53 protein-coding genes, 1 tRNA gene and 1 other RNA gene (2 of these 55 running past the window's edge) are annotated in these 56,203 nt (G+C 73.9%); 11 read left to right on the top strand and 44 right to left on the bottom strand.

The annotated features are described in order from the left end of the window. The 3 genes from GA0070610_RS22245 to GA0070610_RS22255 all read right to left on the bottom strand — a co-directional run. Window positions 1–109, bottom strand: partial view of a DUF3592 domain-containing protein gene (locus GA0070610_RS22245; RefSeq protein ID WP_157747209.1) — the start only. Its footprint begins 218 nt before the window's first position; the window shows 109 of its 327 coding nt (coding positions 1–109); it begins with the start codon at window positions 107–109; the stop codon falls past the left edge of the window. A 138-nt stretch (window positions 110–247) separates the two neighbouring features. Next, window positions 248–1,423, bottom strand: a complete 1,176-nt coding sequence (locus GA0070610_RS22250) for an aminoglycoside phosphotransferase family protein (RefSeq protein ID WP_089001844.1) — start codon at window positions 1,421–1,423, stop codon at window positions 248–250. A gap of 40 nt (window positions 1,424–1,463) precedes the next feature. Then, window positions 1,464–2,693: a multidrug effflux MFS transporter gene (locus GA0070610_RS22255; RefSeq protein WP_089001845.1), complete on the bottom strand. Its 1,230-nt coding sequence runs from the start codon at window positions 2,691–2,693 to the stop codon at window positions 1,464–1,466. A gap of 132 nt (window positions 2,694–2,825) precedes the next feature. Here GA0070610_RS22255 and GA0070610_RS22260 point away from each other — a divergent pair, with 132 nt between their 5' ends. Then, complete coding sequence (locus GA0070610_RS22260; protein ID WP_172896711.1) at window positions 2,826–3,215, top strand: MarR family transcriptional regulator; 390 nt, start codon at window positions 2,826–2,828, stop codon at window positions 3,213–3,215. Window positions 3,216–3,301: 86 nt separating this feature from the next. Continuing rightward, window positions 3,302–3,769 carry a VOC family protein gene (locus GA0070610_RS22265; protein WP_089001847.1) on the top strand — a complete coding sequence of 156 codons (468 nt, stop codon included), beginning with the start codon at window positions 3,302–3,304 and terminating at the stop codon, window positions 3,767–3,769. 1 nt (window position 3,770) lies between these two features. Here the strand turns inward: GA0070610_RS22265 and GA0070610_RS22270 are convergent, their stop codons facing one another. The 15 genes from GA0070610_RS22270 to GA0070610_RS22345 all read right to left on the bottom strand — a co-directional run bounded on the left by GA0070610_RS22270 (window position 3,771) and on the right by GA0070610_RS22345 (window position 19,224). After that, window positions 3,771–4,580: a hypothetical protein gene (locus GA0070610_RS22270; protein WP_089001848.1), complete on the bottom strand. Its 810-nt coding sequence runs from the start codon at window positions 4,578–4,580 to the stop codon at window positions 3,771–3,773. A 96-nt stretch (window positions 4,581–4,676) separates the two neighbouring features. After that, window positions 4,677–5,165 carry a WapI family immunity protein gene (locus GA0070610_RS22275; protein ID WP_089001849.1) on the bottom strand — a complete coding sequence of 163 codons (489 nt, stop codon included), beginning with the start codon at window positions 5,163–5,165 and terminating at the stop codon, window positions 4,677–4,679. A gap of 92 nt (window positions 5,166–5,257) precedes the next feature. Next, on the bottom strand, window positions 5,258–5,704 hold the full coding sequence (gene yidD, locus GA0070610_RS22280) for a membrane protein insertion efficiency factor YidD (protein WP_172896576.1): 447 nt from the start codon (window positions 5,702–5,704) through the stop codon (window positions 5,258–5,260). A gap of 97 nt (window positions 5,705–5,801) precedes the next feature. Beyond that, entirely contained in the window at window positions 5,802–6,947 is a 1,146-nt protein-coding gene (locus tag GA0070610_RS22285) for a hypothetical protein (protein ID WP_089001851.1), read from the bottom strand. A 267-nt stretch (window positions 6,948–7,214) separates the two neighbouring features. Continuing rightward, complete coding sequence (locus tag GA0070610_RS22290) at window positions 7,215–9,593, bottom strand: acylase (RefSeq protein ID WP_089001852.1); 2,379 nt, start codon at window positions 9,591–9,593, stop codon at window positions 7,215–7,217. Window positions 9,594–10,045: 452 nt separating this feature from the next. Further along, window positions 10,046–10,330 carry a putative quinol monooxygenase gene (locus GA0070610_RS22300; RefSeq protein WP_089001854.1) on the bottom strand — a complete coding sequence of 95 codons (285 nt, stop codon included), beginning with the start codon at window positions 10,328–10,330 and terminating at the stop codon, window positions 10,046–10,048. Between the two features lie 26 nt (window positions 10,331–10,356). Next, window positions 10,357–11,115: a MerR family transcriptional regulator gene (locus tag GA0070610_RS22305; protein WP_089001855.1), complete on the bottom strand. Its 759-nt coding sequence runs from the start codon at window positions 11,113–11,115 to the stop codon at window positions 10,357–10,359. A 39-nt stretch (window positions 11,116–11,154) separates the two neighbouring features. Beyond that, window positions 11,155–12,657: a hypothetical protein gene (locus GA0070610_RS22310; RefSeq protein ID WP_089001856.1), complete on the bottom strand. Its 1,503-nt coding sequence runs from the start codon at window positions 12,655–12,657 to the stop codon at window positions 11,155–11,157. Between the two features lie 64 nt (window positions 12,658–12,721). After that, complete coding sequence (locus tag GA0070610_RS22315) at window positions 12,722–13,831, bottom strand: hypothetical protein (protein ID WP_089001857.1); 1,110 nt, start codon at window positions 13,829–13,831, stop codon at window positions 12,722–12,724. A 92-nt stretch (window positions 13,832–13,923) separates the two neighbouring features. Next, window positions 13,924–14,343 (bottom strand): hypothetical protein, encoded by a 420-nt coding sequence (locus tag GA0070610_RS22320; protein WP_231925772.1) that lies wholly within the window; start codon window positions 14,341–14,343, stop codon window positions 13,924–13,926. Between the two features lie 294 nt (window positions 14,344–14,637). Continuing rightward, window positions 14,638–14,871, bottom strand: coding sequence for a zinc-ribbon domain-containing protein (locus GA0070610_RS22325; protein ID WP_089001858.1), 234 nt, complete (start codon window positions 14,869–14,871; stop codon window positions 14,638–14,640). Window positions 14,872–14,966: 95 nt separating this feature from the next. Further along, entirely contained in the window at window positions 14,967–15,845 is an 879-nt protein-coding gene (locus GA0070610_RS22330; protein ID WP_089001859.1) for an SRPBCC family protein, read from the bottom strand. Continuing rightward, a complete protein-coding gene (locus GA0070610_RS22335; RefSeq protein WP_089001860.1) occupies window positions 15,838–16,395 on the bottom strand; it encodes a winged helix-turn-helix domain-containing protein in 558 nt (185 codons plus the stop codon). Before GA0070610_RS22335 ends, GA0070610_RS22330 begins: the two co-directional genes overlap by 8 nt. 88 nt (window positions 16,396–16,483) lie before the next feature. Then, entirely contained in the window at window positions 16,484–17,827 is a 1,344-nt protein-coding gene (locus tag GA0070610_RS22340; RefSeq protein WP_089001861.1) for a class I SAM-dependent methyltransferase, read from the bottom strand. Next, window positions 17,824–19,224 carry an FAD-binding oxidoreductase gene (locus GA0070610_RS22345; protein ID WP_089001862.1) on the bottom strand — a complete coding sequence of 467 codons (1,401 nt, stop codon included), beginning with the start codon at window positions 19,222–19,224 and terminating at the stop codon, window positions 17,824–17,826. Before GA0070610_RS22345 ends, GA0070610_RS22340 begins: the two co-directional genes overlap by 4 nt. 110 nt (window positions 19,225–19,334) lie before the next feature. Here GA0070610_RS22345 and GA0070610_RS22350 point away from each other — a divergent pair, with 110 nt between their 5' ends. Continuing rightward, a complete protein-coding gene (locus GA0070610_RS22350) occupies window positions 19,335–19,619 on the top strand; it encodes a DUF427 domain-containing protein (protein ID WP_089001863.1) in 285 nt (94 codons plus the stop codon). A 37-nt stretch (window positions 19,620–19,656) separates the two neighbouring features. On the opposite strand, the gene GA0070610_RS22355 is transcribed toward GA0070610_RS22350, so the two are convergent. From GA0070610_RS22355 to GA0070610_RS22385, 7 genes are all read right to left on the bottom strand, one after another. Beyond that, window positions 19,657–20,121: a hypothetical protein gene (locus GA0070610_RS22355; protein ID WP_089001864.1), complete on the bottom strand. Its 465-nt coding sequence runs from the start codon at window positions 20,119–20,121 to the stop codon at window positions 19,657–19,659. A gap of 448 nt (window positions 20,122–20,569) precedes the next feature. Next, window positions 20,570–22,525, bottom strand: a complete 1,956-nt coding sequence (locus GA0070610_RS22360; protein ID WP_089001865.1) for a vWA domain-containing protein — start codon at window positions 22,523–22,525, stop codon at window positions 20,570–20,572. A 2-nt stretch (window positions 22,526–22,527) separates the two neighbouring features. Then, the gene (locus tag GA0070610_RS22365; protein WP_089001866.1) at window positions 22,528–23,991 is read right to left on the bottom strand and encodes a magnesium chelatase; all 1,464 of its coding nucleotides are present in this window, start codon (window positions 23,989–23,991) and stop codon (window positions 22,528–22,530) included. A 185-nt stretch (window positions 23,992–24,176) separates the two neighbouring features. Then, the gene (locus GA0070610_RS22370; protein ID WP_089001867.1) at window positions 24,177–25,244 is read right to left on the bottom strand and encodes a hypothetical protein; all 1,068 of its coding nucleotides are present in this window, start codon (window positions 25,242–25,244) and stop codon (window positions 24,177–24,179) included. Between the two features lie 77 nt (window positions 25,245–25,321). After that, window positions 25,322–25,993: a response regulator transcription factor gene (locus tag GA0070610_RS22375; protein WP_089001868.1), complete on the bottom strand. Its 672-nt coding sequence runs from the start codon at window positions 25,991–25,993 to the stop codon at window positions 25,322–25,324. Beyond that, window positions 25,990–27,231: a sensor histidine kinase gene (locus GA0070610_RS22380; protein ID WP_089001869.1), complete on the bottom strand. Its 1,242-nt coding sequence runs from the start codon at window positions 27,229–27,231 to the stop codon at window positions 25,990–25,992. Before GA0070610_RS22380 ends, GA0070610_RS22375 begins: the two co-directional genes overlap by 4 nt. 80 nt (window positions 27,232–27,311) lie before the next feature. Then, entirely contained in the window at window positions 27,312–28,280 is a 969-nt protein-coding gene (locus GA0070610_RS22385; RefSeq protein ID WP_089001870.1) for an aldo/keto reductase, read from the bottom strand. Between the two features lie 75 nt (window positions 28,281–28,355). On the opposite strand from GA0070610_RS22385, the gene mgrA reads away from it, so the two are divergent. Next, on the top strand, window positions 28,356–29,351 hold the full coding sequence (mgrA, locus tag GA0070610_RS22390; protein WP_269458857.1) for an L-glyceraldehyde 3-phosphate reductase: 996 nt from the start codon (window positions 28,356–28,358) through the stop codon (window positions 29,349–29,351). A gap of 12 nt (window positions 29,352–29,363) precedes the next feature. Here mgrA and GA0070610_RS22395 read toward each other — a convergent pair whose 3' ends face one another. From GA0070610_RS22395 to GA0070610_RS22405, 3 genes are all read right to left on the bottom strand, one after another. Then, window positions 29,364–30,305, bottom strand: coding sequence for a phytanoyl-CoA dioxygenase family protein (locus GA0070610_RS22395; RefSeq protein ID WP_157747210.1), 942 nt, complete (start codon window positions 30,303–30,305; stop codon window positions 29,364–29,366). A 222-nt stretch (window positions 30,306–30,527) separates the two neighbouring features. Then, window positions 30,528–30,600: transfer RNA gene (locus tag GA0070610_RS22400), tRNA-Ala, on the bottom strand. 87 nt (window positions 30,601–30,687) lie between these two features. Next, a complete protein-coding gene (locus tag GA0070610_RS22405) occupies window positions 30,688–31,278 on the bottom strand; it encodes a YqgE/AlgH family protein (RefSeq protein WP_089001872.1) in 591 nt (196 codons plus the stop codon). A 151-nt stretch (window positions 31,279–31,429) separates the two neighbouring features. Between GA0070610_RS22405 and GA0070610_RS22410 the strand changes: the two genes are divergently transcribed. Both GA0070610_RS22410 and mdlC read left to right on the top strand, forming a co-directional pair. Beyond that, entirely contained in the window at window positions 31,430–32,233 is an 804-nt protein-coding gene (locus GA0070610_RS22410) for an S-methyl-5'-thioadenosine phosphorylase (protein WP_089001873.1), read from the top strand. Between the two features lie 57 nt (window positions 32,234–32,290). After that, window positions 32,291–33,886 (top strand): benzoylformate decarboxylase, encoded by a 1,596-nt coding sequence (gene mdlC, locus GA0070610_RS22415; RefSeq protein WP_089001874.1) that lies wholly within the window; start codon window positions 32,291–32,293, stop codon window positions 33,884–33,886. Between the two features lie 132 nt (window positions 33,887–34,018). On the opposite strand, the gene GA0070610_RS22420 is transcribed toward mdlC, so the two are convergent. The 10 genes from GA0070610_RS22420 to pruA all read right to left on the bottom strand — a co-directional run bounded on the left by GA0070610_RS22420 (window position 34,019) and on the right by pruA (window position 43,081). Then, window positions 34,019–34,981 carry a hypothetical protein gene (locus GA0070610_RS22420; protein ID WP_089001875.1) on the bottom strand — a complete coding sequence of 321 codons (963 nt, stop codon included), beginning with the start codon at window positions 34,979–34,981 and terminating at the stop codon, window positions 34,019–34,021. 40 nt (window positions 34,982–35,021) lie between these two features. After that, a complete protein-coding gene (locus GA0070610_RS22425) occupies window positions 35,022–35,477 on the bottom strand; it encodes a hypothetical protein (RefSeq protein WP_089001876.1) in 456 nt (151 codons plus the stop codon). A 254-nt stretch (window positions 35,478–35,731) separates the two neighbouring features. After that, window positions 35,732–36,107, bottom strand: a transfer-messenger RNA (tmRNA) gene (ssrA, locus tag GA0070610_RS22430). 106 nt (window positions 36,108–36,213) lie between these two features. After that, window positions 36,214–36,693 carry an SsrA-binding protein SmpB gene (gene smpB, locus GA0070610_RS22435; protein WP_088979560.1) on the bottom strand — a complete coding sequence of 160 codons (480 nt, stop codon included), beginning with the start codon at window positions 36,691–36,693 and terminating at the stop codon, window positions 36,214–36,216. Window positions 36,694–36,828: 135 nt separating this feature from the next. Further along, window positions 36,829–37,704, bottom strand: coding sequence for a permease-like cell division protein FtsX (ftsX, locus tag GA0070610_RS22440; RefSeq protein WP_089001877.1), 876 nt, complete (start codon window positions 37,702–37,704; stop codon window positions 36,829–36,831). Window positions 37,705–37,769: 65 nt separating this feature from the next. Then, window positions 37,770–38,450, bottom strand: a complete 681-nt coding sequence (ftsE, locus tag GA0070610_RS22445; protein ID WP_089001878.1) for a cell division ATP-binding protein FtsE — start codon at window positions 38,448–38,450, stop codon at window positions 37,770–37,772. Window positions 38,451–38,568: 118 nt separating this feature from the next. Beyond that, window positions 38,569–39,690 carry a peptide chain release factor 2 gene (prfB, locus tag GA0070610_RS22450; RefSeq protein ID WP_089001879.1) on the bottom strand — a complete coding sequence of 374 codons (1,122 nt, stop codon included), beginning with the start codon at window positions 39,688–39,690 and terminating at the stop codon, window positions 38,569–38,571. 195 nt (window positions 39,691–39,885) lie between these two features. Continuing rightward, window positions 39,886–40,401 (bottom strand): PadR family transcriptional regulator, encoded by a 516-nt coding sequence (locus GA0070610_RS22455; protein ID WP_089001880.1) that lies wholly within the window; start codon window positions 40,399–40,401, stop codon window positions 39,886–39,888. 139 nt (window positions 40,402–40,540) lie between these two features. Then, window positions 40,541–41,344: a tryptophan 2,3-dioxygenase gene (locus tag GA0070610_RS22460; protein WP_089001881.1), complete on the bottom strand. Its 804-nt coding sequence runs from the start codon at window positions 41,342–41,344 to the stop codon at window positions 40,541–40,543. A gap of 108 nt (window positions 41,345–41,452) precedes the next feature. Beyond that, entirely contained in the window at window positions 41,453–43,081 is a 1,629-nt protein-coding gene (gene pruA, locus GA0070610_RS22465; RefSeq protein ID WP_089001882.1) for an L-glutamate gamma-semialdehyde dehydrogenase, read from the bottom strand. 354 nt (window positions 43,082–43,435) lie between these two features. Here pruA and GA0070610_RS22470 point away from each other — a divergent pair, with 354 nt between their 5' ends. Beyond that, window positions 43,436–44,548: a hypothetical protein gene (locus tag GA0070610_RS22470; protein WP_089003667.1), complete on the top strand. Its 1,113-nt coding sequence runs from the start codon at window positions 43,436–43,438 to the stop codon at window positions 44,546–44,548. 88 nt (window positions 44,549–44,636) lie between these two features. On the opposite strand, the gene GA0070610_RS22475 is transcribed toward GA0070610_RS22470, so the two are convergent. Beyond that, window positions 44,637–45,146 (bottom strand): DUF6912 family protein, encoded by a 510-nt coding sequence (locus tag GA0070610_RS22475; RefSeq protein ID WP_089001883.1) that lies wholly within the window; start codon window positions 45,144–45,146, stop codon window positions 44,637–44,639. Window positions 45,147–45,360: 214 nt separating this feature from the next. On the opposite strand from GA0070610_RS22475, the gene GA0070610_RS22480 reads away from it, so the two are divergent. Together GA0070610_RS22480 and GA0070610_RS22485 are read left to right on the top strand one after the other, a co-directional pair. Beyond that, window positions 45,361–45,588 carry a helix-turn-helix domain-containing protein gene (locus tag GA0070610_RS22480; RefSeq protein ID WP_089001884.1) on the top strand — a complete coding sequence of 76 codons (228 nt, stop codon included), beginning with the start codon at window positions 45,361–45,363 and terminating at the stop codon, window positions 45,586–45,588. 105 nt (window positions 45,589–45,693) lie between these two features. Continuing rightward, window positions 45,694–46,287 carry an Rv3235 family protein gene (locus GA0070610_RS22485; RefSeq protein ID WP_089001885.1) on the top strand — a complete coding sequence of 198 codons (594 nt, stop codon included), beginning with the start codon at window positions 45,694–45,696 and terminating at the stop codon, window positions 46,285–46,287. A gap of 113 nt (window positions 46,288–46,400) precedes the next feature. Here the strand turns inward: GA0070610_RS22485 and secA are convergent, their stop codons facing one another. Next, window positions 46,401–49,322 carry a preprotein translocase subunit SecA gene (secA, locus tag GA0070610_RS22490; RefSeq protein WP_089001886.1) on the bottom strand — a complete coding sequence of 974 codons (2,922 nt, stop codon included), beginning with the start codon at window positions 49,320–49,322 and terminating at the stop codon, window positions 46,401–46,403. 161 nt (window positions 49,323–49,483) lie between these two features. On the opposite strand from secA, the gene GA0070610_RS22495 reads away from it, so the two are divergent. Together GA0070610_RS22495 and GA0070610_RS22500 are read left to right on the top strand one after the other, a co-directional pair. Continuing rightward, window positions 49,484–50,647: a GNAT family N-acetyltransferase gene (locus GA0070610_RS22495; RefSeq protein ID WP_231925773.1), complete on the top strand. Its 1,164-nt coding sequence runs from the start codon at window positions 49,484–49,486 to the stop codon at window positions 50,645–50,647. Then, window positions 50,644–51,753, top strand: a complete 1,110-nt coding sequence (locus tag GA0070610_RS22500) for a GNAT family N-acetyltransferase (RefSeq protein ID WP_089001888.1) — start codon at window positions 50,644–50,646, stop codon at window positions 51,751–51,753. The genes GA0070610_RS22495 and GA0070610_RS22500 overlap by 4 nt, the downstream gene beginning before the upstream one ends. A 120-nt stretch (window positions 51,754–51,873) precedes the next feature. Here GA0070610_RS22500 and hpf read toward each other — a convergent pair whose 3' ends face one another. The 4 genes from hpf to mtrB form a co-directional block, all read right to left on the bottom strand. After that, window positions 51,874–52,506, bottom strand: coding sequence for a ribosome hibernation-promoting factor, HPF/YfiA family (gene hpf, locus GA0070610_RS22505; protein ID WP_089001889.1), 633 nt, complete (start codon window positions 52,504–52,506; stop codon window positions 51,874–51,876). Between the two features lie 248 nt (window positions 52,507–52,754). Further along, window positions 52,755–53,459, bottom strand: coding sequence for a ComF family protein (locus tag GA0070610_RS22510; RefSeq protein WP_089001890.1), 705 nt, complete (start codon window positions 53,457–53,459; stop codon window positions 52,755–52,757). 5 nt (window positions 53,460–53,464) lie between these two features. Next, on the bottom strand, window positions 53,465–55,261 hold the full coding sequence (locus GA0070610_RS22515) for an LpqB family beta-propeller domain-containing protein (RefSeq protein WP_089001891.1): 1,797 nt from the start codon (window positions 55,259–55,261) through the stop codon (window positions 53,465–53,467). Further along, a protein-coding gene (mtrB, locus tag GA0070610_RS22520) for an MtrAB system histidine kinase MtrB (RefSeq protein ID WP_089001892.1) crosses the window boundary here: on the bottom strand, window positions 55,258–56,203 show its 3' portion. 842 nt of this gene lie beyond the right edge of the window; 946 of the gene's 1,788 nt are visible here — the last part of the coding sequence; its start codon lies beyond the right edge, outside the window; it ends in the stop codon at window positions 55,258–55,260. Before mtrB ends, GA0070610_RS22515 begins: the two co-directional genes overlap by 4 nt.

Genomic DNA, 56,203 nt, shown 5'->3' on the forward strand with positions numbered 1-56,203 from the left:
GGACAATGAAGGCCCACTTCGCATGCGAGTTCTGGACGCTGTGGAGCCGCGAGTCGAGCACGCGCCCCATGGCCTTGACCCATTTGCGGTGAAAGAAGCGAAAGAACATGGGGCTCATTTCTGCGACAGATCGTTGACCGGAGACTTGCTGCTGGCGCTAATGTGCCAGCCATTGTCAAAGGCCCGGTCGGTGCGCGCAACGAGCGCGGCAGCAAGCCCACTTCATCGTGACGCTGCTGGTCACGGGTCACCGGGCAGCGGGTGCGAGCGCCTGCTGCAGGTATCTGTCGACGTCCGTGGCGTGGTAGATCCGTTCGCTCGCCTCGATGCCGTCGAGGAACATCGCGTACACCGCCGCCAGCCGCAGCGCCGCGACCGGCCGCAGCAGCTCCACGGCCCGCTCCGGCTCGCACCCCGGCACCTCGGCCCGCCACCGCGCGCACCACTCGGCGAGCACCGGGGCGGCGACGTCGTCCGCGAGCCCCTCGGCCAGCCGCAGCGCGTCGAACGCCGGGTGTCCCACGAACGCGTCGCCCCAGTCGATGACCACGTGCCGCCCGGCGTCGGCGCGTACGTTGCCGGGGTGCAGGTCGCCGTGCACGAGGGTGTCCGGCAGCCCGCACCCGCGTACCTCGTCGAGCCGCGCATCCAGCCCCGCCAGCAGCGCCCGCACCGACGAGGCGTCGTGGCCGGCCAGCCGATCGCGGATCCAGCCGGGCAGGGCGTCGGCGCGCAGGTCGGGTACGCCCGCCGCGACCAGGTCCGCCACGTCCGGGACGGACCGCACCTGCACCGGATGGAAGGCGGCGGCCATCGCCAGCCGCTCCTCGATCGGCGCCCCGTAACGGTCCTCGCCGGGCACGTGCGCGATCAGCATCCGGCCGTCGCCGTCGTCCGCGAGCAGCGTCGACGTCCTCCCCGGCGCGGCCCGGCCGAGCCAGCGCAGCACGGCCGCCTCGTGCCGGAAGAACGCCGGCACCTGCTTCAGCCAGGCCGTCCCGCCCGGCCCGTCGAGCCGCCAGACGGCCGACAGGTTCCAGGTGCGCTGCTGGGTGACGGCCTCCGCCGGGCAGCCGAGCCGCCGCAGCTCGGCCGTCGCCCACGCGAGGCTGCGCGCCGGGCCGCCGGGCTCGGCGTAGGGGGCGCGCAGCGGGTCCGCCGACAGGTCGAGCGTCGCCGGTACGAGCGGCGTGGCGGGCGGCCCGTCGACCTGTGCGAGGTACGTGACCGAGCCGCCCATCGGCTGCGGCGCGTCGCCGGTCAGCAGGCGGAGCACGGCCACCTCCACGCCGTACCGTCGGCGGGCCTCGGCCACGACGGGGCCGACCTCCTGCCACCAGGGCGACGGGACGTCGAAGGGCGGCAGCACGCCCAGCGGGGCGCCAGCGGCGTCGACCAGGACGAGGGTGACGGAGCGGGACACGCCGGCACGCTACCGCCGGCCACCCGGCCCGAGCGAGGGGTTAACGGCGGGCGCGGGCCAGGGTGCCGACGACGGCGAGGGAGGCGGCCGCCGCCCCGGCGAGCACCACGGCCATCGGGACGGCGCTGCCCTCGCCGCCCAGCCCGACCAGCGGGGCGGCCATCGCGCCCACCAGCGACTGGATGGTGCCGAGCAGCGCGGCGGCCGTCCCGGCGTGGGCGGGGTGCCGGTCCAGGGCGAGCGCGGTGCCGTTCGGCATCACCATGCCGAGGGAGCCCATGAAGACGAAGAGCGCGACGGCCACCAGCGGCAGGCTGCCGAGCAGCGCGCCGGCGAGCAGGACGGCGGCGGCCAGCAGCCCCACGCCCAGCGGGCGCAGCAGCAGGGTGCGGGGCGCGAAGCGGTCCAGCAGGCGGGCGTTGAGCTGGCCGGCGGCGACCAGGGCGAGCGCGTTGACGCCGAAGATGAGGCTGAACGCGCCGGCCGAGACGCCGAAGACGTCCTGGAAGACGAAGGACGACCCGGAGATGTAGGCGAAGAGCGCGGCGAAGGCGAGGCCCTGCGCCAGCGCGTACCCCAGGAAGATCCGGTCGGCGAAGAGCGAGCGACCGGCGGCGGCCGTGGCGGCGAGGCCGCCGGTGCTGCGCCGCGCGGCGGGCAGCGTCTCCGGCAGCCGCCACGCGACGGCGGCGGCGAGCAGCGCGCCGATCACCGCGAGGGCGACGAAGACGGTACGCCAGTCCCCGAAGCGCAGCACCAGGCTGCCGAAGGCCGGCGCGGCCATCGGGGCGACGCCGAAGACCAGGATGAGCCGGGAGAAGTACTTGGCGGCCTCGCGCCCGGAGTAGAGGTCGCGGACGACGGCGCGGGCGACGACGACGCCCATGCCGCCGGCGAAGCCCTGCGCGAGGCGCGCCGCCGCCAGGGTCTCGGCTGTCGGCACGGCCGCGCACACCAACGACAGCAGGGTGTACGCGGCGACGCCCACCAGCACGGGCCGGCGCCGCCCGAAGCGGTCGCTGAGCGGACCGGTGACGAGCTGGCCGAGGGCCATGCCGATGAGGCAGGTGGTCAGCGAGAGCTGGATCCGCGCCTGGCTGGCGGACAGGTCGCCGGTCATCTCCGGGAACGCCGGCAGGTAGGTGTCCAGGGAGAGCGGCCCGACGGCGGTGAGCGTGCCGAGCAGCACCAGCAGCACGACGGCGGCCCGCCCGGTGGGCGCGGCGACGCGCTCGCCCGGTCGTACGGGTGGCGCGGTGGCGTGCGGCATGGTGGTCCCTCACTGACGGCTCGGCCCGGCTACGATAGCTCTGACTACAGAGCTATTGCGCCGACGAAGGGCCTGACTGTGACGGACGAGACGGTCGACCAGCTCGGCGGAGCGCTCGGCGACCTGCACCGGATGCTGCGCCGGACCGCCATCCAGCGGGTCGGCCGCACCGCCCTGCCGGACGCCCAGGTGGAGGTGCTGCGGCTCGTGCAGCGGTGGCCGGGAATCGGCGTCCGTGAGGCCGCCGAGCGACTCGGCACCGCGCCGAACACGGTCAGCACCCTCGTCGGCGAGCTGACCACCGCCGGCCTGCTGCGCCGGGAGCGCGACCCGGCCGACCGCCGCACCGTCCGGTTGGATCTGACCGACGCGGCCCGGGAGCGGATGGCCGCGTACGGGCGGCACCGGCGCGACCTGCTCGCCGCCGCCCTGGCCGAGCTGGACGGCGCGGACCGCGAGACGCTGCTCGCCGCCGCCCCCGCCCTGCGCCGCCTCGCCGACCGGATGACGGCACGGGACTGAGCCACCGGAGCCGGGACGGCCTGTCGGGCGTCGACGCTACGGTGGCGGTGGACGGTGCCGGGTCGTAGGTGGAGGGTCGCCGGGTGATGGAGCAGCGGATCAGCCTCGTGACGCTCGGCGTCGCCGACGTGGCCAGGGCACGCGCCTTCTACGAGCGGCTCGGCTGGCACGGCCAGGAGGTCGAGCAGACCGTCTTCTTCCAGGCCGGCGGCCTGGCGCTGGTGCTGTGGAGCCGGGAGAAGCTGGCCGCCGACGCGGGCGTTCACGACCTGGGCGCGGGTGGCTTCGGCGGGACGACGCTGGCGCAGAACGTCCGCTCCCGGGACGAGGTCGACGAGCTGCTGACGGCGGCGGCCGACGCCGGGGCGCGGGTGACCGTGCCGGCGCGCGAGACCTTCTACGGCGGCTACGCCGGCTGCTTCGCCGACCCCGACGGGCACGTCTGGGAGATCGCCTGGAACCCGGGCCTCCCCCTCGGCCCCGACGGCGCCCTCACCATCCCCGACCTCGGTGCTGGTGCCGGTCCCGCCGAGGCCGGCAGCGGCCCGGAGTGACTCAGGCGTCCGGCCGGCCGGCCCGGGTGGGACGACGCCGCGACCTACCGGGACCGCGCCGATGCCCGCGCCGCCATCGGGCAAGGGTCGCCGCGGTGATCAACCCGGTGCCCAGCAACGCGATCACCGTGCCGACGAGCCACTGGGTCACCACCCAGCCGCCGCGGGTCGCCTCGCGCGCCGTGTAGGCGCCCGTCCTGGTCACCGTGAGCTCGATGTCCACCCGCTCCCGGGGTATCAGCAGCGTCTCGGAATCGCCCGCGAGAACCGACACGCTCGCGACGAGCGGGTACGTGCCAGGTCGGGTGGCCTTCACGAACCAGGCCCAGTAGGCCACGTCGTCGCGTTCGGTCAGTGGCTGTGCCGGATCCCCGGTCGCGTCCACCGACCTGACAGTCATCGCTTCGGGGTTGCCGCCGGTCAGGTCGATCCGCACCCGGGCACCGAGCGGGACGGCCACCGGTTCACGGCTCGCGTCCGGGACGGGCCCGGACGTCGCCGTGGCGGCCGGGCAGGCCACACCGCTGTCCGGGCCGCACGCCCAGATCCCGATCCTGCTTTCTGCGCCCACCGGCACCCGCCGCTCGGCCTCCACGTGGAGGGTGCCGGGGAAGAGACCGGACCGGCCGGCGCGGATCCGCGCCTGGTACTCGACCTGGTCGGAGGGCCCGCCCACTTCGTCCGACGAATGGACGATGGCGGCGACGGCGAAGGCCAGTGCCACGAGGGTGACCCCGGCACCGAGCAGCCCCACCGTCCAGACCCGTCGCGACGACCACCGTCGGATCTCCGTCCGCTCCTCGTCGGCCATCCCGCCCCCTGCGGTTCGTCGTCCGTCCAGTGTCGCCGCCACCGCCCCACGCGGTGACCCGGTAGGCGGAAAATCGACTTGCGAGCAGGCCGACCGTCAGCAGGTGGCGCGGTGGGGGTACGCGTCGGTTTCCCGCGCCCACTGCTCGGCGGCCATGGAGAGGGCGTCGGCGGAGACGGTGAGCGTCAGCGGGTAGACCGCGCCCGACGGCTGGCGCCGCATCCACGGCGGCAGCGACTCGTACGCGAACTCGACGGTCAGCGCCAGCCGGCGACGCCGCAGCACCCGGGTGCGGAAGGCCAGGTTCGGCTCGGTGAAGCGGGCCACCGCCAAGGGCTCCGCCGGGTCGCTGGTCGTCTCGGCCTGCTGCCGCAGCCAGCCCGCCAGCGCGTACGCCTCGGCCACCGTCAGGCAGGGTTCGAGATGCGACCAGGCCTGCCCGTCGGCGGTGCGGGCGTCGGTCTCGACGAGCAGCCAGTCGTCCCACTCCGCCGCCTCGTCCGGGTCGTCCGGCGGCTCGACCCCGGGCTGGTAGCCCACGGGCCGGATCCTCACCCGGGCGCCGTCGTCGGAGCGGATCTCCATGCTGTCATCATGACCGATCCCGAGGCGCGGATGGGGGCATCCCCGCAGCTCAGAGCACCCCGACGAGCAGCGCACCGGTCGCCGGCACCCGGTCAGCGCACCGGGTCGTGGGTGCCGCGCGGCACGTCGGGCCGGCAGCGGCGCACCCGGTCGGCGGCCATCCGCCCGCCGACGGCCAGCCCGTGCCGCTCGACGACGGCGAGCCCGTACGCGCTGCACGTCGGGGTGAAGCGGCACTGCCCGGGCCAGCGGTGCGACAGCCAGCGCCGGTAGCCCAGGATCGCGGCCCGTCCGGCCCGGTCCACCAGCGGCGCCCGCCCGGCGGCGACGGTGGGTCCGGCCGCGACGGTGGGCCCGGCGGCGACGGTCGACGGCGCCGAGGTCCGGCCGGGCGAGACGAGCCGGGCGGCCAGCGCGCCCAGGGTCAGCAGGGTGGAGAAGAGCCCCAGGTCGCAGCAGGGAATGTCGCAGTTGCAGGCGTCGCAGTTGTCGAAGCGGCTCTTCTTCTTGCGACGCCCGTCGCTCGGGAGGTAGATCACCGGAACATCATGCGACGGCCGCGCCACCCGGGATCCCTCGGATGGCACCGCATCGCCTCGGCGGTAGTCGGCGAGCCGGCCCGACCGGCCGGCAGGGTCAGCGCCAGACGGTGCGGCGCACTCCGTCGTGTGCGGCGCAGGCGTCGCGCCGCCCGCCGGTGAGGCTGACCGAGCCGTCGCCGCACTGAACGAGGTGGCCCCGGCCGGCCCAGAACTCGGGTACGCAGTCGAACCAGTCGCACACCTCGACGGCCGGCCTGCGGATGCGCTCGCCGCCGCAGAAGTCGTACCCCATCGGGTTGGCCGGGGCGCCGCAGCGCGGTTCGCGGGCGGGCGTCGGCGTGGCGGCGGTGCTGCCGCGTCGCGGCTTCGACACGGCGGGCGGCGCCTTCGCCGGCGCGGCCGGCAGGACGACCGGCGGGGCGGCGGTGCTCGGCGCGGGGGTCGCGGCGACGGCGACCTCGGAGCCGGTCGGGTCGGAGGGATCGGTGTCCAGCAGGGCAGCGGGCACCAGCAGGGCGATGCCGGCGGCGACGGCCACGGTGCGCCGGCCGCCGGGCACGAACGCGAAGTGCCGGGCCTGCGCGGGGGTGGCGATCTGCGGCCGGAACGGCTTGAGCTGCGCGTGCTCGGCGATCGCCTCGTCGAGCTGGTCGAGCACCGCGCCGCGCTGTTCGATGGCGTCGGCGAAGGCCAGGGTCAGTTTGAACCGGAAGTCCGCGGCGACGTCGGCGGGGAGCATGAGACCGGAGGTGCGCCGCCGGTCCAGCACCTGCATGAGGGTGACCGGCGCGTGCGGGTCATGGGCCAGGCCGGTCATCCTGCCGTACGACCAGTCGCGCCGGCCGCGACCGCCGAGCAGCACCAGCCGGCGGTTGGTGATGACCGCCATGCCGGCGTCGGCGATCCGGACGCCGTCGGGCCGCCGTGGCCGTGGCGGCGCGGCCGCCGGGGCGACCGTCAGGTCCGGCGCCGGCAGCACGGTGGTGTGTCGGACCTCCACCAGCTGCGCGGCCGGCAGCACCCAGAAGACCACCTCGTCGGGCGCGAGCTCCAGGGGCAGGCCGGCGCCCGCCTCGGCCGAGCCCTGGAACTCCTCGGCGAGGGTACGCAGGCGGCGCAGTTCGTCGTCGCGTCGTCGCCATGCCTTGTCGGCGCTGCGGAACTCCCGCCGCCGCCGTTCGTTCTGCCGGTGCACCCACCGGTACCGCCACGTGGAACCCGTCGAATCAGTCCTTGCCACGCCGACTCCTTCGCCGCGCAGGCCACCAACCGGGGTGTCACAGCTGTCAACTGCGACAACGCCCGGCGGGGACACGCCGTAACGGGGCAAATTGACCGAACGGCGGCCGAAATCGGGCGAGAGGAGGATTTCGCCGAGGCGATGCGCATCCGTCGGGCGTGTCGACGCTGCCGGGTGAACGGTGGAGATCTTGGTACGAAAGGGCCCTTGGAGGGGCCGTTCCGTACCAAGATCTGCGAGGACCCCAGCGGCGGACGCGAGCGTGGGTCAGTGGCGGCGGCCCTCCCCCACCCGGTAGGTGCGCAGGTTCGGGTCGGCCTTGATCTGGGCCTCCGTGTACTTGATGGTGTCCCAGCCCTTGCCGGAGTAGAGCCGGGTCTGGTCGGCGTACCAGGGCGAGTTCGGGTTGCTCGACTGGGAGTAGGTGAGGATCTGGCGGCCCGAGGGGCCGTCGCGACCCAGCTCGACGGCCATCACGAAGGACGAGCCGTGGACCACCTTCGGGTAGCCGACGCCGGGCGCCAGCGGACTGATGATCATGTTGAAGACGCCGGCCTCGGCGCGTCCACCGTGGATCGGGACACGCCGGTCGCCGCGCGGCTCGGTCTGGATGTCGCCGAGGCGCGCGTCGAGCGGGATGCCGGCGAGCTTGCGGACGGCGTCGGCGAGGGCGGTGAGCACGCGCGGGTCGGCGGTGTTCAGTCGGCTCGGCGTACGCACCGGGTCGGCGGCGTCGAACGCGTCGGCGAACCGGACGCCGCCGGCCAGGGCGAACTCGGTGAACAGGTGTGCGCCCCGGCTGTCCAGGTCGACCCGCAGGTCCCAGCCCTTCAGCGCCGCGCACGCCCCGCGCAGGTCGACGGTCGTCCCGTCCGAGGCGGTCGCCGTCGGGTGCGCGGCGCACAGCGCCACCAGGTCGTCGCGCAGCAGCTCGCCGCCGTACGCGCGGTTGCCGAAGACCGTCTGCCAGAGCCGGGACGTGGTGTAGCCCCGCCCGGGCAGCCCGTCGGTGCCGGCGAGCCGCTCCCGCACCTGCTCCACGCCGAGGCGCGTACGCAGGCTGCGCTCGGTGCGCTCGTTGCCGATGATGCGCGGGAAGCCCTCCAGCGGCGCCTCGGGGTTGGCCAGCCAGTGGCTGTCGTTGGAGTTCGTCACGTAGTCGGCGCGGAAGCGGATCGGCAGGTTGGCCGGGCCGAGGATGCCGGGCACCACCGCGTCGCGGTCGCGGCCTAGCGCGCAGACCGACCGGGAACCGTCGAGGACGGCCTGGCCGCTGGAAGCGTAGAGCGGCTGGAACGGCGCGGGGATGCAGGCGGCGGCCAGCTCGTCGGTGACCCGGGGCACCACCGAGTGGTCGGCGTAGAGCGCCTCGCCACGGGCGTCGGCGGCGATCACGTTCACCCAGGGCAGGAACTGGTGCCGGTCGAGGACCCGCTTCAGCTCGCGTACGGTCTTCGCCCGGCCCATCTCCAGCCAGCCGTCGAAGGCGCGGTTGTTGGTGGCGTTGACGTCGGTGATCGCGTACGCGGCGGTGGCGGTCCAGTCGAAGGTGCCGGGGACGACGACCACCGGCCCGAAGTGGGTGTCGTGGAAGGTGCGGCTGACCGGCACCGTGCCGCCGCCCGGGGCGGGCACCTGGACGGTGACCGTACGGGTGGTCATCTTCCGGGCTTGGCCGTCCACGTAGTACGAGGTGGGGTCGCCGGGGACCAGGGCGAGGCGGTGCCAGACGAAGCGGCGGGCGGTGGAGACGGTGTGGCTCCAGGCGAGCGTGCGGTTGTGCCCGATCTCGATGATCGGGTCGCCGACCAGCGCCGCGCCCTCCACGTCGTAGCGGCCGGGAACCTTCAGGTGCATCCGGTAGAAGCGCTCCGCGCCCTCCCACGGGAAGTGCGGGTTGGCCAGCACCATGCCGCCGCCGTGGGTGGTGGCCCGCGCGCCCAGCCCGTACGCGTTGCTGCCGACGCCGGCGGGCGCGCCGTCACGGGCGGCGACGACCGCCGCGGCGCCCGGGGCGTCGAGGACGGCGGCCGGGCCGGTGGCCGTGGGCGGGGCGGCGGCGACGATGCCGTCGAGCACCGCCCGGGAGCTGGCCCGCACCATGCTGGCCCAGCTCGTGCGCCACATGTCCAGCTCGGTCAGCGGGCGCACCCACGGCTTGCCCCGGCAGGCCGGGTCGGTGAGGTTGGCCGCGCCGGTGCGGCGCAGGTAGCTGTTGTAACCGGCGACGAAGCCGCGGATCTGGTCGCGGACCTCGTTCGACGGGGAGTGCACGCCGTCGCGGGGGCCCTGCAGCAGCCGCTCGGCGGTGCGGTCGTCGATCGCCTTGCGGTGGAACAGGTCGCTGCGCACGTTGGCGTCCGTGGGGCTCGCGGCGCCGAAGTAGCGGGACCGCTCGGCGTTGACCGTGACGACCTTCTCCGCGATCACGCAGATGTTGTCCTCGGCCTGGACGTGGCCGACGCCGAAGCCGAGGCTGGCGAAGTTACGGGCGGTGATGTGCGGAACGCCGTACGACGCCCGGCGGACCTCCGCCGAGTAGCCGCCGTCCTGGTGCCGCGCGGCGGCGGGCGGGACGCCGGCGACCGCCGTGGTGGCGACCGTGGCGAGGGCGGTGACCAGCGCGCAGAGCGGCTTCGGCCTCATCGTGACTTCCTCCCCGTCGGGTGGACGTGTGAAGCGTTCACACTGACGGGCATTCGCGCCGGGCGCGGGCGTGCCGAGGAAGACCCGACCGGGAAACCGGGTTGTTCCCCCTACGGACCACCCGGACGCTGGGTAACGTCGGCGGCACCCAGGGCCGACGAGGGGGTGGGACCGGTGGGTGACCCGCTCCGCCCGGTGGTGATCGGCGTCGACATCGGCACCACCAGCACCAAGGCGATCGCGTACGACGTGGACGGTGTGCGCCTCGCCCACCACTCGGTGGGCTACCCGCTCGACGAGCCGCACCCCGGCTACGCCGAGCATGCCGGTGCGCTTCCCTGCCGGGCACGAGGGCTCCGGTTTCGGCGCGGCCCTGCTCGGCATGCAGGCGCTGGGGCTGATCCCGTCCGTCGACGTCGCCGCCGACCTGGTGCCCTAGTGACCCGGCCCGGTCAGGGCGCCTCGACCCCGGAGATCAGGTAGCGGTGCACCTCCGCGCCGCGGATCGCCACCGTCTGCTCCTCGGCGGGGCCGGATCCCCGGAAGTCGAGCAGTTGCTCCTCGGACTCCCAGCGCTCGTAGACGTTGATCCGGCCGGGCTCGACCAGGTCCGCGCCGATCGCGAAGTCGACGCAGCCCGGCGCGGACCGTGCCTGCCGGACGACCTCCACGCAGTCGGCGAGGTAGGCGTCCCGCTGGTCCGGGTCGACGTAGAGACTGCCGGCGACGATGAGCACTGCTGACCTCCGGGGTCGGCCGCGCCTCAGGCGCGGGTGATCGCGTTGGCGTGGATGGCCTCACCCAGGTACGCGGCCATCCCCGGTTTGATCGTCTCGAAGTACGCGGTGAACCGCTCGTCCGACACGTACATGTCGGCCAGGCAGGTGTGCAGCTCGACCGGGCAGTCGTAGAACCAGCGGCTGATGAGCTGCCGGTGCTCCTCGGCCAGGTCCATCGCCGCCGGCCCGTCCGCGGGTGCCCCGGAGGACATCACCTCGACGAACCGCCGCGCCCAGTCCTCGTTCTCGGCCTTGTTGCGCAGCCAGTCGTCCTTCGTGTAGCGGGAGACCCGCTCGTTCGACTGGCGGTACGCGTCGGTGTCGCCCCAGCGCTGCTCGACCTCCTCGGCGTGCGCGTCCGGGTCGAAGTCGCCGAAGACCTCGAAGCGCTCCTGCGGGGTGAGTGGAATGTTCAACTTGCTCGCCTCCATCGCGAACTCGATCGCCGCGACCATCTCCTGGAGCTTCCTGATCCGTACGGACAGCAGCTCGTGCTGGCGGCGCAGGTGCGCCGCCGGGTCGCTCGCCGGGTCGTCGAGGATCGCGGCGATCTGCTCAAGCGGGAACCCCAGCTCCCGGTAGTAGCGGATGTGCTGCAACCGCTCCAGGTCGGCGTCGTCGTAACGCCGGTAGCCCGTGCCGCTGCGTCCGCTGGGCGAGAGCAGTCCGATCTCGTCGTAGTGGTGCAGCGTCCGCACGGTCACGCCGGCCGCCTTCGCCACCTGTCCCACCGTGTAGGCCATGGTTTCCCTCCCTTCCGCCAACGAGGCTCCCGCCTGCCGTTACGTGAGGGTCAAGCCCGATTCCTCGCCCGAGTCGCCGGTGACGGCCGGCGGGCCGCCGTGCGTCCACGGTGTCTCCTCCGGCGCCGGGAACGTCCCCGCCGGCATGAACGCGTCCGACAGGGTCGTGTAGCAGAGGCGCTCCCCCACCTCGGGCACGCTGCCCGGCGGCGCGGTCAGCCCCCGCCCCATCCCGCCGGAGAGCTCCAGCACCACCTCGGTCTTGCCGTCCGGCGCCGGGGTCACGAAGACCACCCGGGCCTTCTGCGCCGGCCGGGCCGGCGAGTACAGCGCCGCACCGGCCGGCATCGGCACCGGTTCGGTGGTGACCAGCTGGATGCGGGGTCGCAGCACCGGCCGCTTGCCGGTGTCGTCCACCCGCTTCGGGTCCACCAGGGTCACCTCGCCGACGAACGCCTCCCCGGTCAGCCGGTGCTCCGCCATCACCAGCGGGTCGTCGTAGGCGCGCTGCACCGCGTACGAGGTCAGGGCCCGTTCCAGCCGGTGCAGCCGCTGGGCGGCGGTGACCGCCCCGTCCCGGCGGGGCTGCGGCGCGCCGCCGGCGTCGACGTGCTCGGCGTAGCCGGTGAAGGCGTCCTTGTCGCCGTCCCACCGGCCGGCCACCCGGGCGCCGGGCGGCAGGGCACGCAGCAACCCCACGCCGCGCCACATCAGCTCCCAGGTGGGCGCGAGCTGCTCGTGCAGCAGGCGCCGCAGCTCCGCGTACGCCCCGGCGCGCGCGACCGGGTCGTCCTCGGCGGCGGTGTACGCGGCGATGGCCGGGGCGAGGAGCGTGTTGTCGAAGTCGGGGTCGGTGGCCGGGCCGGCGGGCGGACAGGTCGCCGGGTCCTCGGCCCGGGCCGCCGCCTCGGCGCCGGTGAGCCCGGCGGGCGGGTCGATCCAGCCGAGCAGCGCCGGCAGGTGCAGGTCCTCCACCACGCTCTGCCCGGTGGCCCAGTGCAGGCTCAGCGCGTCGGTCATCGCCAGCAGCGCCGACGAGCCCGGGTGCTCGGCCCGCTCGGCGAAGAAGGTCAGCCAGCGCCCGAGCACCGGCACCGACGGGTGCACCGGGTACTCCCCGTCGGGGCGGCGGAACCGGGTGGAGCGGCCGAGCAGCCGCAGGAAGGTGATCCCGGCGGGGTTGGGCACCAACAGCTGCGGGGCGTCGACGTGGCGGTACCGCACGTCCCGGCCCCGGTCGACCGGAACCGCCTCGGAGACGCCCCGGAACCCGTCCAGGTGGGGCAGCACGATCGCGGCCAGCTCGGCGGCGAACGCGAACCGCTGGTCGCGGTTGCGGGGCTGCGGCACGATCAGCAGCCGCGCCGCGTCCGGGGCGTCGCCGACCAGCGCCGCCAGCGGCGCGTTCGCCTCGCCGGCCATCGCCAGCGGCACCAGCACCAGCGGCCGCTCGGACAGGTGCAGGTGCCGGACGGTGGCGACCGGCTGGGCCACGCCGGCGGCCAGCGCCTGGGCGCGGGCGAAGGCGCGCAGCGTACTCACGCGTGCCCACCCCACCCGGCGGGCGCGGCGCTCGGCGTGGTCGGTCGGGGCGCGTGGGGCGTACTCATGCGGGGGTCCCGGTGAGGGCGTCGGCGCGCAGCCGGGCGGCGGCCCGCAGCAGCGCGGCGGCCTCCTCCTGCCCGGGCTCCGGGGTGCGCTCGCCGGCGGCCAGCGCCAGCACCTCGGCGACCTCGGCGATCCCGCCGAGCGCCTCGCGGACCGGCCGGCCCAGCGCTCCGGTGTGCCCGCGCGCCTCGTCGCGGCAGAAGTACGCCAGCTCGCAGGCCGCCAGGCAGTCGGGCGCGTAGCGGGCCGCCACCCCCGACAGCGCGGCGAGCAGCGCCGCCGGCTCGGCCGTCACGTCGGCGGTGAAGTCCTCGGGCACGGCCGCCAGCAGCGCGTCCAGCCGGGCCATCCGGTCGAGCTGGCGGCGCAGCACCAGCAGTTGCTTGCGCACGTCGACCAGGCTGGCCACCGGCTGGTTGGCGAAGTCGCGCGGGCAGACCAGCACCGCGTCGTGCGACACCAGCTCCGGGTCGTGGCCGGCGGCGGCGAGCAGCTCGCGCAGGGCCAGCACGTAGACGGCGGCCTGGATGGCGGCGGCGGACACCTTGGCCGGGTCGGCCTGGCCGTCGACCACCGGGAACGACTTGATCTCGACGACGTGGAACCTGCCGGCGAGCCGGGCGGCGACCAGGTCCGGCTCCAGGTGCACCCGGCGGCCGGCGACGTCCAGGCCGAGCAGCGGGTGGTCGAACAGCGCGGCGGTGTCGTCGGGCCCGCCCGGGGTGGCGTCGGTCAGCAGCGCGGCGGAGCGTCGGTGCCGGGCGGCCGTGTCGTCCTCGACGCCGTCGCCGAGGTCCGTCCAGCTCGCCGCCGCCGGCACCGGTACGCCCAGCCGCTCGGCGACCAGCCGCAGCAGCTCGGCCCCGCCGTCGGCCTTGACCTGTGCCTCGAAGGCGTTGCCACGGGTGATGGCGAACCGGGACTGCCCGAAGCGGGCCGGGAACCCGATCCGCTCGGCCAGTCGGGGCTTGTCCACCCCGGCGCCGTCCAGCACGGCCCGCCGGGTGCAGCCCGGGTTGCCGGTCAGGGCGGCGATGGTGCGCGCGTTGTGCCGCCTCGGTGGCACGCCGCCGCGGATCGCGGCCAGTCGTTCCTCGGTGCTCGTCACGATCCGCCACGATAGGCGGTTCCCGCCGCCCGTGCCCGGCGCCGCCCCGGCCGGTGGCACCCGGCGCAGGGGCCGACGGGGGCGGGACCGGCTCAGAGCATGGTGGTGAACGGCCCCAGGGCACCGCAGCAGAGCAGCCCGAAGATGCCGAGTGTGAGCAGCGCGATGCTGTAGTTCGACCAGAGCCCGAACTTCGTCACGTCGGTGCCGTACCCGTCGTAGGCGCGGTTGCGCCAGCCACCGAAGCGGAACGACAGGTGGTACGCCACGCCGGGCTGGGCGACCAGTGCGGTGGTGATCAGCGGCATGCCCAGGAAGTCGGTGTACCGGACGTCGTGCGGCCCGGCGGGGATCACCACGTACCAGGTGCCCTCACCGGGGATCGGCACCGACTGGCCGTCGATCTTGAACTTGCTCGTGGTCGGTGCGGGCACGATGTAGGGGCCCCGGTTCACGGAGACGACGAGCACCGCGTAGCCCGGCGGGGGCGCGACCGGGTGGGGGTACGCCATTGGCGTCATGGGGCCGGGCATGTGCGGGTACGACGCAGGAGGGGGGTACGACACCGCCACATCCTGGCACGCCCCGACCAGCCTGCCGAGAGCCGACGGATCACGAACCGGTCAGCGGCCGGCCGAACGGTTCCAGGGCGACCGGGGCAGGGCGGTGCCGGCGAGCGGCCGGCGGTCGCGACGACGGCGGCGACGCCCGGGGGTGCAGGGCGGCCGCGAGACGGTGTGTACGGGCGCGGGCGCGGCGGGCTGCCGGCCGATCAGCCAGCAGAGGAAACGGGCCATCGGGGGTGTTCAGCCGACGGGGAGGCGCTCGGCCTCGGCGCGGGAGATGTCGTACTGGACGCCGCAGAAGGTGCACTGCTGCACGTAGCGGGTGCGGATCGGGATGATCGGCACGAAGAACAGGCTGAACTTCGTCGACCGGCGCGTGATCACCTGCGCGGCGTGGTTGCGGCAGTTGCGGCAGACCTGCTGCACCACGCCGGACTGGCTGACCTTGGTACGAAGGCCGAAGATGAAGAACATCGCCTCTCACTACCCACCGAAGGCCCGACTATCACCTCGAATTCCGACCGGTTCCGGGCGTGGTCCAGGGCTGGACCACGCCCGGAACACGTACGTCAGCTCGTCGCCTTCGCGGACTCCGGTTCCAGGCCCGGCACCTCCGCGGGGAGCCAGATGGGCTGCCAGTCCTTCATCTCGTGGAAGCGGCGCAGCTCGAACAGCCCCGAGACCGACCCGGCCCAGGCCCCGTACGGCGGGTTCTGCTCGTCGAAGCCGGACTGCACGAAGGTCAGCTTCGTCCTTCCCTGCGACTCGGCCAGCTCCCAGGTGCTGACGCCCGTCGGCCCCCAGTCCACCGACAGCTTCCGGTCGGGCTCCAGGTCGACGATCTTGGCCGCGTAGCCGGACTCGAAGCCGCCCATGGCGTAGCGCCCGCCGACCCACGGCTCGATGCCGATCGGGTAGCCGAACCAGGCGCTGGCCTGCTCGGAGTCGGTCAGCGACTCGAACACCTTCGCCACCGGCGCGTCGATCAGCAGCTCGCCGCGCATCTCGGCGGAGGTGAAGTCGACCTTCGGCAGCAGCGGCTGGCCCTCCAGGTGGGCGGCCAGGTTGGCGATCGACAGGCTCCAGAACGTCTGGAGCACGCCCCGGATGGTGCTGCCGCTCATCGCCTCGGCGAAGTCGAAGTGGCTCTGGGTCAGCGTCAGCACGGTGGTGTCGGGACCCTCCGCGCGCAGGGCGAACTCGGCGGTGGTCTCGACCCCGTCGAGCAGCCAGGCGAAGCGCAGCGTGTCGTCGTCGACGTGCAGCAGCCGCTGGTGCGGCGCGTCGCCCTCCGGGGTGTGCCGGCCCCAGAACTCGTACCGTCGCGGCAGCTCGACCTCGACGTGCTCGGCGAGCCAGACGCGCAGCTCGGCCGGGTCGGTCAAGGCGCGGCGGACGGCCTCGGCGGGCGCGGCGAGCCGGACGGGCAGCCTCATCGGTTCAGTCACGGTCTTTCCCCTTCGGATAGCAGGCCACGGCGAGCTTGAAGGCGTCGCCATCGGCGCCCCCGTAGCGCGTGAACAGGTCCCGCAGAGTGCTCTGCAGGTCGTGCAGGAACTGCTGGCGCAGCTCCGCCGGCACCCGGATCTCGCCGGCGACCCCGATCGAGGGGAGCTCGGGGGCGGCGCGGTCCAGCCCGGCGATGTCCTCCTGGACCTCCTCCATCAGGTCCAGCAGGTGGCCGAGGCTCAGCTCGTCGCGGGCGCGGCGCAGGCCGATCCGGCCGACCAGCCGGGGCGACAGCCAGTAGGACCGGGCGGCGGCCTGGTAGATGCCCTCGGTGATGCCCCGGACCTTGCGCTCGTCGACCAGCTCGACGAGCCCGGCGGCGACGAGCTGCTTGACGTGGTAGTAGACGCGCTGCGGCGTCTGCTCCAGCCGGGTGGCGACCTCGGTGCAGGTGCGCGGCTCGGCCAGTTGCCGCAGCACCTCGACGCGGTGCGGCTTCAGCAGGACCTCGGCCTGCTCGATCTGTTCCAGGTACAGGACGTCTCTCATGGCAAAATCAGCTTGTACGTAAAAAATTTGTTTGTCAATCGGTTCGACGACAGCCGCGCCGGAGGCCGGCGCGGCTGTCGGACGCGGATCAGGGCAGCCAGTCGGGGCGCAGCGGATAGCCGCTCGCCCCCTCCGGGCCGTTGCGGGTGGCCAGCACCTGGTGCAACTGGATGCCGTTACGCTCGAAGGCCAGCCGGGAGCCGGCCATGTAGAGGCCCCAGACCCGGGCCGTGCCGGCCCCCACCTCGGAGACGCAGAAGTCCCAGTGCGCCACGAGGTTGCGGCACCAGGCGGCCAGGGTCAGCGCGTAGTGCAGCCGCAGGTTCTCCTCGTGCTGCACCTCCAGCCCGACGTCGTGGATCTCGCCGACCAGGCGCCCCGGGCCGGCCAACTCCCCGTCCGGGAAGACGTAGCGGTCGATGAACGCGCCCGAGCGGTGCGGCGCGCGGTTGTCGGCCCGGGTGATGCAGTGGTTGAGCAGGCGGCCGTCGGGCCGCAGCCGGTCGGACAGGGCACCGAAGTAGGCCGGGTAGTTGCGCACTCCGATGTGCTCGGTCAGGCCGATCGAGGAGACCGCGTCGAACTGCTCGCGCGGCGCGTCCCGGTAGTCGAGGTGACGCACCTCGGCCAGGCCGGTCAGCCCCTCCCGCTCGATCGCCGCCCGCGCCCACTCGGCCTGCGCCCGGGACAGGGTCACCCCGAGCGCCTTCACCCCGTACTCGCGGGCCGCGTGCCGGACCATGCCGCCCCACCCGCAGCCCACGTCGAGCAGCCGCATCCCCGCCCCGAGCGCCAGCTTCTGGGCCACCAGGTCGTACTTGGCCGCCTGCGCCTGCTCCAGCGTGTCGTCGGACGAGCGGAAGACCGCGCAGGTGTACGTCATCGACGGGCCGAGCACCTTCTCGTAGAAGGCGTTCGAGACGTCGTAGTGGTGGGAGATCGCCGTGCTGTCCCGCAACCGGGAGTGCCGCAGCCCGTTCATCAGGCGCTTCCAGCGCGGCTGCGCCTCCTGCGGCGGGGGCGGCGGCGGCATCAGCCGCTCCCAGCCCAGCCCGCGCACCAGGGCCAGCGCCTCGGCCAGCGACGGCGTACGCAGCCGCAGCTCGTCCTTGAGCACCCGCAACGCCTCGTACGGGTCGCCCGGGTGCACCCCCTGCAACGCCAGGTCGCCGCCGACGTACGCCCGGGCCATGCCCAGGTCGCCCGGCGCGGTGAGCAGGTACGTCAGGCCCCGCTCGGAACGGATCGACAGGGTGATCCCGGCGTCGGCCGGGCCCACCGCACTGCCGTCGTACCCGGTGACCCGCACCGGCAGGGCACCGGTGGTCAACGCGCGGACGACGTCCGCGACGGTCGGACCCGGGCGCCGGCTCCCCGCCGGCGGGCTGGCGGGAGCGCTCGCCGCCCCCTGGTCTCGATCGGTCAGGCTCATGCTCGTGCTACCGCCTTCTCGTACAGTCCGGTGAGCCGATGGTCCGGGTCGTAGCGGTCCCTCACCACGCGCCACGTCGCGCCGCCGTATAGCCGGTCGAAGGAATCCCGGTCGTAGTACGCGTCGGAGTAGAGCGACTTGTGGCCGCCCAACTCCGACACCATGCGCTCGATCGCCCGGTTGACGTCGCCGTCGGCGGCGCCCTCCTTGATCGGCACGCTGCCCCAGAAGCCGATGTTCACGTAGTTCTGACCGGCTCGGAGCGGATACAGCGGCCAGGCCCGACCCGATCCGGGACCGGCCGCCTCGCGCAGCCGCAGCGGGCACAGCCAGACCGGGGTCATCCCGACCGTGCCGGCGAACCAGCGCAGGAACTCCGCCGTGCGCTCCAGCGGGATCTCCACGTCCTGCACCACCCGCTCGCGCGCCGGCTGACCGCGCAGGCGGTCGATCCGGGCGGCCACGCCGTGCCGGTGCTCCAGCCGGACCAGCCGGTGGTAGACGTCGCTGCGTCGCCACCGCGCCGGCCAGACCCGCCGGAGGACCGGGTGCTGCACCCCGAACGCCGCCGAACACCAGAACCAGTCGGTGTCCCAGCGCCAGAGATAGTCGTACGTGGTCAGTGCGTCGCGGGTGCGCCGGCGCAGCGACCGGTAGTAGATGTCCTGGCCCGTGTAGTCGCTAGCCGCCGGCACGTCGTCGGTGAAGGTGCCGAGCACGAGGTACGCCTCGCCGGGGCTGAACATCACCCCGTCCATCGCGTCCACCGCCTCCCCACCCCAGGACCGGGTCGCGGTGACCTCGGCGAGCGCGTCGGCCAGCGCCTCCAGCCGGGTGAACCGGACGTTGCGCAGGGCCACGAAGCGGCGTACCGGCTGAAGCTCGATGCGCAGCCGGGTGGCGTAGCCGAGGCTGCCCAGCGAGTTGGGGAACGCCGCGAAGAGGTCGGCGTGCTCCCCCTCCGCACGGGCGGTGACGAGCGCACCCGCCCCGGTCAGCACGTCCATCTCGACCACCGACTCGTGCGGCAGGCCGTTGCGGAACGAGGTCGACTCGATGCCGAGCCCGGTCACCGCCCCGCCGAGGGTGATGGTGCGCAACTGCGGCACCACCAGCGGCATCAGCCCGTGCGGCAGGGTCGCGTCGACCAGGTCCTCGTAGGTGCACATGCCCTGCACGTCGGCCGTGCAAGCGACCGGGTCGACGGCGAGCACGCCCGTGAGCCCGGTGACGTCCAGACCCGGCGCGCGCGGGGCGGACCGGGGGCGGAACAGGTTCGAGGTGCGCTTGGCGAGGCGCACCGGCTCGCCCGCGGGCACCGCCGCGTACGACCGTCGCAGCCGGGCCACCGCGCCCTCGTGGTCGACCGGATGATGATCCACACGGACCGCACACATGCGATCACTGTACGCGCCACGACGCCCGTCGCGGGGGACGTGACCAGGGCGCGTCCGCGACGTGACCGGACGACTGGCCGCAGCCGGCCGACCGGCATAGCGTGGAAGCCATGCCGAGAGCCGTCTGGAACGACCTGGTCGTGGCCGAGAGCGACGACACCGTGCTGGTCGAGGGGAACCACTACTTCCCGCGTACCGCCCTGCGCGACGACCTCGTCCGCGAGTCCGACACGCACACGGTGTGCCCGTGGAAGGGCACCGCGTCCTACTACACCCTCGAACACGAGGGCCGGACCAGCACCGACGCGGTCTGGTACTACCCCGAGCCGAAGCCGGAGGCGGAGCAGGTCCGCGACCGGGTCGCCTTCTGGAAGGACGTCCGGGTCGTCGACTGACGAGGCCGAGGGCCCACCCGGCTCACCTGGCGGTGTCTCAGCCGGCGCGCAGCATCCGCAGTTGGGCCAGGTGCTTCGGCAGGTGCACCCGGGTGTGCAGGTCCAACGTGCGGGCCCAGGGCAGCGGCTCGTCCACGACCAGGTCGAAGCCCTCGCGCAGGTGGGTCTCCACCGGAGTCTGGGCCGCCGGGCCGAGCCGCTCGGTCAGGGCGCAGAGCTTCTGGCTCGTGGCCCGCAGCAGGGTGGCCAGCCCGTCCAGCCCACCGCACTCGGCGACCAGCGCGTCCACCTGGGGACGGTGGATGGTCTCCAGGTCGTAGTACGCGAACGGCGAACCGGCGAGGACCGCCTCGGTGGCCTCCGTCATCAGCTCGTCGTTGGCGGCGAGGTGGGCGACGATCTGCTCGGCGCTCAACTGCCCGGCCGGCGGCGCCGCGAACCCGCCCGCCTCGACCTCCGCGAGCACCTCCGCGTACGCCCCCCGCAACGCCCCGCTGTCCATGCCCCCAGTCAATCCCGGCCCGCGCTGTCCGGCCCGGCGTTCCCGCGGACGGTTCACCCGGAAGGGACCGGCCGGGAGGGACCGGCGGAACGCGTGCCGGAACGGCGCCGGCCGAAGGGCTGATCGGGCGCTGTCGAGCTGCCCCGTCAACAGGACCAGGGGCAGCGGCCGAAGGGAGAGCCCCAGCAGGCGACGCGCGTCGAATCGGCCCGCAGCCCCGGACGAGGCCCCGGGTTCGGAACGCCCTCCGGCCGGCGTTGAAGCCTCGCCATCGGCCCCGACTCGCGGATGAGGCCGCGGCATCGACATGGGCCGTGGTCTCACCAACGGGGCAGCTCGACAGCGTTCGAGGTGGCACCATCCCCGGGCCGAGCCGAGCCGAGCCGAGCCGGGCCGCGCCGAGCCGGGCCACGGGACGCAGCCGCTCGGTTCCCTCGAATCCGCCGGGTCAGCGGCGGCGGGGCTGACGGGTGCGCAGGTAGTCGGAGACCACGTACTCGCCGAGGTCATCCAGGTCCGGCGTGAACATGCGGCCCTTCGATCGGCGGGCCACCGCGTCGACGAAGCGGCGCAGGCCGGGGTCGTCGCCGAGCATGAACAGGTTGAGCGTGGCGCCGTAGCGGGTGAGCCGGTCCACCTCGCGTACGGTCGCCTCGATCGTCTCCGGCAGCGGCGGCCAGTGGAACAGCGCCTCCCCGTCGTCCGGGTCCAGGTGGGCGGTCGGCTCCCCGTCGGTGACCACCAGCACCACCGGCTCGGCGTCCGGGTGCCGCCGCAGGTGCCGGGCGGCCAGCCGCAGCGCGTGCTGGAGGTTCGTGCCCTGCCGCAGGTCGGGCTCGACGGCGGCCAACTCCTGCTGGGTCAGCGGCAGCGCCTCCAGGCCGAAGCCGACGATCTGCAACGCGTCCTGCGGGAACCGGGTCGCCATCAGGTGCGCCAGCGCCAGCGCGGTCTGCTTCATCGGGCCCCACCGGCCCTGCGAGATCATCGAGTAGGACAGGTCGACGCAGAGCACCACCGCCGCCGAGGCCCGCCGCTCGGTCTCGACCACCTCGAAGTCCTCGACGGCCAGCTGCACCGGCACGCCGGATCCGGCACGGCGGACCGCCCGGGTCAGCGTCCGCACCACGTCGAGGGGCTGCTCGTCGCCGTACCCCCACGGCCGGGAAGCGCCGCTGACCTCGCCGGCGGCGCCCGCCGCGCGCAGGTCGTGCTGGCCGCGCGGCCCGGCCGTCAGGTCGGCGAAGACGCGCCGCAGCGCCGTGCCGCCGAGCCGGCGCAGCGCCTTCGGGCTCAGGGTCAACCCGTCGGCGTCCCGGCTCACCCAGCCCTGCCGGCGCAGCTCCCGCTCCAGCTCCCGCAGCCGGCGTACGTCGTCGGCGGCGTCCCGACCCAGCGTCCGGGCCACCGCGTCGACGTCGACGTCGTCCAGGGTGGCGCCCGGATGCTCCTGGTCGAGCTGGTCCAGCAGGTCGTCCAGCTCGGCGATCTCGCCGAGGGCGCCGGTGGCCTCGCCGTAGCCGAGCGGCCGCTCGCCGCGCACCCGCTCGCCCGGGCCCCGGTGCAGGTCGGGGCGGAGCGCGCGCAGGTTGGCGTCCAGCGCGGACAGCTCCCCGGCGAGCCGGTCGCCGAGCGACTGCCGCATCAGGCCGGCCAGTTCCTCGCGCTGGCGCTCGGACAGCGAACGCATCAGCCGCTCGCCGGCGGCCGACCGCCGGGCCAGTACGTCGACCAGCTCGTCGACGTCGGCCGGCTGCTCCGGGAAGAACTCGCCGTGCCGCCGCATGAACTCGGCGAAGGCGTCGGTGGTGTCCTCCGACCGGGCGTGCCGGGCGAGCAGGTCGTTGAGGTCGCGCATCATCTCGGCCAGCCGCTGCTGGGCGGCCGGGTCCGCCGAGGCGCGCACCGCGTCGCGCAGCCCGGCGAAGCGCTGGCCGAGCACGTCGTCGCGCAGCCCGTCGAGGATCCGCTGGTAGGTCTCGCGGGCCTCGTCGCTGGCCCACCGGTATCCGGTCAGCTCCTCCACGGCCCGGGCCGTCGAGCGGGGCAGGTTGTCCAGCACCGCCTCGGCGAACCGCGCGTCGTCGTCGCCGCGCCCGCGCAGCTCGTCCCGCTCGGCGGCGAGCGCCTGGTCGAGCAGTGCCCGGGCCCGGGTGACGGCCCCGTCCAGGTCGCCCCGGCGCAGCGCCTCCCGACGCAACCGCCTGGCCCGGGCGGCGAGGTCGTCGAGCCCGCCGCGCCCCTGGGGCCCGTGCCGCAGCAGGCCGCGCAGCGCCTCCCGCAGGCTGCCGCCGGCCAGCACCTCGGCGCCGACGGCGTCCACCGCCCCCCGCACGTCGTACGGGGGCGCGAGCGGGTCGGGGCCGCCCCGCCACTGCCCGTACCGGAACCGGTTGCCGGCCATGCTCAGGCCCGGCCGCCGTAGCGGGTCCGGCCGGAGTCGGTGACGTCCTTGCCGAGCCGGCGGGTCAGGTGCAGCCCTTCGAGGACGAACTCCACGCCGGCCGCCGCCTGCTCGGGGCTGGGCGCGTCGCCCAACCCCAGCCGGTCCAGGGCCTTGGCGAGCCCGGGGACGGTGCCCACCTGGCGCAGCAGCTCGGCGGAGCCGACCAGCTCCCCGGTCTCGATCACCGCGTCCCCGTCGACGAGGGCGGTGAAGCCGGAGAGGTCCAGCCCGGCCAGCCGGGCCCGGAACGTCTCGGCGGTCGCGGTACGCAGCAGGTGGCCGAGGATCTCCACCTCCCGGCCCTCCTCGCCGCTCTCGAACTCGACCTTGCCGCGCAGGGTCGACGTCACCGGCACCGCGTCGCCGACCCGGGCGACCGGCGCCTCGGGGCGTACCCCCTCGGGGGTGTCGCCGGCGGCCAGCAGGCCGGCGCGGCGCAGCGCGGCGGCGGCGACCGTCTCGGCGGCGGCGATGGCGAAGCGGGCGGAGACCCCGGAGCGCGGGTCCACCGACGGCGACTCGCGCACCGCGCGGGCGAACCGCGCGAGGACCTCCAGCACGTGCTCCGGCACCTCGGCGACCAGGTCGGCCTCCTGCCGGATCAGGGCCAGCTCCAGGTCGAGGTCGACCGGGTAGTGGGTGCGGACCTCGGCGCCGAAGCGGTCCTTCAGCGGGGTGATGATCCGGCCCCGGTTGGTGTAGTCCTCCGGGTTGGCGCTGGCCACCAGGAACAGGTCCAGCGGCAGCCGCAGCTGGTAGCCGCGGACCTGGATGTCCCGCTCCTCCAGCACGTTGAGCAGCGCCACCTGGATCCGCTCGGCCAGGTCGGGCAGCTCGTTGACGGCGAAGATGCCCCGGTTCGTACGCGGGACGAGCCCGAAGTGGATGGTCTCCGGGTCGCCGAGGGTGCGCCCCTGGGCGATCCGGATCGGGTCGACGTCGCCGATCAGGTCGCCGACGCTGGTGTCCGGGGTGGCGAGCTTCTCGCCGTAGCGCATCGAGCGGTGCAGCCACGCCACCGGCAGGGCGTCGCCGACCTCGGCGACCAGCGCCCGCGAGCCCGGCGTGAGCGGGTGCAGCGGGTGCTCGTTGAGCACCGAGCCGGCGATCACCGGGGTCCACTCGTCGAGCAGGCCGACCAGCGAGCGGATGAGCCGGGTCTTGCCCTGGCCGCGTTCGCCGAGCAGCACCATGTCGTGGCCGGCGAGCAGGGCCCGCTCGACCTCGGGCAGAACCGTGTCGTCGTAGCCGACGATGCCGGGGAAGCGGTCGGCGCCGGAACGCATCCGGGCCAGGAGGTTGTCGCGGAGTTCCTGCTTGACCGTGCGGTACGCGTGGCCGGCCGCCCGCAGCTCGCCGAGCGTGCCGGGCAGGTCGGCCGGTGGGGCCGGGGTAACCGGGGAAGGCGCAGTCACCCGACCCACGCTAGCTCACGAGGCGACGCGGCGACCTCGTCGAAAGCTCACTTCCCCATCCCGGACAGCGGCGGGCGGGGCGCCGCCGACCGGCCGCTCGCGCGCGGCCCGTCGACGACACCCCCGTCCGCCACGCGTCCCGGGCCGGGCACCCCCCGTCAGGTCCCCCGGCCCGCAACCGCGTGCGGAAGGCCTCAGCCGCGCCCGCAACGCCGGCAGGCGCCCCGGCGGCGCAGGTGGTACGCGTACGTGGCGGCGCCGAGCGTGACGCCCCAGAGCGGCCAGAGCAGCATCGGGGCGGTGGCCAGGCTGAACCCGCCGGAGAAGTCCCAGAAGTCGGGGCTGGCGAGCAGGCCGAGGCTCGCCGCGGTGACCGCCACCGCGACCAGTGTCGCCGGGACGACGGCCAGCGCGACCGGCACCGGCCGCCCGGCCAGGCCCACCGTCCAGCGCGGGAACCGCTCCCCCCAACGCTGCACCAGCCCGAGGGTGAGCACCGCGCCCACCAGGGCGAAGCCGCCCAGCCCGGCACCGGCCCAGACCAGGCCGGACTCGCGCATCTCGGCGAGGAACGACCGTTCGATGCCGAGCGGGACGCCGAGCGCCCAGGCGAGCCGGGTGACCGCGTACAGGGCGGGGATGGTGGCCGCCGTCCAGGCCGCCACGCGCCCCCAGCGGGCGGCCGAGGCGGGCGAGGTCCAGCCGTGCTCGACGCCGTCGCGTCCGCACGCCGGGCAGACGCCAGCGGTGCGCCGCTGCCAGCGCAGCGCCGCCCCGGCCAGGAGCACCCCGCCGACCACGGCCGCGAAGCGGGCGGCCAGCGCCCAGGTGAACACCTCGGCGTAGTCGACCGGCGGCCAGCCGAACGACGCGCCGACGATCAGGATCGGGGCGTAGCCGAGGATCGTCAGCACCCCCACGTCCGGCACGACGACGGCGAGCAGGAAGGCGACGGCCCAGGCGTACGCCAGCAGCAGGGTGCGCAGCGGCCGGGCCGGGCGGCGGGCCGGCCCGGTCATGGCGAGCGCGGCCACCGCGGCGCCGAGCAGCAGTACGGCGAACAGGGGTGGCCCGAGGTCGGTGGGGACCAGCCGGAGCAGGTTGGCCTCGCCGCCGCGCGGATCGTTCGCCCCGAACGGGTAGCCGGCGCCGGTGACGGCGCTGACCAGGGCGAGCAGTCCCCAGAGGCCGAGCCAGCCGGCGGCGGCCGGGGCGAGCCGGTCGAGGGCCGTTCGGTGGGTGGGAGCGGTGGTCGTCGTCATGCCTCCCAGCCTCGGCCGACGGGCCGCGCCCGCCCTCCCGTACGGCGGTGAACCGGCTCCCCCTCGGGAGGGAAAGCTCAGCCCGACGGGGTGACGAATCCCGACTCGTACGCGGCGATCACCGCCTGGGTGCGGTCGCGTACGCCGAGCTTGGCCAGCACGTTGCCGACGTGGGTCTTCACGGTCTCCACCCCGACCACCAGGTGCGTGGCGATCTCCGGGTTGGACAGTCCGGTGGTCATCAGCCGCAGCACCTCGGCCTCCCGGTCGGTGAGCCGCGCGGACGCCAGCCGGTCGGCGCCCCGCCCCCCGTACGCCCCGGCGAGGCGGCGGATGGCGGCGGGGAAGAGCAGCGACTCGCCCCGCGCCACCACCCGGACCGCCTCCACCACCTCGGCGGGCCGGGCCCGCTTGAGCAGGAATCCGCTGGCCCCGGCGCGCAGCGCCTCGTAGACGTACTCGTCGTTGGCGAACGTGGTCACCACGAGGACCCGGGGCGGGTCGGCGGAGGTGGCGAGCAGCCGCCGTGTCGCCTGGATGCCGTCGATGCCGGGCATCCGCACGTCCATCAGCACCACCTGCGGGCGCAGCCGGGCCACCAGGGGCGGCACCTCCGCGCCGTCGGCGGCCTCGCCGAGCACCCGCAGGTCGGGTTGGGCGTCGAGGATCGCCCGCAGCCCGACCCGGATCAGCTCGTCGTCGTCGACGATCAGCACGCCCGTGCTCGGCGTCGCGGTCCCGCTCGTCATCGGCCCTCCTCGAACGGCAGCCGCGCCCGGATGCGCCAGCGGTCGCCGTCCGGCCCGACGGTCAACCGGCCGCCCAACAGCAGCACCCGTTCCCGCATCCCGTCCAGGCCCCGGCCGCCCCGGCCCGGGTCCGCGCGGCGCGGCCGGCCCAGCGCGTTGTCCAGCTCCAGCTCCAGCGCGTCGGCGTGCACGTCGAGGCGCAGCGCGACCGGCCCCCGGCCGTACCGGGCGGCGTTGGTCAGCCCCTCCTGGACGATCCGGTAGCCCTCCCGGGAGACCGCCGCCGGCAGGTCGGCCGGGTCGCCGGTGCGCCGGACGTCGACGGGCAGGCCGGCCGCGCGGGTGTCGGCCACGAGCCGGTCCAGGTCGGCGAGCGTACGCTGCGGCGCCGGCGCCGGCCGTCCGTCGGGCTCGCGGAGCAGCCCGAGCACGTGGTCGAGGTCGTCCATGGCCCGCCGCCCCGCCTCCTCGATCGCGCCCAGCGCGCGCCGGACGAATTCCGGGTCCCGGTCCAGCAGCTCGCGGGCGGCCCCGGCCTGGAGGGTGGCGACGGTGAGGGCGTGGCCCACCGAGTCGTGCAGCTCCCGGGCCAGCCGGTTGCGTTCGGCCAGGCGGGTGGCGCGCGCCTCCAGGGCCGCGATCCGTTCCGCCGGGGCCGGGCCGAGCAGCACGGGGGCCATCGACACCGCCAGCGCGCCCAGCCCCGCCACGGCGTAGCCGAGCGCCACCAGCACCACGACTCCCGCGACGGTCAGCCAGCCGGTGTCCCGCCCGTCGAGCGGCCCGAACCGGTCGCCGCCGGTCATCTGGGTGTCGAGCCCGAACTGCTGCCCGATGAAGGCCAGCGCCATGGGCACGGCGCTGAACAGCGCGGCCACCACGAGCCCGCCGCTGATCAGGTGCAGCCCGATCCAGAGCGCCGAGCGCAGCCGGGTCTCCCGGTCGGCGGCGTGTCCGGGGGCCGGGTCCGGCAGGTCGACGCCGAGCAGGGTCCGCGCGGCGGCGATCTCCAACGCCCGGGGCCCGTCGAGGAAGACCGGGACCGCCGCGATGGTCGCCGCCACGCCGAGCAGGGCCAGCACCAGCGGCCGGGGCACGTCCGAGCGGGACAGCATCTGGGCGAAGGCGACCGCCAGCAGCACGTACGGCAGCGCGAGCACCCCGCCGAGCAGCAGGAACACGCCGCGCCGCCAGGTGCTGGCGGCCACCAGCGGGGCGACGACCGTGCGGGGCTTCACCGGCCCATTCTGTCCCGGTCCCGCCCCGCGCCGACTCCCCCACGTCGGGGAGATCGCCGGCGGTCAGTGCGGCGGCGGGGTCACCGGCCGATCCGGGCCCGGAGCAGGCGGGGCGCCGCCGCGAGGCCGGTGATCGGGCGGAACTCCCTGGCCGCCCGCGCGAGCGCGGCGTGTTCGTCGTCGGCCAGGTCGATGTCGGCGGCCGCCGCGTTGCGTTCGACCTGCTCCACGCCGGACGCACCGGGGATGGCCAGCACGTTCGGGTGGCGCAGCAGGTAGGCCAGGGCGATCTGGCTGGGGGTGGCGTCGTGGGCGTCGGCCACCTGCCGCAGGGTCTCGATCAGGGTCGCGCCGCGTTCCAGGTTCTCCGGCAGGAAGTACGGGTTGGCCCGGCGTACCGCGCCGCTCGGCGGGTTCTTCGCGTCGTAGCGGCCGGAGAGGAACCCCTGGGCGAGCGGGCTGTAGGCGATGACGACGCGGCCGGCCTGCTTCGCGTACGGCAGCAGGTCGTGCTCGGGCCCACGGTCGATCATGCTGTAGCGGACCTGGTTGCTCAGCACCCGCCGGCCGAGCGCCGCCTCGGCGACCTGCCAGCGGCGCAGGCCGTAGTTGCTGACGCCGACCTCGCCGACCAGCCCGACGTCCTGCAACGCGCGCATGCCGCGCATCGTGGTGTGGTCGGCGACCAGCGGGTTGGCCTGGTGCACCTGGTAGAGGTCGAGGTGGGTGACGCCGAGCCGGGCAGCCGAGGCGACCGCCCGCTGCTGCACCACCGGGGCGACCGGCAGGATCGGGAAGATCTTGGTGGCGAGCACCACCTTCTGCCGGTCGTCGCCGAGGGCGTCGCCGAGGATCCGCTCGCTGCGGCCGAAGCCGTACAGCTCGGCGGTGTCGAAGACGGTGATCCCGAGGTCGACGGCGCGCCGGACGATGTCGGCCGCCCGGCGCTCGTACTCGGGGCCGTAGCCCCACTCCCGGGACCCGAACTGCCAGGTGCCGAGGCCGATCTTGGACAGGGGCTTCGGGGTGTCGAGCTCGACGAAACGCATGGACCCGAAACTACCCCGGCGTCCGTTGCCCCAGGCCCGTTAGCCGCGCGCCGGCGGCCGGCGGGGCTAGGCTCGGTGACCGTGACCTACCTCGCCGCGGACCAGCGCTACGACAAGATGACCTACCGGCGCAGCGGACGCAGCGGGCTACGGCTGCCCGTCATCTCGCTCGGGCTGTGGCACAACTTCGGCCCCGACCGGCCGTACGAGCGGCAGCGGGACATCGTGCGCCGCGCCTTCGACCTCGGTGTGACCCACTTCGACCTGGCGAACAACTACGGGCCGCCGCCGGGCGCCGCCGAGGAGAGCTTCGGCCGGATGCTCGCCACCGACCTGAGGGCGTACCGGGACGAGCTGGTCGTCTCCACCAAGGCCGGGTACCTCATGTGGCCCGGCCCGTACGGCGAGTGGGGCTCGCGCAAGTACCTGGTCTCCTCGCTGGAGCAGTCGCTGCGCCGCCTCGGGCTGGACCACGTCGACGTCTTCTACTCGCACCGGTTCGACCCGGACACTCCGCTGGAGGAGACGATGGGCGCCCTGGACGCCGTCGTGCGGGCCGGCAAGGCGCTCTACGTCGGCGTCTCCAACTACGACTCGGCGCAGACCGAGCGGGCCGCCGCGATCCTGCGCGACCTGGGTACGCCGCTGCTGATCAACCAGCCGTCGTACTCGATGTTCAACCGGTGGACCGAGGACGACGGCCTGCTCGACACCCTGGAGCGGGTCGGCGCGGGCTGCATCGCGTACAGCCCGCTGGCCCAGGGGCTGCTCACGGACCGCTACCTGGGCGGCATCCCGGCGGACTCCCGGGTGCGCACCAGCACCTTCCTGAGCGAGAGCGACCTCGGCGAGGCCAGGATGGCCACCATCCGGGCGCTCGGCGGCCTGGCCGAGCGGCGCGGCCAGTCGCTGGCCCAGCTCGCGCTCGCCTGGGCGCTGCGCGATGCCCGGATGACCAGCCTGATCATCGGGGCGAGCAGCGTGCCGCAGCTGGAGGCGAACCTCGCCGCCCTCGACAACCTCGACCTCGGCGCCGACGAGCTGGCCGAGATCGAGCGTCACCTCGGCTGAGCCGCGGCGTCCTCAGTAGATGTCGGCGTACGGCGACGCCCGGGAGAAGGCCCTGAGCACGTCGAGGTCGTAGCCCTCCTCGAAGTTGGTCAGCTCGGTCAGCAGGTCCTCGGGCTCGTAGCGGTACCGGCCGGCCCAGGTCTCGAACGACTCGACCCGGGCCGGGTCGGCGGCGCTGAAGCAGCGGTAGCCGCGCGGCGAGTTGCGGATCACCTCGTCGACGGCCGGGGCGAACCGGATGTCGATGTTCCACCGGATGCGGTCCGACACGTTGGGCGTCGAGCGGTGCAGCGTCGTGTCCGTGAAGATCACCACGTCGCCGGGCTCCATCCGGGCCGTGCTGACCGGGCCGTCCCCGACGGCCTCGTCCGATGTGCCGTACTCGCCGTTCGGCAGGCGGTCGCGGGAGATCCAGCCCCGGGTGTGCGAGCCGGTGACGAACTGGAGGCAGGCGGTGTCCTCGTCGACCGGCACCAGCGGGATCCACGCCGACAGCAGCGGCCCGACCGACGGGTCCCAGCCCTTGTAGTAGTAGGCGTCCTGGTGCCAGGCGACCTGCTGGGTGCGGCCGTGGGGGTCACGCGGCCGGGCGTTCCACACGCCGTGCGCGTAGACCTCGTCACCGATCAGGCTGCGCACCGGCCCGAGCAGCTCCGGGGTGCGCCACAGGTCGTACACCGGGCGTCCCACCAGGATCCGCCGCCAGGCGGCCGGCACGCGGACCTGGCTGGACTCGATCAGGCGCAGGTAGCGCTGGTCGTACGGCAGGTCGGCGAAGGTCTCGGTGACCACTCCCCGCTGCTGCCACTGCCGGGCGAGGTGGTCGACGACGCGGCTGAACGAGCCGTGCAGCGCGTCGAGCGTCGCGGTGGGCAGCACGCCCCGCAGGATCAGGTGCCCGTCGCGCCGGAACTGCTCCGACTGCTCGGCTGTCAACGCGTGGGGGTGATCCACCATCGGCTCCTTCACGGCGCGCCACGGGATCGGCCCCACCACCGGGCGGGGAAGGGCCTCCGGTGCGGCGATCGTGGCACGGGCGCCGACGGGCGACAACGCCTCATTTGTGGGACGGAACCCCTATTCCGGTCGCCGTCGGCGGGCGGCGGTGCGGGACCACGCCCGGGAAAGCCGAAAGCCCTGGTGCGGGACAACTCCCGCACCAGGGCTTCGCAAGGGTGGAGCCGAGGGGACTCGAACCCCTGACCCCCACACTGCCAGTGTGGTGCGCTACCAGCTGCGCCACGGCCCCTTGCCTCGTCCCGGTCACCCGGGCACGAGAGAACTATACACAGCGCCCGCCGCATGGTCATCTCGCGGGGGGCCACCCGTGCGCCGCTCAGTTGAGCGCCACGTCCGGCGGGAAGTGTGCGACCGCCGCCATCATGCCGCCCTGGCGGCGCAGCACCATCGGCCACAGGTCGTCCGGCCGGTCGACGAAGGCGTCGCCGGGCAGCGCGTCGAGGACGAACCAGGAGCCGTCCTCGATCTCCTGCTCCAACTGCCCCGTGCCCCAGCCGGAGTAGCCGGCGAAGACCCGGATGCCGGTGATGCCCTCGCGCAGCGGCCCCGGGTCGACGGAGAGGTCGAGGGTGCCGACCGCACCGGAGACCTGGTGGAACCCCCTGAGCCGCTGCACCGGGTGCCGCATCCGGGCCAGGCAGATCGCCGAGTCGGGCTGCACGGGGCCACCCTCGAAGAGCACCGCCGGGTCGCGGGCCAGGTCGCTCCAGTCGCCGAGCACGTCGGCGACCGGCACCTCGGTGGCCCGGTTGAGCACCACGCCGAGGGCGCCGCCGGGCTCGTGCGCCACCAGCAGCACGACCGTACGGTCGAAGTTCGGGTCCTTCAGCGCCGGCGTCGCGACCAGCAGCCGCCCGGTCATCGACCCCGTCGCCCGCCCGCCGATGGCCTGCCCCTCTCCCTGCATGCCGGACACCTCGTCAGACCGACCGGACCGGGACGCCCGGGGGCACCGGTGTCATCCGCGCTGTGAACGCCATGCCTGGCACCATAGCTTGCCCCCGGGGCGGTGGCTAAGGTCTGACGGTCGGTTGATCGACAGACACGAGGGAGGACCGATGGGTCCCACGGCGGAACTCGCGGTGATCGGTGGTTCAGGGCTCTACGCGCTACTCGACGGCGCGACCGAGCATGTGGTGGAGACGCCCTACGGGCCGCCGTCCGACGCCGTCACGGTCGCCGAGGTGGGCGGGCGGCGGGTGGCGTTCCTGCCCCGCCACGGCCGCGACCACCGCCACCCGCCGCACCTGATCCCGTACCGGGCCAACCTCTGGGCGCTGCGCTCTCTCGGCGTACGCCAGGTGCTCGCCCCCTGCGCCGTGGGCGGCCTGCGGCCGGAGCTCGGGCCGGGCACGTTCGTGGTGCCCGACCAGCTGATCGACCGCACCAGCGGGCGGACGCAGACCTACTACGACCGGGGCGCGGTGCACGTCTCCTTCGCCGACCCGTACTGCCCGGCCGGGCGGCGTACGCTGCTGGCCGCCGCGGCCGGCCGGGACGTGCCGGCGGTCGACGGCGGGACGGTGGTGGTGGTCGAGGGCCCGCGCTTCTCCACCCGGGCCGAGTCCCGGTGGTACGCCTCGATCGGCGGCACGGTGGTCAACATGACCGGCCACCCGGAGGCGGTGCTCGCCCGCGAGCTGGCCCTCTGCTACTCCTCGATCGCCCTGGTGACCGACCTGGACGCGGGCGTCGAGGGCGGCGGCGCGGTGACGCAGGAGGAGGTGTTCCGGGTCTTCGGCGAGAACACGGACCGGCTGCGGGGCCTGCTGCTGGCGGCCGTCGCGGCGCTGCCGACCGAGCGGGACTGCGACTGCGGGCGCGCGCTGGACGGCATCGCCCTTCCCTTCGCGCTGCCCTGAGGCGCGAGGAGGCGAAAGGCCCGGACCGCCCGAGTCGTCCCGATAGATTGGGAGGCGATGGCTACGGTCCGCGACACCACGTACGACCTGCTCCGTGCCCTCGGCCTGACCACCGTCTTCGGCAACCCGGGCTCCACCGAGGAGCCGTTCCTGCGGGACTTCCCCGACGACTTCCACTACGTGCACGCCCTGCACGAGGCGTCGGCCGTCGGCATGGCGGACGGCTACGCGCAGGTCACCGGCCGGCCGGCGCACGTCAACCTGCACACCGCCCCCGGCACGGGCAACGGCATGGGCAACCTGGTCACCGCGTGGCACAACCGCACGCCGCTGATCGTCACCGCCGGCCAGCAGACCCGGGAGATGCTGCTGGCCGAGCCCCGGCTGACCAGCCGGCGGGCCACCGAACTGCCCCAGCCGTACGTCAAGTGGAGTCACGAGCCGGTGCGCGCGCAGGACGTCCCGGCGGCGCTGATGCGGGCGTACGCGACGGCCGTGCAGCCGCCCGCCGGGCCGGTCTTCCTCTCGCTGCCCCTCGACGACTGGGCGCAGCCGGCCGACCCACCGCCGGCGGTGCGGACGGTGGCCACCCGGTTCGCGCCCGACCCGCACCGGCTGCGCGATTTCGCCGACGTGCTGGCCGCCAGCCGCGCGCCCGTGCTGGTGCTCGGCGCGGCCGTCGACCGGGCCGACGGCTGGCCCGCCGCCGTGGCGCTGGCGGAGCGGCTGGCCGCGCCGGTCTGGTCGGCCCCCGCCCCGGAGCGGGCCGCCTTCCCCGAGGACCACGCGTCCTTCCGGGGGGTGCTCCCCTTCGCGATCGGGCCGCTGTCGCAGGCGCTGGACGGGCACGACACCGTGCTGGTGGTGGGGGCGCCGGTGTTCCGCTACTACCCGCACGTGCCGGGCGAGCACCTGCCCCCCGGGGCACGCCTGCTGCACGTCACCGACGACCCCGACGAGGCGGCCCGGGCCCCCGTGGGCGACAGCCTGCTCGGCGACGCCGGGCTGGCCCTGGCCGCCCTGGTCGACCTGCTCCCGGCGGCGGACCGGCCGGCGCCGCCCGCGCGCCCCGACCCGCCCCCGCCGGCCGACGGGCTGCCGCTGGAACCCGATGCCCTCTTCGCGGCCCTGGCCCGGCACTGGCCGGCCGACGGGATCCTGGTCCAGGAGTCGCCGTCCAACCTGCCGGCGCTGCGCCGCCGGCTGCGCGCCACCCGCCCCGGGTCGTACTTCACGATGGCCAGCGGTGGCCTCGGGTACGGCCTGCCGGCAGCGGTCGGTGTCGCGCTCGCGCAGCGCGACACCGGACGGGGACGGCCGGTGGTGGCGGTCATCGGGGACGGGTCGTTCCACTACTCGGTGCAGGCGCTCTGGACGGCCGCGCGGCTGCGTCTGCCGCTGGTCGTCGTGGTGCCGGTCAATCAGCAGTACGCCATCCTGAAGGCCTTCGCCGCGTTCAAGGACACACCCGGGGTGCCCGGGCTGGACCTGCCCGGGCTGGACCTCACCGCCATCGCCCGCGGCTACGGCTGCGCCGCCACCGTCGCGGAGACCCCGGAGCAGCTCGGCACGGCCCTGGCCGCCGGGCTGCGCGCGGACGGCCCGACGGTGCTGCCGGTGCCGGTCAGCACCGAGGTGCCCCGCCTCCTGTGAGCCGCCCGGTCCGCGCCGGGCGGCCCACTCCGTCAGCCCGCCGCGCGGTGCCGGTCTCGCCGGCCGGGGCCGGTGGCGTGACCGCCCTGTGCCGGCGGCTGCGCGAGCGCGGCAGGACCGGCACCCGGCGCGTCAGCTCGACGCGAGGCGCAGCGGCGCGCCGGTGAGCACGTCGAGGACCGGCCGGCCGCCCAGCGGCGCCTTCAGCGTGGCGGTGACCGGTTCGAGCTTCAGCATCGAGTTGCACACACCGGTGGCGGTGACCACGCTGCCGCCCACCACCACGACATCGTCGCGCTCCTGCACCAGCGGCGTGATACCGGTGTCGCAGCTGCCCACGCCGAGCCGCCAGGTCAGCTCGGCGCCGTCGACGGACTGGACGTCCTGGGCGCCGACCACGCCATGCGGGGCCGGGCCGGCCGGCGGGGCGGGCTCGGGCGGTGCGCTGACGGCCTGCGGCGCCACGGCGAGCCGGGCGACCGGCGCGGCGAGTTCCTCGACGGTGAACAGCCACGCCGGCACCTGCGCCTCGCCCCGGCTGGTGCGCACCGGCGCGGTGCCCAGCTTCACGGCGGTGACCGTGAGCGGGACGCAGGCGGTCTGCGGGGCGCTGCTCACCGGGCCGTCGGGGCCCGGCTCGATGGTGGGACCACCACCGGGGAGCTTCGGCCCGGGGTCCCGGGGACGGCCGTCGCACGGCGGCGGGTCGCCCTGGTCGAGCTGCCCGTACGCGGTGGCGGCGCTGACCAGCGGGACGCTCAACGTGCCGTCCGGGAACCGGATGGCGCCGTCGGCGGGCTTCGCGGTCGGCAGGTCGATCTGGTCGCGGTACCAGCCGCTGCGGAAGGCGACCCTGGTCTCGTCGGTGAAGCCCGGGTCGCCGACGAGCACCGTCGGGTCCTGCAACGGCACGTAACCGGACTTCCACGCGGGGAGCGGTCGCCACGCGTCGGCCACCTCGGTGGCCCGCTGGGCGAAGGCGTCCCGGCGCGGGTCGGCGGCGGGCGCGTCGACGGCGGGGTCGGAGCCGGCCGGCGCGCACCCGGCGACGATCATCAACAGCGGAAGGCCCAGCAGGGCGGCGGTACGGCGCATGTCGGTTGGACGCCGGCACGCGCACGCCGGTTCCCCGCGATCAGGTCTCCCCGCCGAGATCCGTCTCGTACGCCTCCCAGAGCAGGTCCGCGCCCCGCTGCCGGTGCCCGGCGAGGGCCCGCAGCAGGTACCCGGCCCGGCCGAGCAGGTCGTCGACCGAGGCGTCCGGCGCCTCCGCCGCGTGCTGGAGGGCGGCCAGCGCGGTGGTGATCATGACGTGCTCCCGGGCCAGCAGCCGTACGCCGCGTGCCAGCCGGGGCGCCTGGCCGAGCAGTTCGGCGTACAGGCCGGCGGGCCCCTCGGTGACCCGGACGTGCTCCGCGAAGCTCCGCCGCACGGGGCACAGCCCCACGAGGAGGCGTTCCCGCCAGCGCGGTTCGGCCGGCGCGGCGGCCAGGGCCCGGGCGAACGGATGCAGGTCCCCGAGCCCGGTGACGCCGGGCGGCCGGAGCCCTCCGGGAAGGGTGGGCGGCTGCTGGATCGGACCGGTGACCATGGGCACCTCCCGCGTCGCGTCTGACCGCGTACAGCGATGGTGGACCCGCCGCGCCGCCCTGTCCAGGGGCCAGCCCCGCCTCATCGGTCCCGCCCGCCCCACCTGTCCCCTGAGGCCCAGCAACCTCACCGCCCGGGACGGCGCGGCGGCCCCACGGCCCCAGGGCGGCCCGGCGGCCCCACGGCCCCGGACGGGCGGCCGGGGCCGGACACGACGATGCGCCCCGGTCGTGTGGACCGGGGCGCATCGTCTGGTGGTGGAGGTGCCGGGAATCGAACCCGGGTCCTTCGCCGGTTTGTCAGGGCTTCTCCGAGCGCAGCTCGCTATGCCTCTACTCGGCCCCACCGCTCACGCGAGCAAGTTGGTGTGACGGGCCCAGTCGCTGATTGATCTCGCCGCACGGACCCCGCGACCGGGTCCGATTGGCCAGCCTTCTAGCTGATGCCGGCAGACTGGGTCGAAGGCGCTCCCAGGCCGACAGACTCACTACTCGCCTCAGGCGGCGAGAGCGAAGTCAGCGCGATTGTTCTTGGCGCTTATTGGTTTCCGACGACCGATTCTCGAGACGACGTCGGCTTCCTCGGCTCGCTTCCCCTGTCGCTGCGTACGAAGTCGAAACCAGTCACCCCCTCGACAGGCCGCCCATGTGGCGGCACCGACAAGCGTAACGCCTACCGCAACGGGTTTCATCCCGAGCCCCGGGGGCCGGCGAGCCGACCGGGACGAATGCGACAGATCAGTCGTCCATTCCCTTGCCGCGCCGGCCCGCGACCCGGGCGATCTCCCGGTCCGCGTCCCGCTTGGCGAGGTCCTGGCGCTTGTCGTACGACTTCTTGCCCTTCGCCAGGGCGATCTCCACCTTCGCCCAGCCGTCGGAGAAGTAGACCTGCAACGGCACCATGGTCAGGCCGCCCTCGCGGGTCTTGCCGATCAGCCGGTCGATCTCCAGCCGCTTGAGCAGCAGCTTGCGGGTCCGCCGGGGCTCGTGGTTGGTCCACGTGCCCTGCGTGTATTCCGGGATGTGCATCCCGTGCAGGTAGAGCTCGCCGTTGCGCTCCTGCGCGAACGCGTCGACCAGTGACGCGCGCCCGGCCCGCAACGACTTGACCTCGGTGCCGGTCAACGCCATGCCCGCCTCGTAGGTGTCGAGGATCGCGTAGTCGTGCCGGGCCTTCTTGTTGGAGGCGACGACCTTGCGTCCCTTTTCCCGTGGCATCGGCGCCACCCCCTTTCCGGTGATCCGCGCCGGACGTCACCGGCCGCGGGGCGGAGATCATGCTACCCGAACGACAAGGACCCTCCCGCGCCGTTTATTCCTGGCACGGAAGGGTCCTCGTCGAGCCGTACGGCGTCAGACCCGCAGGTAGAAGCGGAGCGTGACCCAGGCGGTCACCGCGCTGACCAGGGCACCGACGCCGGCCATCAGCGGGAACATGAACAGGATGTCGCCCCAGCTCACCGGCGAGAGCAGACCCTGCAACGCCTGGAGCGACCCGTCGAACAGCAGGTACTTGGCCGCTATCAGGGCCACCAGGCCGAGCAGCGAGCCGACCAGACCGGCGACCACGGCCTCCAGCACGAACGGCGCCTGGATGAACCAGTTCGACGCGCCGACCAGCTTCATGACCGCGACCTCACGCCGCTTGCTGTACGCGGCCACCTGGATCGTGTTGGCGACCAGGAGCAGCGCGGCGACGGCCATCACGATGGCGGCGGCCAGGGCGATGTTCTGGATCGAGGTGAGGATGTCGAAGATCTTGTCCAGCAGCCGACTCTGGTCGACGATCTCGTCGACGCCCTCGGTGTCCTTGTACTGGTCGTAGATGCTCTTGTACTGCTCGGGATTGTTGAGCGTGAGCCGGAACGACTCGGGCAGGCTGTCGGCCTTCACGGCGCTGAGCAGGTCCGGAGCGTCCTGGAACATCTCCTGGAAGCGCTTGTACGCCTCGTCCTTGTTGACGTAGATGACCTCCTTGACCAGCGGGTCGCCCTTCAGCTTGGCGTCCAGCGCGTCACGCTGCTCGGGGCTCACCTCCTGGTCCAGGAAGATGGAGACCTGGATGTTCTTGTAGTACAGGTCCTTCATGTCGTCGACCTGGCGGTACATCAGACCGCTGGCGCCGAGCATGGTCAGCGAGACCGCCATCGTAATGATCATCGCGATGGTCATGGTCACGTTGCGCCACAGTCCGACCAGTACCTCGGACAGGACGTATTTCACGCGCATCGGGATTTCCTCCGGGTCTCCGGCATGAGGTGTTCGTCGTCAGGCTGCGCAGGGGTGGCGTCGGCTCAGCCGTAGACGCCGCGGGCCTGGTCGCGCACGATGCGGCCGCTCTCGATCTCGATGACCCGGCGGCGCATCTGGTTCACGATGTTGGAGTCGTGCGTGACCATCACGACGGTCGTGCCGGTGCGGTTGATCCGGTCCAGCAGGCGCATGATCTCGATCGAGGTGTCCGGGTCCAGGTTTCCGGTCGGCTCGTCCGCGAGCAGGATCAGCGGACGGTTCACGAACGCCCGGGCGACGGCGACCCGCTGCTGCTCACCACCGGAGAGCTCGTGCGGGTAGCGGTGCTCCTTGCCACCGAGCCCGACCAGCTCCAGAACCTCGGGCACGACCCGGCGGGCGACCGCCTTGGTCTTGCCGATCACCTCGAGGGCGAACGCCACGTTCTCGTACGCGGTGCGGTTCGGCAGCAGCCGGAAGTCCTGGAACACGCAGCCGATGGAACGCCGGAAGTGGGGTCGCTTCCAGGAACGCATCGACGTGACGTCCTTGCTGTTGACGACGACCCGCCCCTTGTTGGGCGAGACCTCGTGCAGCAGCAACTTGATGATGGTGGACTTGCCGGAGCCGGATGGACCGATGAAGAAGACGAACTCGCCCTTCTCGATCGAGACGGACACGTTGTCGAGCGAAGGCCGGGACGCCTTCGGGTACGTCTTCGTCACTTGCTCAAGCTGAATCACGGGTGGTGAGTCTACGCGGTGTAACCGGGGAGCCAAGCCCCACGCCCCGCCGTTGCGAGTCGCGTCATCCAATTCGGGCGTACCGGAGAGATCGACGACGCGCTCCGCCCACGGTCGATCACGCAGCGTCGCCGGCGAGCTGCTGCTGCTTGCGCCACCGGATGCCCGCCTCCAGGAACTTGTCCAGGTCGCCGTCGAAGACCGCGGTCGGGTTGCCCGTCTCCTGCTCGGTCCGCAGATCCTTCACCATCTGGTACGGGTGCAGGACGTACGAGCGCATCTGGTCGCCCCAGGAGCCGGCGGCGTCGGTCTTCAGGCCCTGGAGCTTGGCCTGCTCCTCCTGGCGCTTGCGCTCCAGCAGCCGGGCCTGGAGCACCCGCAGCGCGGAGGCCTTGTTCTGCAGCTGGGACTTCTCGTTCTGGCAGGTGACCACGATGCCGGTCGGGATGTGCGTGAGCCGCACGGCCGAGTCGGTGGTGTTGACGCTCTGCCCGCCCGGGCCGGAGGAGCGGTAGACGTCGACCCGCATCTCGTTCTCGGGGATCTCGATGCTGTCGGTCTGCTCGACCACCGGCAGCACCTCGACGCCGGCGAAGCTGGTCTGCCGGCGGCCCTGGTTGTCGAAGGGGCTGATCCGGACGAGCCGGTGGGTGCCCGACTCGACGCTGAGCGTGCCGTACGCGTAGGGCACCTTGACCGTGAAGGTGGCCGACTTCAGGCCCGCCTCCTCGGCGTAGGAGGTCTCGTAGACCTCCGTCGGGTAGCCGTGCCGCTCGGCCCAGCGCAGGTACATCCGCAGCAGCATCTCGGCGAAGTCCGCCGCGTCCACGCCGCCGGCGCCGGCCCGGATGGCGACGAGGGCCTCCCGGGAGTCGTACTCGCCAGAGAGCAGGGTGCGGACCTCCATCTCCTCGATGGCCTTGCCCAGCGAGGCGATCTCCGCCTCGACCTCGGTGAGCACCCCCGGGTCGGACTCCGCCTCGGCCAGTTCCAGCAGCACCTTGGCGTCGTCGAGCCCGGAACGGAGGCTGCCGAGCTTGCTGATCTCGCCGTTGACGTACGACAACTGGGAGGTCACCTGCTGGGCCTTCGCCTGGTCGTCCCACAGGTCGGGCGCGGAGGCCTCCTGCTCCAGGCGGTCCTTGTCCGCGCGCAGCCGGTCGATGTCGAGCACCGCCTCGATGTTGCGCAGGGTGGCGTCGAGGTCCTTGAGCTGTTCGGCGTAATCGGCAGCGGTCACGACAGACAAGGGTACTGCTCGTGGGAGGAGTGAGCTTGCGAGCCCCGCAGTCACGAGCCAAAAAGGTGCCGCTCGGGCGAGGAGTGAACCTACGAGACCCCGCAGTCACGAGCCAAAAAGGTGCCGCTCGGGCGAGGAGTGAACCTACGAGACCCCGCAGTCACGAGCCAGAAAGGTGCCGTCGGGCGGGGGCGGTCAGCCGACCGGGGCGCTCTTCAGCCAGGACAGGGCGGCCTTGTGGTAGGCGACGGCGAACTCCAGCGCGCTGGCGTCGTACGCGTCGCCCTCCTTCTTGGCGTTCTTGACCTGCTCCCGGACCTTGGCCAGGGCCTCGGTGTGGTATTCGTTGGCCGCCGCCTGGAGGTTCTTGAGCTGGCTGGCCGAGTGCAGCTCACCGAATGCGATCCGCAGTGCGATCGGGTTGCGGATGGTGTCCCGCCCCGGCTCCTCGGCCAGCCAGCGGGAGAATGTCCGTTTTCCCGCTGCGGTGATCGCATACGGTTGGCTGGAGCGCGGGCCGGGCTTGCCCATCCGGACCAGGCCCCGCTCGGCCAGCACCGGCAGCTCCCGGTAGACCTGGCTACGCGTCATCGACCAGTACGGCGCCAGCCGGCGCTCGGCGGCGGCCATCAACTGGCCACCTGTCATGGGGCCCTCGTGGAGCAGCCCGAGCAGGGCCGCCGCCGTGGGGTTGACTCCGGAATCCGCCATGCCCCTCACGCTGCCACTTTGCCGACCCCGCGTCCAGGATTTGGCATTTTCGCCACCCGGTCGGGTTCCTATGTGCACTGTCGGCGCGAGACAGTCCGTCGGGGAGGCGAGCGGACGGTCCCCCGGGGAGCCCCGGGGGTCACAGTCGGCTACGCAGCTCCCACAGCTCCGGGTAGAACCGGGTCTCCACGCGCGAGCGCAGGTACGCCCCGCCCGCCGAGCCCCCGGTGCCGGGCTTCGTGCCGATCTGCCGCTCGGCCATCAGCACGTGCCGGGCCCGCCACAGCGAGAACGCCTGGTCGTGGGCGACCAGCGCCTCCGCGAGGTCCCACAGCGGCCCGAACCGCTCCCGGTCCCCCGCGATGGTGGCGTACGCGGCGAAGCGCGACTCCTCCTCGGCGACGTCGAAGCCGGCCCTGCCGAGCACGGCCAGGAAGCCGTCCCAGAGGCTCGGCTCGGCCAGCCGCCGCTCCAGGCGCTCCCGCTCGGCCTCGGGCAGGCCCCGGAAACGGCGCAGGTAGTCCGGGTCCTTCAGGCCGGAGAGGAACTCGATCTCCCGGAACTGGGCGGACTGGAAGCCCGAGGCCGGGGCGAGCTTGGTGCGGAAGGCCAGGAAGTCCTGCGGGGTCATCGTGTCGATCACGTCGACCTGACCGATCAGGACCCGCTCCACCACGTGGCAACGCTCCAGCCGCACCCGGGGCAGGTAGGTCTCGCCGGCGAGCAGCCGGTCCCGGGCGTCGGTCAGCTCCGCGAGCAGCAGCTTGAACCACAGCTCGTAGACCTGGTGGATGGTGATGAAGAGCAGCTCGTCGTGGGAAGCCGGGTCGGACTCCGGCACCTGGGCGGCCAGCAGGTCGGCCAGCCGGAGGTAGTCGGTGTAGGTGAGCAGGCCACCCTGCTCGCCGAAGTGGGGATCCTGCGCGGGGGTGGGGTGGGTCACAGCGGCCACGGTACCGCCGTACGGCTGCCCCCGCCTCTCCCCGGTAGGGGTGCGGGGAAGGGCCCCCTCCCGTGCGCTCGACGACGGGAGAGGGCCCTTCGGCACGCCTCAGCCCATGTGGGGGTAGGTGTGGTCGGTCGGCGCGACGAAGGTCTCCTTGATCGTGCGGGGCGACATCCACCGGACCAGGTTGTGCCAGGAGCCGGCCTTGTCGTTGGTGCCGCTGGCGCGGGCGCCACCGAAGGGCTGCTGCCCGACCACCGCGCCGGTCGGCTTGTCGTTGATGTAGAAGTTGCCGGCGGCGTACCGCATCTTCTCGGCCACCGCGTCGACCACCCGGCGGTCCGTCGCGAAGATCGACCCGGTCAGGGCGTACGGCGCGATCGACTCGGCCTGGGTGACCACGTCGTCGAAGCGGCCGTCGTCGAAGACGTGCACGCCGAGGATCGGCCCGAAGTACTCGGTGGTGAAGGTCTCGTGGGCCGCGTCGGTGCACTCGAAGAGCGTCGGCCGCACGAACCAGCCCACCGAGTCGTCGGCGGTGCCGCCGGCGAGGACCCGGCAGGCGTCGTCGCCGCCGATCAGCTCCAGCGCGGCCGTGTGCCGGTCGAACGCCCTGGCGTCGATCACCGCGCCGCCGAAGTTGCCGAAGTCGGTGACGTCGCCGTAGGTGAGGGACTCCGCGGTGGCGGCCAGCCGGTCGCGCAGCCCGCCCTCCCACAGGGAACGCGGAACGTACGCCCGGGAAGCCGCCGAGCACTTCTGGCCCTGGTATTCGAAGGCACCGCGGATCAGGGCGGTGTGCAGGGCGTCGACGTCCGCGCTGGTGTGCGCGACGACGAAGTCCTTGCCGCCGGTCTCGCCGACCAGCCGGGGGTAGCCGCGGTAGCGGGAGATGTTCTCGCCGACGGTCCGCCACAGGTGCTGGAAGACCTTCGTGGAGCCCGTGAAGTGGATGCCGGCCAGGTCGGCGTCGGCGAGCACCACGTCGGAGACCTCCTCGCCGCGCCCGGTGACCATGTTGATCACGCCGGGGGGCAGGCCGGCCGCCTCGAACAGCCGCATGGTGAAGTGCGCGGCGAACTGCTGGGTCGGGCCCGGCTTCCAGACCACGGTGTTGCCCAGCAGGGCCGGCGCCGAGGGCAGGTTGCCGGCGATGGCGGTGAAGTTGAACGGGGTGACCGCGTAGACGAAGCCCTCCAGCGGGCGGTGGTCGAAGCGGTTCCACACCCCCGGCGACGACATCGGCTGCGCCTCGAGCAGCTCCCGGGCGAAGTGCACGTTGAACCGGAGGAAGTCGATGAACTCGCAGGCGGCGTCGATCTCGGCCTGGATCGCCGTCTTCGACTGGCCGAGCATGGTGGCCGCGTTCAGCGTGTCCCGCCACGGGCCGGCGAGCAGCTCGGCGGCGCGCAGGAAGATCGCGGCCCGCTCCTCGAACGGCAGGGCCCGCCACATCGGGGCGGCGTCCTTGGCCGCCTTCACGGCGGCGCGGGCGTCGTCGTGGGTGGCGTGGGCGGTGACGCCGAGCACGTGCGCGTGCTTGTGCGGCTGCACCACGTCGATCGACTCGCCGCCGGCCATCCGCTGCTCGCCGGCGATGGTCATCGGCAGGTCGATCCGCTCGGCGGCCAGTTCGGTCAGCCGCCGCTGGAGCCGTTCCCGGTCGGTGCTGCCCGGCTCGTAGTTGCGCACCGGCTCGTTGCGGGGCTCGGGTACGGAGAACACGGCGTCCATCAAGGCTCCTGGCGATCTCGGCAGCGGTGGCGAAACCGGACCCGCGGGCACCGGCCGGACGACCGGCGCCGACGCCGCGCCGGGTTCACCGGTCGCGACAGCGGGGCCTTTCCCGATTCTTCCACGCCCCGCCCTCACCGCCGTCCCACCCGTGGCCGTCGCCACCGCGGCGCCGCCCCGCGCCCGGCTTCGTCGATCGAAGGCTCCTCCGCCGGGGCCGGCGGGCTCATCGACTCCGGCCCCGGGTCGGCGGCGGGAGGGCGGGCACGGGGGCCCGGGGGTCGTGGACGCGTACGCTGGGTGGCCGGTGAACTGCCGGCCCACCGGGGCCGGGCGTCCGTCGGAGGGAACACGATGACCAAGCAGCCCGGCAGCTCCGCAGCCGCGGAGTCGGACCGGTCGGCGTCGGCCGCCGACGCCGCCACGACGGACGCCGTCGGGGACGCCGCCACCGAAGCGCAGGACGCCACCGGCGCCGGACCGGTGGACACGACCGACGCCCCCGGCGCCGGGCCCTCCGCCGACCCGCGGGACGGGACGGCCGGGGCGCTCGCGCCCGGGGCCCCGGTGCTCGCCCTGCTGGCCCTCGGGTGGCTCGCCGCGATGCTCTTCTCGACCCGCGAGGTGATCAGCTCGGCGGCAGCCGGGCTCACCGCCATCAGCCTCTCCGCGTTCGCCCTGCCGGGGGTGATCTCGGCCGCGCTGGTCGCGGGCGCCAGCTTCGCCCTCTTCGGCGTGGACCTGCTCGCCCGCCGGGGCACCGACCGGGCCACCCTGCGCTTCCTGGCGGCCATCGGCACCGGCCTGCTCGTCGGGCTCGCCGCCGCGTTCGCGATCAACCTGACGTACGCCGACAACGCGACCACCAACGTGATCGCCGCCACCACCGCCGCCGCCGCGACCATCGGCGGAGCCGTCGCCGGCGCCCGCAGCGGGTCCGTGGTCGGGGCCGTGGTGGCCGCCGCCCTCGGCACGCTGATCTTCGTGGTGGCCTTCAGCCAGGCCCGCGACCCGCTCTTCGACCTGTTCGGCAGCGGCGACGGCCAGGAGTCGCTGCTGAGCGCGGCCAAGTGGGTCTCGCGCACCGAGTCCCTGCTCGCCGGCCTGGTGGCCGGGCTGCTGGCCTTCGGATACCTGACCCTGGCCCGCCGTCGGGCCGCCCGGCTCGACGCGGCGGCGCCCACGCCCCGCTGGCCCGCCTACCTGCTGGCCGGGGCCGGCCCGGGCCTGCTCCTGCTCGTGGCCGAGGTGATCATCCGGGTCGGCGGGCGGTCCCTGCTCGACCTGGCCGGTGCGCTGAGCGAGGCGGACGCGGTGGCCCAGACCTCGCTGGGCACCTCCCGGATCGACAACGCGATCTGGGTGCTCTTCGTCGGCGCCCTGACCGCGATGATCGCCTTCGGCCGCACCCTGGGGCCGGCCCACGCCGACGACGACGAGCCGGCCGAGGCCGCGCCTACCCGCTGACCCGGGCACCCGCCACGCCGCTGGCGGCGGTCGGCGCCCCGTCGGTGCGGGCGGCGGTCGGCGCCCGCACGGTGCGGGCGGCGGTCGGTCAGGAGGCGGCGCGCAGCAGCAGGTCCAGCTCGGTGACGTCGTACCACTCCAGCTCGTGGTCCTCGGCACCGTCGACCGTGAACTGCGCGTCCGCGTCGCCGGCCAGGGCCTCGGTGACCACCTCCGTCGCGGCGGTGACGTCCTCGACCGCGTCGACGCCGTCCACGTGGACGGCCGCGACGGCGCCGACCGGCACGGGGTCGCCCAGCTCGACCGCGCTGGAGCCCAGCTCCCCGTCGCCCCGGGCCACCGCCGAGGCGGGCAGGTCCACCGAGACGACCACCCGGCGGCGGGGCGCGTCCGGGTCGGCCCGCAGCAGCTGCAACGCGTCCTGGGCGGCCCGCGTGAAGGCGACGTACTCCAGCTCCTCCTCGTCGCCCTCGGCGTACCACTCGCGCAGCGTGGGGGTCACCGCGTGCGCGGCGGCCACCGGCAGCCCGGGGCCGCGCAGGAGGGTCAGCATCGGAACGGTCGCCGGCACGTACACCCGGACAAGCTGCTCGGTCACCGGTCGTCTCCCCGCTCAGGTTCCGCGCCGGCCTCCGCCGGTCCCGGCCGATCATGCCCTATCCCGTGACCGTCATACACCGCGACCTGTGCGGGCGGAAGCGCACCGCCGGTGTGTCCCGGGAAGGCGTCGCCGCAGGTCGCGACCCGTCGGCTGGGCCACGTCGGTGGTCGGTGGCAAACTGAACCAAACGACGCCAACCCCGGGGGTTCTCGTGGAGCCGAGGTTCCTGCTGCTCTCCGACGTGGCCACCGAGCTGAACGTGTCGGACTCGCAGGTCTACCACATGGTGCGCAGCGGCGAGCTGCCCGCGATCAAGATCGGCGGGCGCGGCCAGTGGCGCGTGGAGCGCGCCCGGCTGGAGGAGTACATCGAGCGCAAGTACGCCGAGACGGCCGAGTGGGTGCGGAGCAACCCGCTGACCGAACGCGACCCGGAGTAACCGGGCCGATCCGAAGGGCATTGACCGCAGGCTCTGCCATGCCCGAGAATGGAGCCCGTCGAAGGCAAACGAAAGCAAACGTAGGAATCATGGGAGGACCCCCGGATGACCGACCCCCGCCGTCCCGGGCCGGCGCGGCCTCCCGTCCGGCTGCGCCCCGCCCCCTCGTTCGAGCCGCCGTTCACCGACGACGACGCCGCCCACTGGCCGGCCCCGGGCCACGCCCAGCTCGTGCTCGACCTGTTCGAGCCGGCCCGACGCGAGGCCGACCGGCCGCTCGGCCGCCGGCAGCGACCCGCGCCGACCGGCCCCGGCCGGCGCACCGCCCCGCTGCCGCTCGACGCGCTCGTGACCGCCACCCCCGAGGCGACCCGGGCCGCGCACCGCTTCGTCAGCACCTGCCTAGAGGTGATCAACGGATACCGCCCGCCCGGGCAGCTCAGGCCGCTGCTCGACCCGTCCCGGGCCGCCGGGCTGCTGCCCGAGCTGGCCCGCGCCACCGCCCGCTCCGGTCCGGTCCGCCGCCGGTCGACCCGGCCGGCCGTACGCCTGCGTCGGCTGCGGGTCTGCGAGCCGCGCGCCGCCGCCGTCGAGGTCGCCGCGGTCCTCGCCGGCGCGGGCGGGCGCACCTGGGCGATGGCGCTGCGCCTGGAGCACCGCCGAGGCAGCTGGCTCTGCACGGCCCTACAGGTGCTCTGAGCTACCGGGCTTCGGCCACGGCGCCCGGACGTTCGCCGAGACGGAAGCGAGCCGTGGTCCACGAGGACCACGGCTCGACTGCTCCGGCGGGCGCGGGCCCGCTCAACTGCTTGTCACGCGCCGCCGTTGGGGGAGCCGTGGCAGCGCTTGTACTTCCGGCCGGACCCGCACGGGCACGGCGCGTTGCGGGACGGGCCGTTGCCGCCCTCCGCCTGCCCCGTCGCCACCCGCCGGCTGCTGGCCGCCGGGACGCCCGGGCCGCGCAGGCCGGACGCCGGACGCTGCGGCGCCGCCGGGGCGGTCGTCCCCGGCGCGGCCGGGGCCGCCGGGGCCGGGCCACCGACGCCCAGCGCCGGCGCCTGTTGCTCGGCACGCTCGACGGCCACCGCGCCGGCACCGGCCTCGCCGTCGATGGTCGGCGCGGAGTATTGCAGGCCCTGCTGCTGCGGCGCCCGGCCCAGGCCCTTGGCCCGGATCTCGACCGGCTTGTCGAGCAGCTGGACCTCCTCCGCCTCGGGCTCCGGCTCGTTGACCTGCACCTCGAGGTTGTAGAGGAAGCCGACCGTCTCCTCCTTGATGCCGTCCATCATCGTCGCGAACATGTCGAAGCCCTCGCGCTGGTATTCCACCACCGGGTCGCGCTGGGCGTACGCCCGCAGGCTGATGCCCTCCTGGAGGTAGTCCATCTCGTAGAGGTGCTCGCGCCACTTGCGGTCGATGACCTGGAGCAGGACCATCCGCTCCAACTGGCGGGTGCCCTCCTCGCCGAGCTGCTCCTCGCGCCGGTCGTACGCGGCGTGCGCGTCGTCCCTGAGTCGGGAGAGCAGGAAGTCGGCGTCCATGCCGGCCCGGGAGCCGCCGGCCTCCTCCTCCAACTCGTCGATCGTCACGCCCACCGGGTAGAGCTGCTTGAGGCTGGCCCAGAGCTGCTCCAGGTCCCAGTCCTCGCCGTAGCCGTCGGCGGTGGCCCCCTGCACGTACGCGCCGACGACGTCGTCGATCATGTTGCGGACCTGGTCGGAGAGGTCCTCGCCGTTGAGCACCCGCAGCCGCTCGGCGTAGATCACCTGGCGCTGCTTGTTCATGACCTCGTCGTACTTGAGGACGTTCTTGCGGATCTCGGCGTTCTGGCCCTCGATCTGGGCCTGCGCGCTCTTGATCTGCTTGGTGACCATCTTCGACTCGATGGGCACGTCCTCCGGGATGTTGAAGCGCTCCATGACCGCCTCGACGGCGCCGGAGCGGAAGCGCTTCATCAGCTCGTCCTGGAGGGAGAGGTAGAAGCGGGACTCGCCCGGGTCACCCTGCCGGCCCGACCGACCGCGCAGCTGGTTGTCGATGCGGCGGGACTCGTGCCGCTCGGTGCCCAGCACGTAGAGGCCACCGGCGGCGGCGACCTCCTCCGCCTCGGCGTCGCAGGCCTGCTTCCACTGGGGCAGGACCTCCTCCATCGCCTTGGCGTACTCCTCCTCGTGCTCCAACGGGTCGAGGCCCCGCTGGCGCAGCTCGTTGGCGGCGAGGAACTCGGCGTTGCCGCCGAGCAGGATGTCGGTGCCACGACCGGCCATGTTGGTGGCGACGGTGACGGCGCCCTTGCGGCCGGCCTGGGCGACGATCTCGGCCTCACGGGCGTGGAACTTGGCGTTCAGCACGGAGTGCGGGATGCCGCGCCGGCGCAGGAGCTGGGAGATGATCTCGGAATTCTCGACCGAGACCGTGCCCACGAGCACCGGCTGACCCATCGCGTGCCGCTCGGCGATGTCCTCCACCACGGCGTTGAACTTGGCCTTCTCGGTCTTGTAGATGACGTCCGGCCGGTCCTGGCGGACCATCGGCCGGTGCGTCGGGATCGTCACCACACCGACCTTGTAGACCTTGTTGAACTCGCCCGCCTCGGTCTGGGCGGTGCCGGTCATGCCGGAGAGCTTCTCGTAGAGGCGGAAGTAGTTCTGGAGGGTGATGGTGGCCAGGGTCTGGTTCTCCTGCTTGATCTCCACCCCCTCCTTGGCCTCGATCGCCTGGTGCATGCCCTCGTTGTAGCGACGGCCGTGCAGGATGCGCCCGGTGAACTCGTCGACGATCAGGACCTCGCCGTCGCTGACGATGTAGTCCTTGTCGCGCTTGTAGAGCTCCTTGGCCTTGATGGCGTTGTTGAGGTAGCCCACCAGCGGGGTGTTGACCGACTCGTAGAGGTTGTCGATGCCCAGCCGGTCCTCGACCTTGGCCACGCCGCGCTCGGTGACCGCGATGGTGCGCTTGGAGTGGTCGACCTCGTAGTCGCCCTCGCCGTCCTTGCCGGGCTGGAGCCGGGCCACCACGCCCGCGAACTCCGAGTACCAGCGGGCGGAGTGCTCGGCCGGGCCGGAGATGATCAGCGGGGTGCGGGCCTCGTCGATCAGGATCGAGTCGACCTCGTCGACCACCGCGAAGTTGTGGCCGCGCTGGACCAGCTCCTCCTTCGACCACGCCATGTTGTCGCGCAGGTAGTCGAAGCCGAACTCGTTGTTGGTGCCGTACGTGATGTCGCACTCGTAGGCGGCCCGGTGCTCGGTGGCCGGCCGGTTGGGCAGCACCACGCCGACGGTGAGGCCGAGGAACTCGTGCACCCGCCCCATCCAGGCGGCGTCACGCTGGGCCAGGTAGTCGTTGACCGTGATGACGTGCACGCCCTCGCCGGAGAGCGCGTTGAGGTAGACCGGCATGACCGAGGTCAGGGTCTTGCCCTCACCGGTCTTCATCTCGGCGATGTTGCCGAAGTGCAGCGCCGCGCCGCCCATGACCTGGACGTCGTAGGGCCGCTGGCCGAGCACCCGGGCGGCCGCCTCGCGGCAGACCGCGAACGCCTCCGGCAGCAGGTCGTCGAGGGTCTCGCCGTCGGCGAGCCGCTCCTTGAACTGGTCGGTCATGCCGCGCAACTCGTCGTCGGTGAGGTTGACGTAGTCGTCCTCGATCGAGTTGACGGCGGCGGCGATGGCCTTGAGCCGGCGCACCATACGGCCCTCGCCCGCGCGGAGGACCTTTTCCAGAATCGACACGGATCAACGCTCCCCTAGACAGTCTCGAACCATCGTAGGCGCTCCATCGGCGCGATGGTCACTGGTGGCGGCCCTCCGAGTCGGCGAAACCGACATAATATGCCCGGCACGCGCACGCGCCGCCGAAATCCGGTTACGCCGTCCGCGAACGGTCCGGCACGATGGCTCGGGTGGAACCTGTGGAGATCACCGAGGACGGCCTGTTGCTGCGACCCTGGCGGGCGACCGACGCCGACGCGGTGCACCGGGCGTGCCAGGACCCGGACATCCAGCGCTGGACCACCGTACCTCGCCCGTACCTGCCCGAACACGCACACAGGTTCGTGACCGAGGTCGCCACGGCGGACTGGGCGACGGGCACCGGGGCGCCCTTCGCGGTCTGCGACGCCGCCACCGGCGAGCTGCTCGCCTCCTGCGGGCTCGTCTCGATCGACACCGGCCTGCGCTCCGGCGAGATCGGCTACTGGACCGCGCCCTGGGCCCGGGGCACCGGCGTGGCCGTCCGGGCCAGCCGGGCCGTCGCCCGCTGGGCGTTCGACGCGCTGAAGCTACGCCGGCTGATCTGGCAGGCCGAGGTGGGCAACCACGCCTCCCGCCTGGTCGCGCTCCGGGCGGGCTTCCGCGTCGAGGGCCGGCTGCGCCTCGCCGACCCCGCCCCCGACGGCAGCCCCGCGGGCTGGATCGGCTCACTGCTCCCCGGGGAGGTGCCCGCACCCGGCGAGACCGGTCCCGCCGGCCCGGGCACCCTGGAGGCCCGCCGCGCCGCCGTCTTCGGCGCACCCCAGCCCGTCCTCTTCGCCACCGCCGGCGGCACCGAGCTGCGGCTGCGCCCGATGGAGGAGCGCGACCTGGACGCGATCGTCGACACCTGCCGGGACCCGCAGACCATCCGGTGGACCAGCGTGCCCGATCCCTACGAGCGGACGGACGCCGAGTCGTACCTGGCCTACACGCGCAGCACCTGGGCCGGCGGCAGCAGCGCCTGCTTCGTGGTCGCCGACGCCGACGACCGGTACGTGGGCACGATCGACCTTCGGCTCTCCGGCACCGACCCGCTGCTGGCCGACGTGGGCTTCATGGCCGACCCCCGGGCCCGGGGCCGCGGCCACCTGCCGGCCGCGCTGACCGCGCTCAGCGCCTGGGGCTTCGCCACGCTGGGCCTGGCCCGCATCGAGTGGCGGGCCAACGTCGGCAACACCGCCTCCCGCCGGGCCGCCGAGAAGGCCGGCTTCACGGTCGAGGGCATCGCCCGGGGCGGGCTCACCCACCGCGACCAGCGGGTGGACGTCTGGGTCGGCGCGCTGCTGGCCGGGGACCTGGCATGACACCGGAGGTGATCGAGGCCGACGGGGTGCGGCTGCGGCAGTTCCGCCCCGCCGACACCGCCGACCTCGCCGCCGGCTGCGGCGACCCGGTCAACCTGCGATTCAACCCCGGCATGCCGCAGCCGTACACCGAGGCCGACGCCCGGTGGTGGATCACCGAGGGCGCCCCGGCCGCCTGGGCCACCGGCGGGGCCGCGTACGCCATCGTCGATCCGGCCACCGACCGCCTGGTCGGCGGCGCGGGCATCGGCCAGGTCGTGACGCCGCGCCGGCAGGCGGAGGTGGGCTACTGGGTCGCGCCGTGGGCGCGGCGGCGCGGGATCGCCACCGCCGCGACCCGGGCCCTGGCCGACGCCGCGCTGCGCCACGGCGTCGACCGGCTGGAGCTGCTGACCCACGCCGAGAATCCGGCCAGCCAGCGGGTGGCGCTCGCCGCCGGCTTCCGCCACGAGGGCGTACGCCGGGCGGCCGGCCAACTGCGCGGCGGCGGCCGGACGGACCTGCTGGTGTGGGTACGGCTCACCGACGACCCGCCCGGCCCGGCGCCCCGGGCGCTGCCCGACCTGCCCGAGGGCCGACTCACCGACGGAGTGGTGACCCTGCGCAGGCTCGGCCCGGACGACGCCGACCTGATGTACCGGCTGCACTCACGGCCGGAGGTGGTGGCGAACCAGGCCCCGCCGGTGCCACCGACCCGGGCGGCCATCGAGCGGCGCTGCCGGACGGCCGAGAGCGCGTGGTTCACCGGCGCCATCGCCCGGCTGCTGATCCTCGACGTGGTCACCAGCGAGCCGGCGGGCAGCTGTGGGCTCAGCATCTCCGACCCGGCGGCCGGCGAGGGATCGATCGGCTACGCGCTCCTGCCCGAGCGGCGCGGACGCGGGCTGGCGACCCGGGCGGTGCGGCTCCTGGCCGGCTGGGCGTTCGGCCCGGCGGGGCTCGCCCGGCTGGTGGCCGGCACCGTGCCCGACAACACCGCCTCGCACGGGGTGCTCAAGCGGGTGGGATTCCGCCGGGAGGGCCTGCTGCGCGGGCGCCTGCCCGGACCGTCCGGCACCCGCCTCGACGACCTGGTGTTCGGGCTGCTCCCCGACGATCTGCGCTGACCGCTACGGCCGGGAGGCGCGCCGGGCGCCGGTGTCGAGCGCCGACCCGGCGGGCGGGCCGTCCGGAGGCCGGCCCTCGGCCGTGGTGGCGGCGTGGGCCGCCACCACGGCACGTGTCGATCAGGCGTCGAGGGAGATGATTCCGTAGTCGTAGGCGTGCCGCCGGTAGACGACGCTCGGGCGACCGGACTCCTTGTCCTGGAACAGGTAGAAGTCGTGGCCGACGAGTTCCATCTGGAACAGGGCTTCGTCGACGGTCATCGGCTCGGCGGGGTGCACCTTCTCCCGCGCGATGTGCCAGGGCTGGTCGTGCTCCTCCTCCTCGACCCGGTCGGCCACGGCGGTGGCCGTGGCGGAGCCGTCGGGGGACGCACCTAGGGGCGCGTCGAGACCGGCGACCGGCAGGCCGGCGGTGGCGGCGGCGACGGAGAGCGGCGCGTGCCGGCCGCGGTGGACGCGGCGGCGGTCGGCCGCCCGGCGCAACCGGGTGTCCAGCTTGGCGATGGCCGCGTCGAGCGCGCTGTAGAAGTCGTTCGTGCAGGCCTCCGCCCGGATCACCGGGCCACGGGAAACGCAGGTGATTTCGACGCGCTGGCAGTGGTCCGCCTGGCGCGGATTGCGCTCGTGGAAAAGCTCTACATCGACACGGATAAGTTTGTGGTCGTAACGTTCGATCTTCGCGAGTTTCTCCGCCACGTGCACCCGGTAGTGATCCGGCACTTCGACGTTACGGCCCTTGACCACGATGTCCATGTGACCTCCCTAGTTCGGACGGTCGTTCGTTCCAACATCCGGTCGCGCGCCCCCGGGAAGGTCCCACTCGGCGTCGACCGGTCAGTGCGGCTACGCCTCCTTTCACCGCCGGGAGCGGGTGGAAAGACCTCCTACCCCCGACACGAAAACGCTAACTCCAATTCGCCCGACAGTCACCCCCGGTCGCCGGGACGGCCCACAATTTTTCACCGCACATACACCAACGGGTGAAAGGGAAACACGCAGCGCTACGGCCGGCGCCGTTTCTCGGTCGCGGCGAGCACCGCGGCGACCGTGGGTGACAGCCCGCTCGCCGTCAGCGCCCGCCCCACGGCGGCGAGGGTGGCGCCGGTGGTGAGGATGTCGTCGAGCACCACCACCGCCGCCCCGTCGGGCACGGACGGCACCCGCGGGCGGACCCGGAAGGCCGACTCGGCCGCCGCCGCGCGGCCGGCGCTGTCCAGCGTCACCGAGTCGGGTCGGGGCAGGGCACGCAGGGGACGGCGCACCCGCACCGGCCAGCCCGCCCGGCGCAGCCGGTCCGCGCAGTGCCGGGTCAGCCGGCCGAGGTGGTCGCCGTAGCGGGCGCGGGCCGCCGCCGCGGTGTCCGGCACCGGCACCAGCATCACCGGACGGGCCTCGCCCACCGCCGCCGCCACGACCTCGGCGAGCAGCGCCCCCAGCGGCCGGGCCAGACCGTGCCGGCCGTGGTCCTTGTACGCCAGCAGCGCCTCCCGCAGCGGGCCGGCGTACGGGCCGAGGGCGACGCAGGGCGGCAGGTCGGGCGGGGCGGGAGTGGGGCGTACGGCCCTGGGGCGCAACGCGCCGAGCGCCACCACGCACTCCGGGCAGACGCCGTGCCGCAGCCCCGGTCGGCGTTCCCGGCAGCCGGCGCACTCCACGGGCAGCACCAGGTCGGTGAGGTCCGCCCAGAGCCCGCCGAGATCCCGCACGGAGATCAGTAGAGGAAGAAGGGGGCGGTCGGGTTGCCGGCGCGCGCCCCGGCCGACGGCGGCGTGACCTCCTGCACCTGCTGCGGCTGGATCCGCTCGAACGGGCTGCTGCGGTACGCGACCCCGTTCGCCTCGTACATCGCGGCGCCGAGGCGACCCACCGCGTTCGCCGGGTACGCGGCGAGGTGCGTCACCCGGGCGCCGATCTTGTCCTCCAGCCGGCTCTCCCGGGCGCCGTCCACGCTGACCTCGTAGACCGCGGGGCGGCCGACCGCGCCCGCGAGGACCAGGGTGTTCTCGCCGTACCAGTCGACGGCCGACAGGCTGGTCAGCCGGGTGTGCAGCCGACGGGCCGGACCGGGGGTCGCCCCCGCGCCGTCAGGGCTGAGGGCGGCGACGTAGAGCGTGCCCCCGGCGATGACGGCGATCCGGTGCCCGTCCAGCGAGGCCGCCACGGCGGTCACCGGGCCGGGTACGCCCAGCGGCACGGCGGTGAGCTGCGCCTGGGCGTCGAAGCGGTAGAGGCTCCCGTCGGCGACCACGAGCCCGGCCGGCTGCCCCCGGTACGTGGAGCGCAGCCAGACCGGCTGGCCCATGGCGGCGTACCCCTTGGCGCTGCGGGTGAAGGCGGTCACCGGGTCGGTGCCGGTGCCGACGGAGAGCCACTGGCGGTTGGCGTCGGAGACCACCAGCGCCGCCAGGATCTGGTTGTCGGCGCGGCTGAGCCCGGCGGAGACGACGTTCCGGTTCGCCTTGGCGTCCACGGGCACCGGGCCGCTCGGCTCTCCCGGGTAGGCCAGTGGGTGGACGGCGCCCTCGTAGACGCAGAACCGCTGGAAGCTCTCCGGGAGCTGGTGCACCGGGCGGTCCAGGCGGCGCCGTTCCAGGTCGGGGATGAACTCCTGGGACTGGTTGCGGATCTTGATGTCGAGCGGCCCGTCGAGGTCCGACAGCGACCAGGCGAGTTGCGTGCCGAGCTGCTCCAGCCGGGCCTTGTCCTCCGGCATCTCCAGGTCGACCTCCCAGCGGCCGTCCGTCCGGGTGGCGTTGTTGATCAGGCGGGTGCCGTCCGGCAGCCGGCGCACGGCCGTGCCGAGCCAGGCCGAGGGCCCGGCGGTCAGCCACTTGACCACCTCGCTGACCCGTCGCTCGTCCGGCACGGCGAGCGGCAGGTAACGCTGGTCGGGGACGAGGCGGGTGCGGTCGTTGTTCCAGAAGTAGATCGTCCGGCTCTGGTAGTACGTCTCCAGCGCCTCGACGCTGAGCAGCAGCGCGGTCGGCGGGTTCGCCACGTACAGCCCGCCGTCCGTCAGGCCGTCCTGCCCGGCCTGGCTGCGCAGCTCGAAGGTGTAGGTCGTGGTGCTCGTCTCCGGCGGGGCCAACGTGCCGTCCGTGCGCAGCTGCCCGACCTGCTGCACCTTGAGGGTGACCTCGGTCCGGTCCGGGGCGTAGACGGGTACCGGCTCCTCGGTGAGCCGGACGACGGCCAGCGTGACCTCGCTGCCCTGCTTGGTCTGGAGGCGGTCGCGGTCCGCCGGCACGATGAACTGCCGGACCCGCTGGTACGCCCCGTCCGGCTCACCGGCCGCAGCGGAGAGGAAGTTCTGGACGAACTGCTCGGCGTCGGTGCCGGCGGCGCTGCGGCTCGGGGGCTCGCCCCGGCTGCCGCTGGTCGAACCGCCCTCGGCCGCCGGTCCCGGCCCGTCCACCCGGACCTCGGTGTTCTCCGGGATGCCGCAGCCGGTCACGCCGCCCAGCAGCAGCGCGCCGCCGAGCAGTCCGGCGAGCAGCCGACGCCTCACGACCCCACCTCCGCGTGCCCACCGTTGCCCGGCCGCCCCGGACCGACGGTCAGCGCGCCGTCGGCGCCCGGGCCGATCGCGAGGGCGCCCTGAGTGCCGGGGCCGATGGCCAGCAGCCCGCCCGACCGGGGCCCGCCGAAGGGCAGCGCGGCGTCGGCCGGCACCAGCCGCAGCGGCGAGGTGGTCAACCGGTCGCCGGCCCGCGACGGCAGGGTGAGCCGGAACTGGGCGCCCTGCCCGGGCGCGCCCCAGGCCTCCAGCCAGCCGCCGTGCAGCCGGGCGTCCTCCAGGCTGATCGACAGGCCCAGCCCGGTGCCGCCGGTCTGCCGTGCCCGGGACGGATCGGCCCGCCAGAAGCGGTTGAACACCAGCTTCTCCTCGCCCGGCTTGAGCCCCACCCCGTGGTCGCGGACGGTGATCGCCACCGCCGTGTCGTCCGTCCCGAGCGTGATCAGCACCGGCTTGGCCTCGCCGTGCTCGACGGCGTTGCCGACCAGGTTGCGCAGCACCCGCTCCACCCGCCGGGGATCCACCTCGGCGATCACCGGGGTGCTGGGGACGTCCAGCTCGATGGCCACGCCGACGCGCTCAGCGAGGCCGGCCAGCCGGTCGGCCACCCGGTGCACGACCGGCACCAGGTCGGTCGGCTCGGAGTCGAGCATGGCGAAGCCGGCGTCGAAGCGGCTGATCTCCAGCAGGTCGGTCAGCAGCTCCTCGAACCTGTCCAGCTCGGCCTGGAGCAGCTCGGCGCTGCGCGCCACCGCCGGGTCGAACTCGTCGCGCTCGGCGAAGATCAGGTCGGCGGCCATCCGGACCGTGGTCAGCGGGGTGCGCAGCTCGTGCGAGACGTCGGAGGTGAAGCGGCGTTGCAGCCGGGACATCTCCTCCAGCCGCAGGATCTGCCGTTGCAGGTTGGTCGCCATCTGGTTGAACGACGCCGCG

The organism is Micromonospora echinofusca (genome assembly GCF_900091445.1).
GTDB lineage: Bacteria > Actinomycetota > Actinomycetes > Mycobacteriales > Micromonosporaceae > Micromonospora > Micromonospora echinofusca.

Excerpts from the sequence above, each read along its gene's own strand:
- GA0070610_RS22255 (WP_089001845.1), bottom strand. The coding sequence starts at position 2,693 with ATGCCGCACGCCACCGCGCCACCCGTACGACCGGGCGAGCGCGTCGCC.
- GA0070610_RS22260 (WP_172896711.1), top strand. The coding sequence starts at position 2,826 with ATGCTGCGCCGGACCGCCATCCAGCGGGTCGGCCGCACCGCCCTGCCG.
- GA0070610_RS22265 (WP_089001847.1), top strand. The coding sequence starts at position 3,302 with ATGGAGCAGCGGATCAGCCTCGTGACGCTCGGCGTCGCCGACGTGGCC.
- GA0070610_RS22270 (WP_089001848.1), bottom strand. The coding sequence starts at position 4,580 with ATGGCCGACGAGGAGCGGACGGAGATCCGACGGTGGTCGTCGCGACGG.
- GA0070610_RS22275 (WP_089001849.1), bottom strand. The coding sequence starts at position 5,165 with ATGGAGATCCGCTCCGACGACGGCGCCCGGGTGAGGATCCGGCCCGTG.
- GA0070610_RS22290 (WP_089001852.1), bottom strand. The coding sequence starts at position 9,593 with ATGAGGCCGAAGCCGCTCTGCGCGCTGGTCACCGCCCTCGCCACGGTC.
- GA0070610_RS22305 (WP_089001855.1), bottom strand. The coding sequence starts at position 11,115 with ATGGCCTACACGGTGGGACAGGTGGCGAAGGCGGCCGGCGTGACCGTG.
- GA0070610_RS22320 (WP_231925772.1), bottom strand. The coding sequence starts at position 14,343 with ATGGCGTACCCCCACCCGGTCGCGCCCCCGCCGGGCTACGCGGTGCTC.
- GA0070610_RS22325 (WP_089001858.1), bottom strand. The coding sequence starts at position 14,871 with ATGTTCTTCATCTTCGGCCTTCGTACCAAGGTCAGCCAGTCCGGCGTG.
- GA0070610_RS22335 (WP_089001860.1), bottom strand. The coding sequence starts at position 16,395 with ATGAGAGACGTCCTGTACCTGGAACAGATCGAGCAGGCCGAGGTCCTG.
- GA0070610_RS22340 (WP_089001861.1), bottom strand. The coding sequence starts at position 17,827 with ATGAGCCTGACCGATCGAGACCAGGGGGCGGCGAGCGCTCCCGCCAGC.
- GA0070610_RS22345 (WP_089001862.1), bottom strand. The coding sequence starts at position 19,224 with ATGTGTGCGGTCCGTGTGGATCATCATCCGGTCGACCACGAGGGCGCG.
- GA0070610_RS22350 (WP_089001863.1), top strand. The coding sequence starts at position 19,335 with ATGCCGAGAGCCGTCTGGAACGACCTGGTCGTGGCCGAGAGCGACGAC.
- GA0070610_RS22355 (WP_089001864.1), bottom strand. The coding sequence starts at position 20,121 with ATGGACAGCGGGGCGTTGCGGGGGGCGTACGCGGAGGTGCTCGCGGAG.
- GA0070610_RS22360 (WP_089001865.1), bottom strand. The coding sequence starts at position 22,525 with ATGGCCGGCAACCGGTTCCGGTACGGGCAGTGGCGGGGCGGCCCCGAC.
- GA0070610_RS22370 (WP_089001867.1), bottom strand. The coding sequence starts at position 25,244 with ATGACGACGACCACCGCTCCCACCCACCGAACGGCCCTCGACCGGCTC.
- GA0070610_RS22375 (WP_089001868.1), bottom strand. The coding sequence starts at position 25,993 with ATGACGAGCGGGACCGCGACGCCGAGCACGGGCGTGCTGATCGTCGAC.
- GA0070610_RS22385 (WP_089001870.1), bottom strand. The coding sequence starts at position 28,280 with ATGCGTTTCGTCGAGCTCGACACCCCGAAGCCCCTGTCCAAGATCGGC.
- GA0070610_RS22405 (WP_089001872.1), bottom strand. The coding sequence starts at position 31,278 with ATGCAGGGAGAGGGGCAGGCCATCGGCGGGCGGGCGACGGGGTCGATG.
- GA0070610_RS22410 (WP_089001873.1), top strand. The coding sequence starts at position 31,430 with ATGGGTCCCACGGCGGAACTCGCGGTGATCGGTGGTTCAGGGCTCTAC.
- mdlC (WP_089001874.1), top strand. The coding sequence starts at position 32,291 with ATGGCTACGGTCCGCGACACCACGTACGACCTGCTCCGTGCCCTCGGC.
- GA0070610_RS22420 (WP_089001875.1), bottom strand. The coding sequence starts at position 34,981 with ATGCGCCGTACCGCCGCCCTGCTGGGCCTTCCGCTGTTGATGATCGTC.
- GA0070610_RS22425 (WP_089001876.1), bottom strand. The coding sequence starts at position 35,477 with ATGGTCACCGGTCCGATCCAGCAGCCGCCCACCCTTCCCGGAGGGCTC.
- smpB (WP_088979560.1), bottom strand. The coding sequence starts at position 36,693 with ATGCCACGGGAAAAGGGACGCAAGGTCGTCGCCTCCAACAAGAAGGCC.
- ftsX (WP_089001877.1), bottom strand. The coding sequence starts at position 37,704 with ATGCGCGTGAAATACGTCCTGTCCGAGGTACTGGTCGGACTGTGGCGC.
- GA0070610_RS22455 (WP_089001880.1), bottom strand. The coding sequence starts at position 40,401 with ATGGCGGATTCCGGAGTCAACCCCACGGCGGCGGCCCTGCTCGGGCTG.
- pruA (WP_089001882.1), bottom strand. The coding sequence starts at position 43,081 with ATGGACGCCGTGTTCTCCGTACCCGAGCCCCGCAACGAGCCGGTGCGC.
- GA0070610_RS22470 (WP_089003667.1), top strand. The coding sequence starts at position 43,436 with ATGACCAAGCAGCCCGGCAGCTCCGCAGCCGCGGAGTCGGACCGGTCG.
- GA0070610_RS22485 (WP_089001885.1), top strand. The coding sequence starts at position 45,694 with ATGACCGACCCCCGCCGTCCCGGGCCGGCGCGGCCTCCCGTCCGGCTG.
- GA0070610_RS22495 (WP_231925773.1), top strand. The coding sequence starts at position 49,484 with ATGGCTCGGGTGGAACCTGTGGAGATCACCGAGGACGGCCTGTTGCTG.
- GA0070610_RS22500 (WP_089001888.1), top strand. The coding sequence starts at position 50,644 with ATGACACCGGAGGTGATCGAGGCCGACGGGGTGCGGCTGCGGCAGTTC.
- hpf (WP_089001889.1), bottom strand. The coding sequence starts at position 52,506 with ATGGACATCGTGGTCAAGGGCCGTAACGTCGAAGTGCCGGATCACTAC.